72 protein-coding genes and 1 tRNA gene (1 of these 73 cut by a window edge) are annotated in these 54,649 nt (G+C 32.9%); 61 read left to right on the forward strand and 12 right to left on the reverse strand.

Annotated features, from left to right (window positions below; genetic code table 11):
• Positions 1–126: 126 nt before the first annotated feature.
• Entirely contained in the window at positions 127–1,116 is a 990-nt protein-coding gene (gene purM / locus CKA54_RS05855; RefSeq protein ID WP_120760682.1) for a phosphoribosylformylglycinamidine cyclo-ligase, read from the reverse strand.
• A gap of 58 nt (positions 1,117–1,174) precedes the next feature.
• Here purM and coaE point away from each other — a divergent pair, with 58 nt between their 5' ends.
• The 3 genes from coaE to CKA54_RS05870 are packed head-to-tail and all read left to right on the forward strand — an operon-like array spanning position 1,175 to position 3,195.
• A complete protein-coding gene (coaE, locus tag CKA54_RS05860) occupies positions 1,175–1,777 on the forward strand; it encodes a dephospho-CoA kinase (RefSeq protein WP_120760683.1) in 603 nt (200 codons plus the stop codon).
• On the forward strand, positions 1,764–2,513 hold the full coding sequence (gene dapF, locus CKA54_RS05865) for a diaminopimelate epimerase (protein ID WP_120760684.1): 750 nt from the start codon (positions 1,764–1,766) through the stop codon (positions 2,511–2,513). Before coaE ends, dapF begins: the two co-directional genes overlap by 14 nt.
• On the forward strand, positions 2,488–3,195 hold the full coding sequence (locus CKA54_RS05870; protein ID WP_120760685.1) for a glucosaminidase domain-containing protein: 708 nt from the start codon (positions 2,488–2,490) through the stop codon (positions 3,193–3,195). The genes dapF and CKA54_RS05870 overlap by 26 nt, the downstream gene beginning before the upstream one ends.
• On the opposite strand, the gene CKA54_RS05875 is transcribed toward CKA54_RS05870, so the two are convergent.
• Positions 3,192–4,253, reverse strand: a complete 1,062-nt coding sequence (locus CKA54_RS05875) for an ATP-binding protein (protein ID WP_120760686.1) — start codon at positions 4,251–4,253, stop codon at positions 3,192–3,194. The two genes, CKA54_RS05870 and CKA54_RS05875, sit on opposite strands and share 4 nt — an antisense overlap.
• An 18-nt stretch (positions 4,254–4,271) precedes the next feature.
• Positions 4,272–4,347: transfer RNA gene (locus tag CKA54_RS05880), tRNA-Ala, on the reverse strand.
• A 225-nt stretch (positions 4,348–4,572) separates the two neighbouring features.
• Between CKA54_RS05880 and rpsJ the strand changes: the two genes are divergently transcribed.
• The 26 genes from rpsJ to CKA54_RS06010 all read left to right on the forward strand — a co-directional run bounded on the left by rpsJ (position 4,573) and on the right by CKA54_RS06010 (position 18,020).
• Complete coding sequence (rpsJ, locus tag CKA54_RS05885; RefSeq protein WP_012660810.1) at positions 4,573–4,884, forward strand: 30S ribosomal protein S10; 312 nt, start codon at positions 4,573–4,575, stop codon at positions 4,882–4,884.
• Between the two features lie 9 nt (positions 4,885–4,893).
• Positions 4,894–5,469 (forward strand): 50S ribosomal protein L3, encoded by a 576-nt coding sequence (rplC, locus tag CKA54_RS05890; RefSeq protein WP_039662361.1) that lies wholly within the window; start codon positions 4,894–4,896, stop codon positions 5,467–5,469.
• The gene (gene rplD / locus CKA54_RS05895; RefSeq protein WP_039617137.1) at positions 5,466–6,080 is read left to right on the forward strand and encodes a 50S ribosomal protein L4; all 615 of its coding nucleotides are present in this window, start codon (positions 5,466–5,468) and stop codon (positions 6,078–6,080) included. Before rplC ends, rplD begins: the two co-directional genes overlap by 4 nt.
• A gap of 1 nt (position 6,081) precedes the next feature.
• Positions 6,082–6,363, forward strand: a complete 282-nt coding sequence (locus tag CKA54_RS05900) for a 50S ribosomal protein L23 (protein ID WP_039617139.1) — start codon at positions 6,082–6,084, stop codon at positions 6,361–6,363.
• A gap of 1 nt (position 6,364) precedes the next feature.
• Positions 6,365–7,195 carry a 50S ribosomal protein L2 gene (rplB, locus tag CKA54_RS05905; protein WP_039662363.1) on the forward strand — a complete coding sequence of 277 codons (831 nt, stop codon included), beginning with the start codon at positions 6,365–6,367 and terminating at the stop codon, positions 7,193–7,195.
• 1 nt (position 7,196) lies between these two features.
• Positions 7,197–7,478, forward strand: a complete 282-nt coding sequence (gene rpsS / locus CKA54_RS05910) for a 30S ribosomal protein S19 (protein WP_039617142.1) — start codon at positions 7,197–7,199, stop codon at positions 7,476–7,478.
• A gap of 9 nt (positions 7,479–7,487) precedes the next feature.
• Positions 7,488–7,862, forward strand: coding sequence for a 50S ribosomal protein L22 (gene rplV / locus CKA54_RS05915; RefSeq protein WP_039617143.1), 375 nt, complete (start codon positions 7,488–7,490; stop codon positions 7,860–7,862).
• A 1-nt stretch (position 7,863) separates the two neighbouring features.
• Positions 7,864–8,565, forward strand: a complete 702-nt coding sequence (gene rpsC / locus CKA54_RS05920; RefSeq protein ID WP_039617145.1) for a 30S ribosomal protein S3 — start codon at positions 7,864–7,866, stop codon at positions 8,563–8,565.
• A gap of 2 nt (positions 8,566–8,567) precedes the next feature.
• Positions 8,568–8,993, forward strand: coding sequence for a 50S ribosomal protein L16 (rplP, locus tag CKA54_RS05925; RefSeq protein ID WP_039648881.1), 426 nt, complete (start codon positions 8,568–8,570; stop codon positions 8,991–8,993).
• Positions 8,980–9,165: a 50S ribosomal protein L29 gene (rpmC, locus tag CKA54_RS05930; RefSeq protein WP_012660819.1), complete on the forward strand. Its 186-nt coding sequence runs from the start codon at positions 8,980–8,982 to the stop codon at positions 9,163–9,165. Before rplP ends, rpmC begins: the two co-directional genes overlap by 14 nt.
• A gap of 9 nt (positions 9,166–9,174) precedes the next feature.
• Positions 9,175–9,426, forward strand: coding sequence for a 30S ribosomal protein S17 (gene rpsQ / locus CKA54_RS05935; RefSeq protein WP_039617148.1), 252 nt, complete (start codon positions 9,175–9,177; stop codon positions 9,424–9,426).
• Positions 9,426–9,794, forward strand: coding sequence for a 50S ribosomal protein L14 (gene rplN, locus CKA54_RS05940; RefSeq protein ID WP_012660821.1), 369 nt, complete (start codon positions 9,426–9,428; stop codon positions 9,792–9,794). The genes rpsQ and rplN overlap by 1 nt, the downstream gene beginning before the upstream one ends.
• Positions 9,794–10,021: a 50S ribosomal protein L24 gene (gene rplX, locus CKA54_RS05945; RefSeq protein ID WP_012660822.1), complete on the forward strand. Its 228-nt coding sequence runs from the start codon at positions 9,794–9,796 to the stop codon at positions 10,019–10,021. Before rplN ends, rplX begins: the two co-directional genes overlap by 1 nt.
• Before the next feature lies 1 nt (position 10,022).
• Positions 10,023–10,568, forward strand: coding sequence for a 50S ribosomal protein L5 (gene rplE, locus CKA54_RS05950; protein ID WP_120760687.1), 546 nt, complete (start codon positions 10,023–10,025; stop codon positions 10,566–10,568).
• A 1-nt stretch (position 10,569) separates the two neighbouring features.
• Positions 10,570–10,755 carry a type Z 30S ribosomal protein S14 gene (locus CKA54_RS05955; protein ID WP_012660824.1) on the forward strand — a complete coding sequence of 62 codons (186 nt, stop codon included), beginning with the start codon at positions 10,570–10,572 and terminating at the stop codon, positions 10,753–10,755.
• A 12-nt stretch (positions 10,756–10,767) separates the two neighbouring features.
• Complete coding sequence (gene rpsH, locus CKA54_RS05960; protein ID WP_120760688.1) at positions 10,768–11,163, forward strand: 30S ribosomal protein S8; 396 nt, start codon at positions 10,768–10,770, stop codon at positions 11,161–11,163.
• Positions 11,164–11,241: 78 nt separating this feature from the next.
• Positions 11,242–11,778 carry a 50S ribosomal protein L6 gene (gene rplF / locus CKA54_RS05965; RefSeq protein WP_039640501.1) on the forward strand — a complete coding sequence of 179 codons (537 nt, stop codon included), beginning with the start codon at positions 11,242–11,244 and terminating at the stop codon, positions 11,776–11,778.
• A gap of 9 nt (positions 11,779–11,787) precedes the next feature.
• Positions 11,788–12,144 carry a 50S ribosomal protein L18 gene (gene rplR, locus CKA54_RS05970; RefSeq protein WP_039640503.1) on the forward strand — a complete coding sequence of 119 codons (357 nt, stop codon included), beginning with the start codon at positions 11,788–11,790 and terminating at the stop codon, positions 12,142–12,144.
• Between the two features lie 16 nt (positions 12,145–12,160).
• Complete coding sequence (gene rpsE, locus CKA54_RS05975) at positions 12,161–12,604, forward strand: 30S ribosomal protein S5 (RefSeq protein ID WP_039617161.1); 444 nt, start codon at positions 12,161–12,163, stop codon at positions 12,602–12,604.
• A 3-nt stretch (positions 12,605–12,607) separates the two neighbouring features.
• A complete protein-coding gene (rplO, locus tag CKA54_RS05980) occupies positions 12,608–13,000 on the forward strand; it encodes a 50S ribosomal protein L15 (RefSeq protein WP_039617163.1) in 393 nt (130 codons plus the stop codon).
• Positions 13,000–14,262, forward strand: a complete 1,263-nt coding sequence (gene secY / locus CKA54_RS05985) for a preprotein translocase subunit SecY (RefSeq protein ID WP_039662375.1) — start codon at positions 13,000–13,002, stop codon at positions 14,260–14,262. Before rplO ends, secY begins: the two co-directional genes overlap by 1 nt.
• A 45-nt stretch (positions 14,263–14,307) precedes the next feature.
• Positions 14,308–15,048 carry a glutamate racemase gene (murI, locus tag CKA54_RS05990; RefSeq protein ID WP_120760689.1) on the forward strand — a complete coding sequence of 247 codons (741 nt, stop codon included), beginning with the start codon at positions 14,308–14,310 and terminating at the stop codon, positions 15,046–15,048.
• Positions 15,049–15,179: 131 nt separating this feature from the next.
• Positions 15,180–16,211 carry a type II asparaginase gene (locus CKA54_RS05995; protein ID WP_301182153.1) on the forward strand — a complete coding sequence of 344 codons (1,032 nt, stop codon included), beginning with the start codon at positions 15,180–15,182 and terminating at the stop codon, positions 16,209–16,211.
• A 79-nt stretch (positions 16,212–16,290) separates the two neighbouring features.
• Positions 16,291–16,938 carry a ferritin family protein gene (locus tag CKA54_RS06000; RefSeq protein ID WP_120760690.1) on the forward strand — a complete coding sequence of 216 codons (648 nt, stop codon included), beginning with the start codon at positions 16,291–16,293 and terminating at the stop codon, positions 16,936–16,938.
• 57 nt (positions 16,939–16,995) lie between these two features.
• Positions 16,996–17,469 carry a DNA-deoxyinosine glycosylase gene (locus tag CKA54_RS06005; RefSeq protein ID WP_120760691.1) on the forward strand — a complete coding sequence of 158 codons (474 nt, stop codon included), beginning with the start codon at positions 16,996–16,998 and terminating at the stop codon, positions 17,467–17,469.
• Complete coding sequence (locus CKA54_RS06010) at positions 17,469–18,020, forward strand: ribonuclease HII (RefSeq protein WP_120760692.1); 552 nt, start codon at positions 17,469–17,471, stop codon at positions 18,018–18,020. The genes CKA54_RS06005 and CKA54_RS06010 overlap by 1 nt, the downstream gene beginning before the upstream one ends.
• Here the strand turns inward: CKA54_RS06010 and CKA54_RS06015 are convergent.
• Positions 18,017–19,198: an MFS transporter gene (locus CKA54_RS06015; protein ID WP_120760693.1), complete on the reverse strand. Its 1,182-nt coding sequence runs from the start codon at positions 19,196–19,198 to the stop codon at positions 18,017–18,019. The genes CKA54_RS06010 and CKA54_RS06015 overlap by 4 nt on opposite strands.
• Positions 19,199–19,510: 312 nt before the next feature.
• Here CKA54_RS06015 and CKA54_RS06020 point away from each other — a divergent pair, with 312 nt between their 5' ends.
• From CKA54_RS06020 to map, 3 genes are all read left to right on the forward strand, one after another.
• Positions 19,511–20,833, forward strand: coding sequence for an aromatic amino acid transport family protein (locus CKA54_RS06020; protein ID WP_172586675.1), 1,323 nt, complete (start codon positions 19,511–19,513; stop codon positions 20,831–20,833).
• Positions 20,834–20,844: 11 nt separating this feature from the next.
• A complete protein-coding gene (locus tag CKA54_RS06025; protein WP_120760694.1) occupies positions 20,845–22,212 on the forward strand; it encodes an L-serine ammonia-lyase in 1,368 nt (455 codons plus the stop codon).
• A gap of 91 nt (positions 22,213–22,303) precedes the next feature.
• Entirely contained in the window at positions 22,304–23,059 is a 756-nt protein-coding gene (gene map / locus CKA54_RS06030) for a type I methionyl aminopeptidase (protein WP_120760695.1), read from the forward strand.
• A gap of 15 nt (positions 23,060–23,074) precedes the next feature.
• Here the strand turns inward: map and CKA54_RS06035 are convergent, their stop codons facing one another.
• The 3 genes from CKA54_RS06035 to CKA54_RS06045 are packed head-to-tail and all read right to left on the reverse strand — an operon-like array spanning position 23,075 to position 27,121.
• A complete protein-coding gene (locus tag CKA54_RS06035) occupies positions 23,075–24,877 on the reverse strand; it encodes a methyl-accepting chemotaxis protein (RefSeq protein WP_120760696.1) in 1,803 nt (600 codons plus the stop codon).
• On the reverse strand, positions 24,861–25,781 hold the full coding sequence (locus CKA54_RS06040; protein ID WP_120760697.1) for a cytochrome-c peroxidase: 921 nt from the start codon (positions 25,779–25,781) through the stop codon (positions 24,861–24,863). The genes CKA54_RS06035 and CKA54_RS06040 overlap by 17 nt, the downstream gene beginning before the upstream one ends.
• Before the next feature lie 53 nt (positions 25,782–25,834).
• The gene (locus CKA54_RS06045; protein WP_120760698.1) at positions 25,835–27,121 is read right to left on the reverse strand and encodes an MFS transporter; all 1,287 of its coding nucleotides are present in this window, start codon (positions 27,119–27,121) and stop codon (positions 25,835–25,837) included.
• Between the two features lie 133 nt (positions 27,122–27,254).
• On the opposite strand from CKA54_RS06045, the gene infA reads away from it, so the two are divergent.
• The 15 genes from infA (at position 27,255) to flgE (ending at position 39,345) form a co-directional block, all read left to right on the forward strand.
• Entirely contained in the window at positions 27,255–27,473 is a 219-nt protein-coding gene (gene infA / locus CKA54_RS06050; protein ID WP_012660842.1) for a translation initiation factor IF-1, read from the forward strand.
• A 173-nt stretch (positions 27,474–27,646) separates the two neighbouring features.
• Entirely contained in the window at positions 27,647–27,760 is a 114-nt protein-coding gene (rpmJ, locus tag CKA54_RS06055) for a 50S ribosomal protein L36 (RefSeq protein ID WP_002781429.1), read from the forward strand.
• Between the two features lie 3 nt (positions 27,761–27,763).
• Entirely contained in the window at positions 27,764–28,129 is a 366-nt protein-coding gene (gene rpsM, locus CKA54_RS06060; RefSeq protein ID WP_012660843.1) for a 30S ribosomal protein S13, read from the forward strand.
• A 9-nt stretch (positions 28,130–28,138) separates the two neighbouring features.
• Positions 28,139–28,531 (forward strand): 30S ribosomal protein S11, encoded by a 393-nt coding sequence (gene rpsK, locus CKA54_RS06065; protein ID WP_039662396.1) that lies wholly within the window; start codon positions 28,139–28,141, stop codon positions 28,529–28,531.
• Between the two features lie 30 nt (positions 28,532–28,561).
• Positions 28,562–29,188 carry a 30S ribosomal protein S4 gene (gene rpsD / locus CKA54_RS06070; protein WP_039617184.1) on the forward strand — a complete coding sequence of 209 codons (627 nt, stop codon included), beginning with the start codon at positions 28,562–28,564 and terminating at the stop codon, positions 29,186–29,188.
• A gap of 14 nt (positions 29,189–29,202) precedes the next feature.
• Positions 29,203–30,216, forward strand: coding sequence for a DNA-directed RNA polymerase subunit alpha (locus CKA54_RS06075; protein ID WP_120760699.1), 1,014 nt, complete (start codon positions 29,203–29,205; stop codon positions 30,214–30,216).
• A gap of 3 nt (positions 30,217–30,219) precedes the next feature.
• The gene (gene rplQ / locus CKA54_RS06080) at positions 30,220–30,573 is read left to right on the forward strand and encodes a 50S ribosomal protein L17 (RefSeq protein ID WP_012660847.1); all 354 of its coding nucleotides are present in this window, start codon (positions 30,220–30,222) and stop codon (positions 30,571–30,573) included.
• A gap of 115 nt (positions 30,574–30,688) precedes the next feature.
• Positions 30,689–31,588 (forward strand): ATP phosphoribosyltransferase, encoded by a 900-nt coding sequence (gene hisG / locus CKA54_RS06085; protein ID WP_120760700.1) that lies wholly within the window; start codon positions 30,689–30,691, stop codon positions 31,586–31,588.
• A 9-nt stretch (positions 31,589–31,597) separates the two neighbouring features.
• Positions 31,598–32,878 (forward strand): histidinol dehydrogenase, encoded by a 1,281-nt coding sequence (hisD, locus tag CKA54_RS06090; RefSeq protein WP_120760701.1) that lies wholly within the window; start codon positions 31,598–31,600, stop codon positions 32,876–32,878.
• Positions 32,875–33,942: a bifunctional histidinol-phosphatase/imidazoleglycerol-phosphate dehydratase HisB gene (gene hisB / locus CKA54_RS06095; protein ID WP_120760702.1), complete on the forward strand. Its 1,068-nt coding sequence runs from the start codon at positions 32,875–32,877 to the stop codon at positions 33,940–33,942. The genes hisD and hisB overlap by 4 nt, the downstream gene beginning before the upstream one ends.
• Positions 33,939–34,520: an imidazole glycerol phosphate synthase subunit HisH gene (gene hisH, locus CKA54_RS06100; RefSeq protein ID WP_120760703.1), complete on the forward strand. Its 582-nt coding sequence runs from the start codon at positions 33,939–33,941 to the stop codon at positions 34,518–34,520. The genes hisB and hisH overlap by 4 nt, the downstream gene beginning before the upstream one ends.
• A 6-nt stretch (positions 34,521–34,526) precedes the next feature.
• Complete coding sequence (locus CKA54_RS06105) at positions 34,527–35,261, forward strand: 1-(5-phosphoribosyl)-5-[(5-phosphoribosylamino)methylideneamino] imidazole-4-carboxamide isomerase (protein ID WP_120760704.1); 735 nt, start codon at positions 34,527–34,529, stop codon at positions 35,259–35,261.
• Entirely contained in the window at positions 35,243–36,010 is a 768-nt protein-coding gene (hisF, locus tag CKA54_RS06110) for an imidazole glycerol phosphate synthase subunit HisF (RefSeq protein ID WP_120760705.1), read from the forward strand. Before CKA54_RS06105 ends, hisF begins: the two co-directional genes overlap by 19 nt.
• Positions 36,011–36,023: 13 nt before the next feature.
• Complete coding sequence (gene hisIE, locus CKA54_RS06115) at positions 36,024–36,650, forward strand: bifunctional phosphoribosyl-AMP cyclohydrolase/phosphoribosyl-ATP diphosphatase HisIE (RefSeq protein WP_039667852.1); 627 nt, start codon at positions 36,024–36,026, stop codon at positions 36,648–36,650.
• Positions 36,651–36,873: 223 nt separating this feature from the next.
• Entirely contained in the window at positions 36,874–39,345 is a 2,472-nt protein-coding gene (flgE, locus tag CKA54_RS06120; protein WP_120760706.1) for a flagellar hook protein FlgE, read from the forward strand.
• Between the two features lie 166 nt (positions 39,346–39,511).
• Here flgE and CKA54_RS06125 read toward each other — a convergent pair whose 3' ends face one another.
• Positions 39,512–39,694 (reverse strand): hypothetical protein, encoded by a 183-nt coding sequence (locus tag CKA54_RS06125; RefSeq protein ID WP_120760707.1) that lies wholly within the window; start codon positions 39,692–39,694, stop codon positions 39,512–39,514.
• A 13-nt stretch (positions 39,695–39,707) separates the two neighbouring features.
• Positions 39,708–40,949: a multidrug effflux MFS transporter gene (locus tag CKA54_RS06130; RefSeq protein ID WP_120760739.1), complete on the reverse strand. Its 1,242-nt coding sequence runs from the start codon at positions 40,947–40,949 to the stop codon at positions 39,708–39,710.
• Between the two features lie 122 nt (positions 40,950–41,071).
• On the opposite strand from CKA54_RS06130, the gene CKA54_RS06135 reads away from it, so the two are divergent.
• From CKA54_RS06135 to CKA54_RS06190, 12 genes are read left to right on the forward strand one after another with little or no spacing between them, the layout of a single operon-like run.
• On the forward strand, positions 41,072–41,341 hold the full coding sequence (locus CKA54_RS06135; protein WP_039619526.1) for an iron-sulfur cluster biogenesis protein NfuA: 270 nt from the start codon (positions 41,072–41,074) through the stop codon (positions 41,339–41,341).
• On the forward strand, positions 41,328–41,867 hold the full coding sequence (locus tag CKA54_RS06140; protein WP_120760708.1) for a histidine kinase: 540 nt from the start codon (positions 41,328–41,330) through the stop codon (positions 41,865–41,867). The genes CKA54_RS06135 and CKA54_RS06140 overlap by 14 nt, the downstream gene beginning before the upstream one ends.
• Entirely contained in the window at positions 41,851–43,134 is a 1,284-nt protein-coding gene (locus CKA54_RS06145; protein ID WP_120760709.1) for a UDP-N-acetylmuramoyl-L-alanyl-D-glutamate--2,6-diaminopimelate ligase, read from the forward strand. The genes CKA54_RS06140 and CKA54_RS06145 overlap by 17 nt, the downstream gene beginning before the upstream one ends.
• A complete protein-coding gene (locus CKA54_RS06150) occupies positions 43,135–43,440 on the forward strand; it encodes a YbaB/EbfC family nucleoid-associated protein (RefSeq protein WP_120760710.1) in 306 nt (101 codons plus the stop codon).
• A complete protein-coding gene (locus CKA54_RS06155) occupies positions 43,437–44,516 on the forward strand; it encodes a PDZ domain-containing protein (RefSeq protein ID WP_120760711.1) in 1,080 nt (359 codons plus the stop codon). Before CKA54_RS06150 ends, CKA54_RS06155 begins: the two co-directional genes overlap by 4 nt.
• Positions 44,516–45,361: a polyprenyl synthetase family protein gene (locus CKA54_RS06160; RefSeq protein ID WP_172586677.1), complete on the forward strand. Its 846-nt coding sequence runs from the start codon at positions 44,516–44,518 to the stop codon at positions 45,359–45,361. The genes CKA54_RS06155 and CKA54_RS06160 overlap by 1 nt, the downstream gene beginning before the upstream one ends.
• Positions 45,362–45,363: 2 nt before the next feature.
• Positions 45,364–47,259: a transketolase gene (gene tkt, locus CKA54_RS06165; protein WP_120760713.1), complete on the forward strand. Its 1,896-nt coding sequence runs from the start codon at positions 45,364–45,366 to the stop codon at positions 47,257–47,259.
• A complete protein-coding gene (locus tag CKA54_RS06170) occupies positions 47,253–48,371 on the forward strand; it encodes an MlaE family lipid ABC transporter permease subunit (protein ID WP_120760714.1) in 1,119 nt (372 codons plus the stop codon). The genes tkt and CKA54_RS06170 overlap by 7 nt, the downstream gene beginning before the upstream one ends.
• Positions 48,368–49,090, forward strand: a complete 723-nt coding sequence (locus CKA54_RS06175; RefSeq protein WP_120760715.1) for an ABC transporter ATP-binding protein — start codon at positions 48,368–48,370, stop codon at positions 49,088–49,090. Before CKA54_RS06170 ends, CKA54_RS06175 begins: the two co-directional genes overlap by 4 nt.
• Positions 49,090–49,917, forward strand: a complete 828-nt coding sequence (locus CKA54_RS06180; RefSeq protein WP_120760716.1) for an MlaD family protein — start codon at positions 49,090–49,092, stop codon at positions 49,915–49,917. The genes CKA54_RS06175 and CKA54_RS06180 overlap by 1 nt, the downstream gene beginning before the upstream one ends.
• 4 nt (positions 49,918–49,921) lie before the next feature.
• Positions 49,922–50,515, forward strand: coding sequence for an ABC-type transport auxiliary lipoprotein family protein (locus CKA54_RS06185; protein ID WP_172586676.1), 594 nt, complete (start codon positions 49,922–49,924; stop codon positions 50,513–50,515).
• 43 nt (positions 50,516–50,558) lie between these two features.
• Positions 50,559–51,080: a flagellar FLiS export co-chaperone gene (locus CKA54_RS06190; protein ID WP_052242955.1), complete on the forward strand. Its 522-nt coding sequence runs from the start codon at positions 50,559–50,561 to the stop codon at positions 51,078–51,080.
• 27 nt (positions 51,081–51,107) lie between these two features.
• Here the strand turns inward: CKA54_RS06190 and CKA54_RS06195 are convergent, their stop codons facing one another.
• Entirely contained in the window at positions 51,108–51,647 is a 540-nt protein-coding gene (locus CKA54_RS06195) for a superoxide dismutase family protein (RefSeq protein WP_120760719.1), read from the reverse strand.
• 116 nt (positions 51,648–51,763) lie between these two features.
• On the opposite strand from CKA54_RS06195, the gene CKA54_RS06200 reads away from it, so the two are divergent.
• On the forward strand, positions 51,764–52,642 hold the full coding sequence (locus CKA54_RS06200) for an AraC family transcriptional regulator (protein ID WP_120760720.1): 879 nt from the start codon (positions 51,764–51,766) through the stop codon (positions 52,640–52,642).
• A gap of 65 nt (positions 52,643–52,707) precedes the next feature.
• Positions 52,708–53,544, forward strand: coding sequence for an ATP-binding protein (locus tag CKA54_RS06205; protein ID WP_120760721.1), 837 nt, complete (start codon positions 52,708–52,710; stop codon positions 53,542–53,544).
• 75 nt (positions 53,545–53,619) lie between these two features.
• Here CKA54_RS06205 and ung read toward each other — a convergent pair whose 3' ends face one another.
• A complete protein-coding gene (gene ung / locus CKA54_RS06210; RefSeq protein WP_120760722.1) occupies positions 53,620–54,309 on the reverse strand; it encodes a uracil-DNA glycosylase in 690 nt (229 codons plus the stop codon).
• 2 nt (positions 54,310–54,311) lie between these two features.
• Positions 54,312–54,649: the 3' end of a HAMP domain-containing sensor histidine kinase gene (locus CKA54_RS06215; protein WP_120760723.1), read on the reverse strand. 976 nt of this gene lie beyond the right edge of the window; only the last 338 of its 1,314 coding nucleotides appear in the window; the start codon falls outside the window, past its right edge; the stop codon is at positions 54,312–54,314.

The raw sequence follows: 54,649 nt of genomic DNA on the forward strand, positions 1-54,649 counted from the left end.
AAAGCACGTTAATCAAGAATACAAGTGTGTAATGGTATATAAATACCAAACTCCTTATTAGGCAAACTCTCTAATAACATTAAGCTAAAAAGCTTAATGCTTATTAGCAAACTCTGGGGAGTTGGGTTATTCTAAAATCACTCCCTCGTTTAATACAACTTCGCCTATAACATAAGCATCTGAATTTTCTAAAACTTTACTCACATTTGCAGGATCTACTACCATGACTAAGCCCACGCCCATATTAAAGCTTCTATACATTTCAGCTTCTTCTACGCTTTGTCCTATTTGGTAGAAAATTTCAGGGGTTTTTAAATGATGTTTTCTAATGATCGCGCCTATTCCTTTTGGAAAAACTCTTGGTAAATTTTCCACTAATCCACCACCTGTAATATGAGCTAGTGCATTGATAAATGGTTTTAATTTTAAAAAGTCTTTTACATAAATTCTTGTAGGTTCAAGTAAAACATCGATTAAATTTTTACCATCTATTTTATCGTCAAATTTTAGCTTTTGGGCTTCAAATAGTACTTTTCTAGCCAAAGAATATCCATTAGAATGAAGTCCGCTACTAGGTAGGGCTAATAAAATATCTCCGTTTTTGACAAAACTTCTTCTATCGATCTCATCTTTTTCGGCCATACCTACTGAAAAACCTGCTAGGTCAAAATCATTGCTATGGTACATTCCTGGCATTTCAGCAGTTTCTCCGCCTATTAGAGCGCAATTTGCCTTTTTACAACCATTAGCAATCCCTGCTACAACTTTTTTAGCTACTTCTACATCAAGTTTTGCAGTTGCATAGTAATCTAAAAAGAACAAAGGTGTAGCAAAATTACAAATCAAGTCATTTACACACATTGCCACTAAGTCTTCACCTATGGTGTCAAATTTTTGACTATCAATAGCAAGACGCAACTTTGTGCCTACTCCATCAGTTGCTGCCAACATAACAGGGTTTTTAAACCCACTTGGCATAGCAAAAGCACCCGAAAAAGAGCCTATGCCACCCAAAACATTTTCATTAAAAGTTTCTTTTACTAAAGGCTTGATCGCTTCTACAAAAGCATTGCCATTATCTATACTTACACCCGCATCTTCATAGCTTATATTCATTTATCTTCCTTTAAGAATTTAAAAGGTATTTTAACTAAAAATATTTTAAGGTTAAATTATGCAAAATGCTTATTTTGTAACTTCAAGCATAGCAGGTGGAAAGTCAAGTTTTATCAAAATAGTCCAAAATTTAGGCTTTGAAACCTTAAGTGCTGATACAATAGCACATGAACTTTTAAACACACATGCTAACTCTATCGCTAAAATGTTTCACAATGATGATTTAATCACAACAGGAAAGATAGATAGAAAAAAGCTAGGTTCTATCGTTTTTAATGACTTAAATGCTAAAAAAAAGCTAGAAGATTTTTTGCACCCTAAAATCAAAGAAGTGGTTTTGCAACAAGCTCAAATTTTAGATCAAAAAAATAAAGCTTTTTTTATAGAACTGCCTTTGTTTTTCGAAAACAACCACTATCATGGTTTAGGAAAGAGTATATTAATTTACACTCCAAAGGAACTTTTGCTTCAAAGACTTATGCAAAGAGACAATTTAGACAAAAACCAAGCCTTAAAAAGAATTCAATTGCAACTTGATATAGAAGAAAAGTTAAAAAAAGCAGATTTTGTGATAAAAAATAACTCAAGTTATATGATTTTTGAAGAAAATGTGCTAAATTTTTTAAAACACACTTTAAAGGTAATGGATGAAATTTTATAAGTATTGTGCAAGTGGAAATGATTTTGTAGTTTTTGCAGATAGTGAAAAAAAAGACCGTAGTGAGTTAGCTAGAATTCTTTGTAATCGCTATGAGGGTATAGGTGCTGATGGGCTTATTGTGATAGTGCCACACGATAGATATGACTTTGAATGGGAATTTTACAACTGCGATGGTAGCCAAGCAAGTATGTGTGGTAATGGTTCTCGTGCGGCGGCGCATTTTGCACATCGCTATCTTAAAAAATCACAGTATTTAAATTTCTTAACTGGTGCAGGGCTTATAAAATCTTTTATCGATGATGATATGGTAGAGATCAAATTAAGCGGAATTAAAGATGTTAAAGAAGCTTTTGAGTATAAAGGTAGAATTTGGCAAGGCTGTAATACCGGAGTTCCGCATATAGTAACTTTTGTCGATGATTTGAATGAATTTGATGTTAATTTATGTAAAGAAGTACGTAAAAAATACAATGCAAATGTGAATTTTGCTAAGATAGAAAATGAAGAATTTATAAGAGTTAGAACATATGAAAGAGGCGTTGAGAACGAAACCTTAGCTTGTGGCACAGGCATGGGGGCTTGTTTTTATTTGGCATATTTAAACCAAAAAGTAGGAGATGATGTTTTGGTAAAGCCAAAAAGCAATGAGAATTTATATTTTAGATTAGAAGAGGATCAAATATTTTTTAGAGGAAAGGTGAAGTGCTGTTTTGAAGCTGATTATAATTTTACTTAGTAGCATTTTGTTTTTAAATGCTGAATTTGTAGCAGGGTTTGATGCGCATTATTATGCTTTAAGTCCAAAAGAAAAACGTGAAGTCTTTATCAAAAAGATCAATGCTTTATTAGATGTTTCATTTGAAGATGTGAAAAAAGAAAAAGAATTTGTAGAATCATTTTTCAAAGAAGCATTAAAAAATAATTTTAGATCTTTAAGTCCTAATGCTATAAAAAAATTATGGTTATTAAAAGAAAAATACCGTGTGAAAAATTTATATGATTTGCATGAATATCGCGTGCGTATTCAAGTAGTACCAAGATCTTTAGCCATAGCTCAAGCTATCATCGAAAGTGCAACTGGTACTAGTCGATTTGCCAAAGAAGCAAATAATTTATTTGGCGAGTGGACTTGGGGTGAAAAAGGTTTGATCCCAAAAGAAAGAAGCGAAGGAAAAACCCATAAAATTCGCATTTTTGATACTTTGCAAGAAAGTGTAGATTCGTATTTGTTAAATTTAAATCGCCACGATGCTTATAAAGAGCTAAGAGCATGGAGATGGAATGCCATCAGCCAAAATAAAAAACTAGATGGTAAAGAAGCAGCAAGTCATTTAGAAAAATATTCAGAAATTAAAAGCAACTATACTAAGCTTATTTTGTCTATCATTGAACAACATAAACTTGATGAGTTAGATTAATTTCCCAAAGCCCACTCATCAAAAGGTAAAATCATCACACGCACGCCTTCTATAAAAAACTCATCTCTTTGTGAAAGTGTGATGATGTAAATGGTTGAAAGTGCAAGTTGATTTTTGCTAAGTATTTTTTTTACTTTTAAAGTAAGCAAATCTTTATCTTTAAAAGGTGAGCATAAAAAGGCATTTTTTAAACTTGGTATATAAAAATCAAAATATCTAGTATAAAAAATTTCTTGTTTAAATTTAAATAATTCACTTAAAACTAAATTTTCAAATAAAGCACTAAAATCTTTTTGCACACTAAGGGAGTTTTTGAGTGAAAAATCCCAAAAATATACTTTTTTTAAATTTTTTTCGAGGTTTTTAACAAAGTATAAAGTGAAATTTGACTCTAATTTTTCTATGCTTTTATATAAAGTATCTTTGGAAATTTTGATAGTTGTTTTTAAAGTTTTTAGCAATTCATTAACACTAAGTTCACTTCCTAGTTCTAGAGCGATTTGTTTGAGTATAGTCAGTTCTAGTGGAGTGTAGAAACTTTTGAGATAAGATGAGTTTGTGTAAGCATTGTGACTTAAGATCACATTGCGGCCTGTGTGTAAAAAGTAACTTACCATGGTTTTGGTATCGGCGTATTTTTTGTTTAGGCTTAAAAACTCTTCAAAATCTAAGTAATCTAAATAAAGTTCTTCAAAATGATCTAAGTGAAAATGTAAATCACACACGCTAAGTATGATTTGCAAATTAAGATGTTTTAAACTAGTAAAATCAAAATCATGAGCAAAATTACATAAAGCTAAAAATTTAATTTGCGGGTTGTAGGTTAAAAAAGAATTGAGATTTGCTAAAGCACTTACTTGAAATTTTAAGTCTTCACAGTCAATAAAAAGTATATTCTCGCTTTTATATAAGGACAAAAAATTTAAAATCAAATTTTTCTTACCGCTAGCAAAACCACCTTTTATGATGATGTTTTTATGGGTTTGAATTTGAATTTTTCTTTCATCAAATTTTGAAATTTTTGGGTAGTTATCGTAAAAAAATTGTAGTGATTTCATAGATTTCTTTATACTAAATGGTGGAGTATAGCGGGTTCGAACCGCTGACCCCAACGCTGCCAGCGTTGTGCTCTCCCAGCTGAGCTAATACCCCTTTAGATTTTGAAATCATACTATATTTTTTCTTAGATTTTCTTAATGAGTAAAAAATATTATAAAATTTATAAAATTTAATTTTTATCCTTTTAAAAAGGAAAAAAATAAAAAAAAATATACAAATTTCTTGACATAGCAAAGTATGTTTTTATATAATCTCAACATCATTTTATATGGTGGTTAGATTCTATGGATCTAACGAGTTCTTTACAAAGGAAAAAATATGGAAAGAATCAGGCTTAAGCTAAAAGCTTATGACCACAGAGTTCTAGATCGCACAGTTGCAGCAATTGTAGAAGCTGTTAAAAGAACAGGTGCTGACATCAGAGGTCCAGTGCCAATGCCTACAAAAATCAAAAGATACACAGTTTTGAAATCTCCACACATCAATAAAGATTCGCGTGAACAATTTGAGATGAGAATTCATGCTCGTATGCTTGATATTGTAGCAGCTACTCCAGATACAGTAGATTCACTCACTAAGCTTGACTTGGCTCCTGAAGTCAATGTTGAAGTAAGAGCTATGGGTAAATAAGGATAGAATATGGAATACATTGTAGAAAAAATTGGTATGAGTAGAACAATCAGCACACCAAGCATTCCTGTAACCTTACTTAAACTTGTTCAAACTAAAGTATGTGAAGTAGAAAATGGAAAAGCTTTGGTTGCTTATGTAAAAGGCAAAGCAAACAATAAATGCATTGCAGGTCAGCAAAAAAAATACAATCTTTCAGCTGAATATAATAGATTTGCTTCTTTAGAAGTAGCAAATACAGAAGCAGGCGATATCGATCTTAACCCTTTAAAAGAAGCTACAGTTTTAAAGGTAAGCTTTAATTCTAAAGGTAGAGGTTATAGTGGGGTTGTTAAAAGACACGGATTTGCCGGAGGTCCTGCAAGTCACGGTTCAAGATTCCACAGACGCCACGGTTCAATCGGTAACCGCGAGTGGCCAGGTCGTGTTCAACCAGGTATGAAAATGGCAGGTCATTATGGTAATGCAAAAGTTACTGTAAAAAATGAAGTGGTTTCGTTTGACGAAGAAAATGGCATCTTAGTAGTAAAAGGTGCGGTACCAGGATTTAATGGTGCTATGGGTAAAATAAGGATTGCAAAATGAGTAAAGTAACTGTTTTAAATGATAAATTTGAAAAAGCTAGTGAACTCGATCTTCCAGCAAAATATGCAGAAGTTAATCCTCACAACCTTTATTTATATGTAAAATCTTATCTTGCTAGCCTTAGAGCAAATACAGCTCACACTAAAGGTAGAAGCGATGTAAGCGGTGGTGGTAAAAAACCATGGAGACAAAAAGGTCGTGGTGGTGCAAGAGCAGGTTCAACAAGAACGAATGTTTGGGTTGGCGGTGCTGTGGCATTTGGTCCTACAAACAATCGTAATTATTTCCAAAAAGTTAATAAAAAACAAAAACGCTTAGCGCTTGAAAGAGCATTGGCTGATAAAGCACAAAACAATGCATTATTCTCAGTAGATAGTTTAAGCATTGAAAGCGGTAAAACAAAAGATGCAAATGCAGTTATTAAAAAGCTTGGTTTAAAAGATGCTTTAATTGTAAAAGATTTACTAGATGAAAAAACACTTCTTGCTTTTAGAAACTTAGCAAATTGCTATGTAGTAGATATTAGCGAAGTAAATGCTTATTTAGTATCTGTATTTAATGCTGTTATCATTGAAAAAGCAGCGCTTGAATCTATCGTAAAAGAGGGTTAAAATGGCAGATATTACTGATATAAAAACAATACTTTACACTGAAAAAAGCTTAAACCTTCAAGAGCAAGGTGTTGTAGTTATTCAAACTTCTCCAAAAATGACTAAAAATGGTCTAAAAGAGGTTTTAAGAGAATATTTTGGTGTAACTCCAGTAAGAATTAATTCTTTAAAAATGGATGGAAAAGTAAAGCGTTTTAGAGGTCGTGAAGGTCAAAGAAATAGCTTTAAAAAATTCTATGTTAAGCTACCAGAAGGTGTGAGCTTAGAAAGTTCGGAGGCGTAAGATGGCAATTAAAACTTATAAACCATATACTCCAAGTAGAAGATACATCACAGGTATAAGTTCTGATGATATCACAGCAAAAGCTAGTGTGCGTTCATTACTTGTAAAACTTCCAGCTCATGCAGGACGTAACAATAATGGTAGAATCACAAGTCGTCATAAAGAAGCAGGTGCTAAAAAACTTTACAGAATTATAGATTTTAAAAGAAGAAAATTTGGTATTGAAGGTAAAGTTGAAGCAATCGAGTATGATCCATACAGAAATTGTCGTATTGCATTGATCTCTTATAGAGATGGTGAAAAAAGATACATCTTACAACCAAAAGGTTTAAGTGTAGGTGATGTGGTATGTGCTGCTGAAAGCGGACTTGACATCAAACCAGGTAATGCAATGAAATTAAGAAACATCCCAGTGGGTACTATCGTACACAATATCGAGTTAAAGCCAGGTAAAGGCGGTCAAATGATCCGTTCAGCAGGTGCTTATGCTCAATTAATGGGTAAAGAAGAAAAATACGTTATCTTAAGACTTGCTAGTGGTGAAATGAGACAAGTTTTAGCTGAATGTATGGCAAGTATCGGTGAAGTTGGTAACGAAGAATGGTCAAACGTGACTATCGGTAAAGCTGGTAGAAATCGCCATAGAGGTATTCGTCCTCAAACAAGAGGTTCTGCGATGAACCCAGTTGATCACCCGCACGGTGGGGGTGAAGGTAAGAAAAATTCAGGCCGTCATCCAGTTACTCCATGGGGTAAACCAACTAAAGGTGCTAAAACTCGCCGTAAAAAAGCTAGCGATAAGCTAATAATTTCAAGAAGAAAAGGAAAGTAAGATGGCTAGGTCACTAAAAAAAGGTCCTTTTGTTGATGACCATGTAATGAAAAAAGTCATCGCTGCTAAAAAAGCTAACGATGGTAAGCCAATTAAAACTTGGTCAAGACGCAGCACTATTATACCTGATATGATAGGTTTAACTTTTAATGTTCACAATGGAAAAAGCTTTATCCCAGTGTATGTTACTGAAAATCATATCGGTTACAAACTAGGTGAATTTGCACCTACTAGAACATTTAAGGGTCACAAAGGCTCTGTTCAAAAGAAAATAGGTAAGTAAGGGAGATTTATGAGTAGAGCATTAATTAAATTCATAAGATTATCTCCAACTAAAGCGAGATTGATTGCTAGAGAAGTTCAAGGTATGAATGCAGAGCTTGCATTAGCTAGTTTGAAATTTATGCCAAATAAAGGTGCTAAATTTATAGCAAATGCTATTTCAAGTGCTGTAGCAAATGGCGGATTTGAAGCAAATGAAGTTGTTGTTTCAAGTTGTCGTGTTGATGCTGGTGCGGTTTTAAAAAGATTTAGACCAAGAGCTAGAGGAAGTGCTAGTCGTATTAGAAAGCCAACTTCACACATTTTGGTAGAAGTTAGTAAAGTAGAAGCAAGTGCTGAAAAAACTACAAAAGCTAAAAAAGCATCAGTGAAAAAGGAAAGCTAATATGGGACAAAAAGTAAATCCGATTGGTTTAAGACTAGGAATTAACAGAAACTGGGAATCAAGATGGTTTCCTACAAAAGCTAATTTAGCAGAAAATATTGGTGAAGATTATAAAATCAGAACTTTCTTAAAAAGAAAACTTTATTATGCAGGAATTAGCCAAATTCTTGTAGAAAGAACAGCGAAAAAATTAAGAGTAACTGTTGTAGCTGCAAGACCAGGGATTATTATTGGTAAAAAAGGTAGCGATGTTGATATCTTAAGAAAAGAACTTCAAGATCTAATTAAAAAAGAAGTTAATATCAATATCAAAGAAGAAAGAAAAGCAGGTGCTTCAGCTCAACTTGCAGCTGAAAGTGTTGCTACTCAACTTGAAAAAAGAATTGCTTTTAGAAGAGCAATGAAAAAAGTAATTCAAGGAGCGCAAAAAGCAGGTGCCAAAGGGATTAAAGTTTCAGTTTCAGGCCGTTTAGGTGGTGCTGAAATGGCAAGAACTGAATGGTACCTAGAAGGTCGTGTTCCACTTCACACTTTAAGAGCAAAAATCGATTACGGTTTTGCAGAAGCACACACTACTTATGGAAACATAGGTATTAAAGTATGGATCTTCAAAGGTGAAGTTTTACAAAAGGGTGTTCAACCTGAAAAAACCGAAGAAAACGCTCCAGCTAAAAAAACTAGAAGAGCAAGAAGAGGTAAATAATCATGTTAATGCCAAAAAGAACAAAATATCGTAAAATGATGAAAGGGCGTAACAGAGGTTATGCCAATAGAGGGACTGAATTTACTTTTGGTGATTATGCCCTAAAAGCAACTGAAGCTGGCCGTATCAATTCACGTCAAATCGAAGCAGCTCGTATTGCTTTAACTCGTTTTGTAAAAAGACAAGGTAAAACTTGGATTAGAGTTTTCCCAGATAAACCTCTAACTAAAAAACCTTTAGAAACTCGTATGGGTAAAGGTAAAGGTGCAGTTGAGGAATGGGTAATGAACATTAAACCAGGTCGTATCATTTATGAAATGGCAGGGGTTAATGAAGAAATGGCAAGACAAGCTTTAACTTTAGCGATGCATAAGTTGCCATTTAAAACTAAGTTTGTTACAAGAGAGAGCCAAAATGAAATATACTGAGATTAAAGATAAAACAGCAGGTGAGCTTGCAACAATGCTAAAAGAAAAAAAGGTGCTTTTATTTACTTTAAGACAAAAGCTAAAAACAATGCAGCTAACTAATCCTAAAGAGATTAGCGAAGTTAAAAAAGACATCGCTAGAATCAATACTGCAATTAGCGCTTTAAAATAAGGATAGAAAATGGCATTTAAAAGAGAAATTCAAGGCGTTGTTGTTCAAATTGCTGGAGATAAAACAGCAACAATTTTGGTTGAAAGAAAAGTGGTTCACCCAAAATACAGAAAAATCGTAAAACGCTTTAAAAAATATTTAATTCATGATGAAAGAAATGAACTTAAAGTGGGAAATACTGTAGTTGCTATTGAATGTAGACCACTTTCTAAGAGAAAATCATTTCGCTTAAAAACTATAGTATCAGCAGGAGTTGAGTAATGATTCAAAGTTTTACTAGGCTTGCAGTTGCTGATAATAGCGGTGCAAAAGAATTAATGTGTATTAAGGTTTTAGGTGGTAGTAAAAGAAGATACGCTACTGTTGGTGATGTGATCGTTGCATCTGTAAAAAAAGCTCTACCAAATGGTAAAGTAAAAAAAGGTCAAGTGGTAAAAGCGGTTATCGTTAGAACTAAAAAAGAAATTCATAGAGATAATGGTTCTTTAATTCGTTTTGATGAAAACGCAGCGGTTATTCTTGATGCTAAAAGAGAGCCTATCGGAACGCGTATTTTTGGACCAGTAGGTCGTGAAGTAAGATATGGTGGCTTTATGAAAATTGTTTCACTAGCACCGGAGGTGTTGTAATGAAATTAAAAATTAAAAAGAATGATATGGTTAAAGTTATCGCAGGTGATGACAAAGGCAAAACAGGTAAAGTTTTAGCAGTATTTCCTAAAACAAATAAAGTTATTGTTGAGGGTTGTAAAATTGCTAAAAAAGCTGTTAAGCCAAGTGATAAAAATCCAAATGGCGGTTTTATCAATAAAGAAATGCCAATGGATATTTCAAATGTAGCAAAGGCAGGAGAATAAGATGATGAGATTGAAAGAAAAATACGATCAAAGCATCAAAGCTGCTTTAGTAAAAGAATTTGATATCAAAAACCCTATGCTTATTCCTTTTATTGAAAAAGTTGTAATCAGCGTAGGTGCTGGGGAATTGGCAAAAGATCAAAAAGTATTACAAAATGTTGCAGATACTATTTCATTGATCGCTGGACAAAAAGCAGTTATCACAAAAGCTAAAAAATCAGTTGCTGGTTTTAAAGTAAGAGAAGGCTTTCCAGTAGGTGTAATGGTAACATTAAGAAAAGACAATATGTATGCTTTCTTAGACAAGCTTATTACTATTGCTCTTCCTCGTGTTAAAGACTTTAGAGGTCTTCCAAGAGATGGTTTTGATGGAAGAGGAAACTATAACTTTGGTTTAGATGAGCAGTTAATGTTCCCAGAAGTTGAATATGATAAAATCTTAAGAACTCATGGTATGAACATTTCTATCGTTACAACAGCAAAATCAGATAAAGAGGCACAAAAATTATTAGAATTATTTGGCGTGCCATTTGCAAAAGGAAAGTAATATGGCTAAAAAATCAATGATTGCAAAAGCTGCCCGCAAACCTAAATTTAGCGTTAGAGGGTATACTAGATGCCAAATTTGTGGAAGACCACATTCAGTTTATAGAGATTTTGGAATTTGTAGAGTTTGCTTAAGAAAAATGGCAAATGAAGGTTTAATTCCTGGTCTTAAAAAAGCAAGTTGGTAAGAGGAAAGAACCATGATAAATGATTTAATTTCAGATTCACTAACAAGAATTAGAAATGCAGGGATGAGAAGACTAGAAACTACTCAACTTTTGCATTCTAAAGTTATCGAAGCTTTACTTGGAATTTTCCAAGCTAAAGGCTATATCGAAAGCTTTAATGTTGTTGAAGAAGATAAAAAGAAATTCATCAACGTAGTTTTAAAATACGATGAAAAAGGTAGAAGCGTAATTAACGAAGTTAAACGTGTTTCTAAACCAGGTCGTCGTGTTTATAAAGGCAAAGATGAGATCAAAAGATTTAAAAACGGTTATGGTACTATCGTAGTAAGCACTTCAAAGGGTGTTTTGGCTAACGATGAAGCTTATAAAGCAGGCGTTGGCGGCGAAGTTTTATGTACCATTTGGTAAGAGTTTCTACTTTTTATGGTATTCGGTATCCATTCTTATAAAGTAGTCATATCGTAGACAAGTAAAAAGGAAAAATGAATGTCTCGTATAGGTAAACAACCAGTTGCTATTCCAAGTGGAGTAGAAGTAAAATTAGAAGGTAACTTGCTAAAATTCAAAAAAGGAAATTTAGCAAAAGAGCTTGATATAAAAGCAAATGTTAATGTTGAGATTAAAGAAGGACAAATTCTTTTCTCTCCTAAAGGTGAAGATAGACAAAGTAGAGCTTATTGGGGAACTTATAGAGCTTTAGCACAAAACATCATCATCGGTTTAACTGATGGTTTTAGCAAAACTTTAGAAATCAACGGTGTTGGTTATAAAGCTGCGTTAAAAGGTAAAGTTCTTGAACTTGCTTTAGGTTTTTCTCATCCTATCAACTATGCTATTCCAGAAGGTATAGAAATTACCGTTGATAAAAACAATGTGATTATCAAAGGTAGTGATAAACAAGTGGTAGGTCAAGTTGCTGCTCAAATTCGTGAATTTAGACCACCTGAGCCTTACAAAGGAAAAGGTGTTAAATATTCAGATGAGCGTATTATCCGCAAAGCTGGTAAGACATCTAAGAAGTAAGGATAGAATATGAGAGCAAATGTATTAAAAAGAAAAATATCTTTAAGAATTAAAAGAAAAAAAAGAATTAGAGCAAAAATTTCAGGAACACAAGCTCTTCCAAGAGTTTCTGTTTTTAAATCAAACAGAACTTTATATATCCAAGCTATCGATGATGTTAAAGCAGTAACTTTAGCAGCAGTTGATGGAAGAAAACTTGGCGTTAAAGCAAACAAAGAAGGCGCTAAAAAAATAGCAGCTGAATTTGCAAAAGTTTTAAAAGCTAAAAACATAGAAGAAGCAGTGTTTGATAGAAATGGTTATTTATACCATGGTGTGATTGCAGCATTAGCTGAAGCACTAAGAGAAAACGGAATCAAACTATAACCCAAAAGGAAGATCGATGGAAAAATATAATAGAGAAGAATTTGAAGAAGTAATCGTCGATATCGGCAGGGTTACTAAGGTTGTTAAAGGTGGTAGAAGATTTAGATTTACTGCTTTAGTTATCGTTGGAAATAGAAAAGGTTTAGTTGGTGTAGGCTATGGAAAAGCTAAAGAAGTTCCAGATGCTATCAGAAAAGCAGTTGATGATGCTTTTAAAAATATTGTTGAAGTAAAAACAAAAGGCTCAACTATCCCTCATGATGTAGAAGTAAAATACAACGCAAGTAGAATTTTACTTAAACCAGCAAGCGAAGGTACAGGAGTTATTGCAGGTGGTTCAACACGTCCTATCGTGGAACTTGCAGGTATTAAAGACATTCTAACAAAGTCTTTAGGTTCAAACAATTCAGCAAATGTTGTGCGTGCTACTATCAAAGCACTTACAATGCTTAAAGGATAATCAATGAATTTAACAAAAGCACCAGGTTCAACACATAAAACCAAAAGAATAGGCCGTGGTCAAGGTAGTGGTATGGGTAAAACTTCTACTAAAGGTGGAAAAGGCCAAACTGCTAGAAAAGGTTATAACGAAAAAAGAGGTTTTGAAGGGGGTCAACAGCCACTTCAAAGACGTTTACCAAAAGTAGGTTTTACTTCTAAATTCGAAAAACCTTATGTGATTAATGTTGAAAAAATCACAGCGATCAAAGAGCTTAGCGAAATTACATTTGAAACAATCAATAGCATTCATAAGCTTTCAAAAAATGTAAACAAAGTTAAGCTTATTGGGGCAAGCGCTAAAGATCTTGCTAGCAAAATCAAAGATGAGAAGATCACTTTTAGCGGACAAAAATAATGAATAAAACATTGACAAATAAAATTCTCATAACATTAGCTTTTTTATTCGCTTATAGAATACTAGCTTATGTTCCAGTTCCGGGGGTTAATGTCAGTGTTATCAAGGAATTTTTTGATTCTAATGCATCTAATGCATTAGGCTTGTTTAATATGTTTAGTGGGGGTGCTGCTGAAAGACTTAGCATCATCTCTCTAGGCATTATGCCTTATATTACTGCTTCGATTATTATGGAGCTTTTAGCGGCAACTTTTCCTAATATAGGAAAAATGAAAAAAGAACGCGATGGTATGCAAAAATACATGCAAATCATTCGTTATGCTACTATAGCTATCACTTTAGTGCAAAGTATAGGTGTTTCTATCGGCTTGCAAAGTCTTCACGGAAAAGCAGGTCAATCAGCCATTATGATTGATATGAACACTTTCATTGCGCTTTCTGCTATTTCTATGCTTGCAGGTACTATGCTCTTAATGTGGATAGGTGAGCAAATCACTCAACGTGGTATAGGAAATGGTATTTCTTTAATTATCTTTGGTGGTATTGTTTCTACAATTCCAGGTGCAATTAGTGGAACAGTAAATTTGGTAAATACAGGCGAGATGAATTTCTTGACTATCATTGCCATTTTAGTTGTAATTTTACTTACTATTTGGGCTATTATAGTAGTAGAGCTTGGAGAGAGAAGAATTCCTATTTCTTACTCAAGAAAAGTAATCATGCAAAATCAAAACAAGCGTATTATGAATTATATACCTATTAAGATCAACTTAAGTGGTGTTATTCCTCCTATTTTTGCGAGCGCGATTTTGATGTTTCCAAGTACTATTTTACAAACAAGTACAAACGAATATGTGTTAAAAATTTATGACTTTTTAAATCCAAATGGATTTTTCTTTCACTTTTTAACGTTTTTGCTTGTTATTTTCTTTGCGTATTTTTATGCATCTATTGTATTTAATGCAAAAGATATAGCTGAAAATCTTAAAAGACAAGGTGGTTTTATACCAGGTATTAGACCAGGTGAAGGAACCGCAAATTATCTTAATGAGGTAGCATCAAGATTAACACTTTCAGGTTCTATTTACTTAGGACTTGTAGCTACATTGCCGTGGCTGATTGTAAAGCTATTTGGTGTGCCTTTTTATTTTGGTGGAACTTCTGTTTTGATCGTAGTGCAAGTTGCGCTAGATACAATGAGAAAAATTGAAGCTCAAATTTATATGAATAAATACCAAACTTTAAGTGCAGTAGGCTTATAAGAAAGTAGATTTTTCTACTTTCTTCTCTTTTTAAAGGTTTTAAAAATGAGATTAGGCGTTTTTGATAGCGGTGTAGGTGGTCTTAGCGTTTTAAAATCTTTACTTCATGCAAAACTTTTTAAAGAATACATCTACTATGGCGATACAGCAAGAGTACCTTATGGGGTAAAAGATAAAGATACTATCATCAAATTTTCTCTAGAAGCTTTAGAGTTTTTCAAAGAAAAAAAAGTTGATATGCTTATTATCGCTTGTAACACAGTCAGCGCGTATGCTTTAGAAATTTTAAGAGCTAATGCTCCTTTCCCAGTTCTTGGTGTGATAGATGCAGGAGTTTTAGCGGTAAAAAATTCTTTAAAAGATAAAAACTCTAATATATTAGTCATTGCAACACAAGCTACGGTAAATTCTCATGCATATAAACAAGCTTTATTGCAAGAAGGTTTTTTGAAGGTAGAAGAAAAAGCAACGGGACTTTTTGTGCCAATGGTTGAAGAAGGAATTTTTCATGGTAACTTTTTAAACGCAGCCTTTGAACACTATTTTAAAGGGCTTGAGTTTAAACCTAGTGCTTTAATTTTAGCATGTACTCATTTTCCTTTGATTGCACAAGCATTGGGAGAATACTTTGGAGCTAATGTAAAGTTAATCCACTCAGGTGAAGCTATAGCCTTGCAATTGCAACAAGAATTTGATCTAAAGACTATTCAAAAGGAAGCAACTGTTAAATTTTATGCTTCTAGTGATGTAAAAAAATTAGAAAGAATTGCAAAGTTATGGCTTTAAGTTGTTTTGTAGTTAATAAAAGCTAATTTTTATTAAGAATTTATTTTTTATTTATAATTTATTTTTATTTAAACATAGTTGCATTATAATCTTTCCATTTTTAAGAAAGGACTAACATGAAAAAAATGTTAATGTGTGCAGCTATGGCACTAAGTTTAGGAGCGGGAATTTTGGAAGCAAAACCAAAAGTTGCGATCTTAGCTACAGGCGGGACTATCGCAGGATCGATTGATAGTTCAGTAGCTACTACAGGTTATACAGCGGGGGTTTTGGGTGTAGATGCTTTGATTAAAGCAGTGCCTCAAATTCAGGATTTAGCTGTAATTAGCGGAGAACAAGTTGCGAATATTGATAGTAAAGATATGACAAATGAAATTTGGCTTAAACTTGCTAAAGAGGTTAATCGCCTTTTAAATTCTGATGTAGATGGAGTGGTGATCACACATGGAACTGACACCATGGAAGAAACCGCATACTTTTTAAATTTAACCGTTAAAAGCAATAAGCCAGTTGTATTAGTTGGAGCAATGCGCCCATCGACCGCAATTAGTGCAGATGGTCCTAAAAATCTTTACAATGCTGTGGCTTTAGCAGCCAATCCTGAAGCAAAAAACAAAGGTGTAATGGTAGCTATGAATGATAGAATTCAAAGCGCTAGAGGTGTGATGAAAACTCATAGCTTAAATGTAGATGCTTTTAGTTCGCCTGATATGGGAGATATGGGTTATATCGTAGATGGTAAAGTATTTTTTTACAACACAAATACAAAATTACACACTAAAAAATCTCCATTTGATGTTAGCAAGTTAAAAGAATTACCAAAAGTTGATATTCTTTATAGTTATGCAAATGATGGTAGTGGTGTTGCTGCAAAGGCATTGTTTGAAAATGGAACTAAAGGTATTGTGGTAGCAGGAACAGGCGCAGGTAGTATACATGATTATCAAAAAAATGTATTAAAAGAATTGCTTAAAAAAGGACTTAATGTAGCAGTTAGTTCACGTGTAGCATCTGGTAGAGTGGCAGTAAGTTCAGCGGATGCAAAACTTGGCTTTATTGATACAGGCGATATGAGTCCTCAAAAAGCAAGAGTATTGTTAATGCTTGCATTAACTAAAACAACCAATCCTAAAAAAATCCAAGAATATTTCTTAAAATACTAATATCTTAACACCCAAATGTTAAAATACCATTTGGGTGAATTTCTTTTAATCCACTTATTTAACTGATCAAGGATATACAATGAGACAATATGAAAGTTACAAATGTCAAAAATGTGGCAATGAGGTAGAAGTACAAAATGTAGGTGGTGGAACACTAAGTTGCTGTGGACAAGAAATGGAGTGCATTACTCAGGATTTGACCGCGGTTAATTTAATGAAAGCTTTTGCGGGTGAATCTATGGCTAGAAATAAGTATGATTTGTTTGCTGATATTGCTCAAGAAGAAGGTTGGCATGCTATTGCTAGACACTTTAAAGAAGCAGCGGAAAATGAAAAATGGCACGCAAGAGCTGAATTTAAAGCGTACCATGAATTAGTAGATGGTAAAGCTTTAGAGGAAACTGCAAAAAATTTAATCTGCGCAGCAGATGGAGAAAATTACGAACATACCACAATGTATCCTAATTTTGCAAAAATCGCAGAAGATGAGGGTAAAAGAAATATCGCAAGATTATTCACTGCTATAGGCAAGGTAGAGATAGAACACGAAAGAGAGTATTTAGCGCTTAAAAAAATGCTTGAAGAGGAAGACTTCTTTAATTCAGATGTAGAAGAATTATGGGTATGTGAAGTTTGTGGGCATATTCATCGTGGTAAAAAAGCACCAAATGCCTGTCCTTTGTGTAGAGCTCCAAAAGAGTATTTTAAACGTGAATTTTTAGGATAATTTTTAAAAACCTTGATAAAAATGATAAAATAATTTTATTTTTATCAAGGCTAAAACATGCAGATTTTAACTCATCCTTTTGAACCTTTTTTTGATGAAAACGCACAAATTTTAATCTTAGGTTCTTTTCCTTCTATAAAATCAAGACAAGAAAATTTTTACTATCAGCATAATAAAAACCGATTTTGGAGAATTTTTGAAATTTTATATGATTGTAAGTTGAAAACTATAGCTGATCAAAAAGCATTTTTAAAAACTCATCATATTGCTTTATGGGATGTAATAGCAAGTTGTAAGATTAAAAATTCAGACGATAAAACCATTTCTTATGCAAAGGCAAATGATATTAATATCATTTTGAAAAAAGCAAAGATAGAAAAAATCTGTGTATTGGGAAAAATCGCAAGTAAGTATTTTGCTAAGTTTTATCCAGATAAAGACTTTTTAGAACTCCCTTCAAGTTCTCCAGCAAATATGAGTTATACTTTAGAAAAATTAGTAGAACAATATCGCATTATAAAGGAAAGATAATGGCTTTAGTTGGAGTAGATGAAGCTGGGCGTGGTGCATTAGCTGGAGATATGCATTTGAGTGCTTGTAAGCTTTTTGGAGATATTGATGGCTTGACTGATTCTAAGAAGTTGAGTGCAAAAAAAAGAGAGGAATTATATGGACAAATCCTTGCACATTCAAATTTTTTAATTCTTGCTTTTTCACCTTTGCAAATTGACACCTTAGGACTTAGTCAATGCTTGCAACTAGGTTTAAAAATCATCAAAAAGCATTTTAGTGAAGATGATATTTTATATGATGGCAATTTAAACTATGGCGTAGTAGGTGTAAAAACTATGATCAAAGCTGATATGAAAGTGCAAGAAGTATCAGCTGCAAGCATACTAGCCAAAGTAAGCCGTGATCAAAAAATGTGTTATTTTTCTAAAATATATAAAAACTATGATTTTGAAAAACATAAAGGTTATGGTACAAAAGCTCATATAGAAAAAATCCAAGCATTTGGAAATTCGCCTTTGCACCGAAAAAGCTTTATGCTAAAGTGTATTGAAAAAAGTTTATTTGATTAAATCTTCCTTTGGATACGATGTATTTTGTCTTTAGCAAATATAAAAACAATAAGTAAAGCAGGCAAGACAAATATCGCCGAAAATAACGCATTAAACTCTATACCAAAATAGGTCAAAACCAAACCCCCGATAAAAGATGCAAGTGCAATGCCCACATTAAACGAGGCTTCGTTGACACTTACTGTACTTTCTTGGGCTTTGTGAGTGTATCGCTTGGCTTTTGCTATGCTTAAAACTTTAAAAGCTGAAATAGTAGAAAAAGAAAAAAACCCTATGAGTGATAAAGATACTATCACTAAGATCTGAGAATGCATTGTTAGTAAAAAGCTAAGATAAATCAACACTTGAATGCTTAGTATGATTCTCAAAGAATAAACCGCGCCGTATCTATCAACCATTTTTCCACCCCAAAGATTGCCAAATATGGCGCATATTCCATAAAATAGTAAAATATAACCAATCATCGCAACATCAAAACCACTTTTTTCAACTAATAGTTTTTGTAAATATGTATAAAGTATAAAATGCGCCCCACATCCACATATAGAAATGGTATAAGTCATCAAAAGATTGGTGTTAGAAAATGCAGGAATGAAATCTTTAAAACGGATAGGATTAGAATGAATATTTTTTGGCATCATGAATACAATTCCCAAAAGTGCAATTACACTTAAAATAAAAATAAGTAAGAATATATATTTAAAACCAAAATAATGCCCGATGAAAGTTCCTATTGGAACCCCGCTAATTAATGCCACTGTAAGTCCTGTTATCATGATCGCAATGGCTTGGCTTTTTTTATTTTCTGGAGCAATGGATACAATAGCCAAGGTAGCAATGATGTAAAACACTCCATGTTGCGTACCTGCGATAAATCTTGCAAATGCACTCAGGTAAAAACTATCGCTAAAATAAATCGCTAAATTAGCAAGTGCAAAAATCGAGATATTAACAATCAATTGAACATGTCTTTGATAAGGACTTAGAAAAATAGTAAAAGATAAAGCCCCAACAACTACTCCTATTGCATATAAAGTAGTAAGCCAACCTGCAGTCTTTGCGTCAATGTTGAAGTAATTTTGTATATCAATTAACACTCCAGCCATTACAAATTCAGTTACACCCATACAAAATGAGCTTAATGCCAAAGCAATGACAGCTTTTTTATAATGATGCAATTTTACTCCTTTTAAAAATTTGAAATTATATTACAAAATGATAAAAATCAGTATTGAGTTATATATTAAATAAATGCAAAAAAATACTTATTATTGCTATTTTTAACAAAATATTATCATATAGAGAAATATTTTTTTTATTGTTACACGGTTTTAAGAAAAATTAATTTTTTTTTATTATAGTAACGCCATGTGTTTTAAAAAGTGTTGTTTTTTTATTATTAAAATGCTTTGAAACGCAAAAAACATAACAAGAAAATAATAAAAAAGTTTTTTATTAAAGACTTTTTATTGTTTTTACAAGGAGAAAATGTGGATAATCTTAAGTGGAATTCTTTTGATACGCGTTGGATGCTTTCTCTTTTTGGGACAGCAGTTGGTGCGGGAATTTTATTTTTGCCTATTAAAGCAGGTGTTGGTGGCTTTTGGCCGGTTGTTGTAATGACTTTGATCATTTTTCCAATGGTATATTTAAGTCATAGAGCTTTAAGTCGTTTTGTGTGTCAAGCAAATGGTAATGATAAAGACATTACTCATGCGGCTGAGGAGTATTTTGGTAGAAAAGTAAGTATTTTTATTTCTATACTTTATTTCTTTGCAATCTTCCCAATTTGTTTAGCATATTGCGTAGGTATAACAAATACTTTTGAGAGTTTTATTTATCATCAGTTTTTACCACTTTTAGATCCAAATGGTTCTCTTGCAAGTACAATTAGTGCAATGTATGAAACAAGTGTAAATGAACAAGGAAAAACAATAGCTAATTTACTTCCATTTTTTAGAGCAGTTTTTGCGTTTGTTTTGGTAAGTATTTTTATGCTTATTATGCTTTTTAGTGAAGAGCTTATCACCAAGGTATGTGAATGGTTGGTTTATCCTTTATGTGCTATTTTATTCTTGTTTTCGTTGTATCTTATTCCACAATGGTCATTTGAAAGTTTTAGTGCTATTCCTGGTACAAAAGAATTTATCACTATAGTATGGTTAACCTTACCGGTTTTAGTATTTTCTTTTAACCACTCACCAGCAATTTCTACTTTTTCTTTAAGTATGAAAAGACAATACACTGATAATTCAGTGCAAAAAGCAAATCAAGTATTATTTAGAACTTCTGTAATGTTGCTTGCTTTTGTTATGTTTTTTGTTGTATCTTGTGTGCTTTCTTTAACTCCTGCAGAGCTTAATGAAGCTAGAGCACAAAATATCCCTGTTCTTTCTTATTTTGCAAATAAACTTGATAATCCTTTTATTTCTTATGGTGGTCCATTGATTGCATTTTTAGCAATTTCTAGTTCTTTCTTTGGGCACTATTTTGGTGCAAGAGAAGGTGCTTATGGTATAGTGAGAAAATGTTGCAAATTAGCAGGTAATGAAAATCCTGATTTGAAAAAAATCGCAGTTTATTCAACTTTGGTAATGTATATTGTAATGTTAGTCACTGCTTATATTAATCCAAGTATTTTAGGTTTCATTGAAAGTTTAGGTGGGCCAATTATCGCAGCGATTTTATTCTTAATGCCAATGATTGCAATTTATACTGTTTCTAAAATGAAAAAATTCCAAAACAAAGCATTAGATGCTTTTGTGTTTATTACAGGAATTTTGACAATCATAACTGTAATCTATACTTTTTAAGGTGCAAATGAATGAGTAGTAATTTAAGTATATTTAAAGTTGGTGTTGGTCCTTCATCTTCTCATACTTTAGGACCAATGTTAGCGGGTAATATGTTTTGTGAAAAGATTAAAGATAAAATCACGCAAATTACAAAAATTCAAATCAGACTTTATGGTTCTTTGTCATTAACTGGCAAAGGCCATTTAAGTGATAAAGCTATTATATGGGGTTTAAGTGGTTTAAAAGCAAAAGAGTTAAATGCTGCTTTGCAAGATCGTGTTTTTAATAAAATTTTGCAAGATAAAATTTTGGTTTTAAATGCCCAAAAAGAATTAAGTTTTGATTATGATCAAGACTTGATTTTTGAAAAAGATTTTTTACCTTTACATGAAAATGGCTTAAAGGTAAGTGCTTATGGTCAAGATAATGAAATCATCGCAGAAGAAATTTATTATTCGGTGGGCGGTGGTTTTGTGATGAGTGAAGCTGAGCTTCAAAAACATAAAGATGGTTCTAGTGAGCAAAAACATGCTAAATTAGAACTTGATATTAATCATGCTAGCGATGCTTTAAGAATTTGTGAAGAAAAGTCATGGGACTTAGCAAAACTTTCTTATGAGTATGAGCTTCAATTTCATACCAAGGAAGAAATTAGAGCTTATTGTTTAGAAATTTGGGAGGTTATGCAAGAAGTTTATTATAATGGAATTCATCCAAGTTCAGATTATCTTCCAGGAAATTTACGCTTAAAACGCCGTGCTAAAGGGTTAAATGAGCGTTTAGCGATGACAAGCGATCCTTTGGGGATTATTGACTTTATTTCTTTGTATGCTATTGCAGTAGCAGAAGAGAATGCAAGCGGAGCAAGAGTGGTAACTGCACCAACTAATGGTGCGTGTGCGGTTGTACCAGCTGTTATGCTTTATCTTAAAAATCACACGGTTGGGTTTAATGATGAAAAAGCTATTAACTTTTTGCTTGCTGCGATGTTAATAGGTTCTTTTTATAAGAAAAATGCAAGTATCAGTGGTGCTGAAGCTGGTTGCCAAGCAGAAATTGGAAGTGCAAGTTCTATGGCAGCAGGTGCTATGGCTACTGTAATGGGTTTTGATGCAAAAATAGCATGTAATGCAGCAGAAATTGCAATGGAGCACCATTTAGGATTAACTTGTGATCCAGTGAGTGGTCTAGTGCAAATTCCTTGTATAGAAAGAAATGCTTTTGGGGCGATTAAGGCCATTTCGGCTGCTAGAATGGCAATGAGTAGAAAATCTACACCAAAAGTAAGTCTTGATGAGGTTATAAAAACTATGTATGAAACCGGCAAGGATATGAACTCAAAATACAAAGAAACCTCCTTAGGCGGTTTAGCTACTAATCTTACAAGTGTATGTTAAAACCTTAAGTTGTAAAACTTAAGGTTTTAACCTTAAAGCTTTTAAAAGCCCATAAATGCTAAATTTTTAAAAACTTTAAGGAAAATACTAAATGATAGAAATCAAAAAACCAGCAGAAATAGAAAAATTACGCAAGGCAAATGAGCTTGTAGCTAGAACGCTTGATTATCTAGAAAGCATTATTGTGCCAGGCATGAGTTTAAAAGAAATTGACATCAAAGCAGAAGAATTTATACTAAAACATGGGGCAAAGCCATCATTTAAAGGGTTGTATGGTTTTCCAGGTAGTATTTGTATTTCGCTTAATCAAGCTTGCATCCATGGTATAGGCGATGAGCGTATTTTAAAGGAAGGTGATATTTTAGGACTTGACGTGGGTACATGCATAGATGGATATTATGGAGATGCGGCAAGAACTATTCCTATAGGCAAAATTTCAGCCACCGATGAGGCGTTGATTGCTTGTGCTAAAGATGCTTTGTATTATGCTATAGATATTATAAAAGAAGGCATGCGTTTTAAAGAGCTTTCTTATGAACTTGGAGAGTTTATTACTCAAAGAGGTTTTGTGCCTTTAAAGGGCTATTGTGGACACGGTATAGGCAAAAAACCACACGGAGAGCCTGAAATTCCAAACTATCTAGAGCCAGGTGCTAGTGCAAAAAGTGGTCCAAAGATCAAAAATGGTATGGTATTTTGTATAGAGCCTATGGTGTGTCAAAAAGATGGCACGCCAGTGCATTTAAAAGGCAACTGGGAGGCAGGAAGTAAAGATGGTTTAAATGCAGCCCATTATGAGCATTGTGTTGCGATTATCAATGGAAAAGCAGATATTTTATCTAAGTAAGAAAGTTTTACTTTCTTACTCAAATGTTTTTAGCTTTTCTGAAAGCTTTGAAGCATCTTCTAAAACACCTTGTGAAATTTGGGTTAATTCAAGAGAGTAGTTTTTCACACAGTTTGCAAGTTCAGTTACTTTTTCTATATTTTGTTCTAATTCATTCATTTTAGCTTTTGACTCATCGCTTTTTTCTTCCATAATTTGTGTAGAATGAATACTTGTTTTTAGTTTCTCTATGGAAGTGCCCACTTCGCCTTGTAAAATATTTGCTTTGCTTGAGGTGTCACTCATAGATTGGTGAATACCATCCATTAAGCTTTTATTGTCACTGATTTGTTGCACGATGGTTTTTACGGTAGTTTCTATAGCAACTAGTGATTTTGTAGTTTTTTCAGCTAAATTTCTAACTTCATCTGCAACAACAGCAAATCCTCTACCATGTTCACCAGCACGTGCAGCTTCAATAGCAGCATTTAATGCAAGCAAATTGGTTTGATCGGCGATATCTTTAATGGTTGTTGTAACCTCTACGATACTATCAGCACTTTGTACTAGCATATCCATAGCACTTAATACACTTTGTTCTTTTTCTCCACTTAGTAAAATCAACTCTACTAGTTCTTTGAGTGTGCTTTCTACTTTTGTCATTACTTCTTGCATATCATACATATCTTTGATGGTATCTTTTGCAAGATTTTGGGTTAAGTCAATATGGCTTTCTAAAACTGATCCAATTTTATAAACATTAGAAATTTGCTCGTGTTGTAAAAGAGAACTTTGTTGTAATACTTCAGCGTTTTTAGAAAGCTTTTGAGAGCTAGCATGGCTTGAGTTAGCAGTTTGTATCGCTTCTAATACAGAATTTTGCACAGTTTGTATAAAAGAATTAATATAACCCGCACTCGTAGCTAATTCACTTTTTTTATCAATATCTAATCTTGCATTTAAATTAGCATGTTCGCCCGCTAAATTAGAGCTAAGTTTTTCTAACAATGAAATAGGTATGATTACTTTTTTTAAGGTAAGTGATATAAAAAACACCAATACAATCAAGGTAAATATAAAAATTCCTATTGCAATGTATAAATTGTACTTATTGTTGAGGTTGATTGTTTCAGCAACGGTATTTTTATAAGCAATGATTTCTTTTTGGAGTTCTTGATCAAAATGACTTTGAGAATTTTCTTTTAAGACTTTAACTTGACTGAGTATCATTTTACAATGTGTACTAAAAAGTTCAAATAATTCTTGTGGGAGTTGAGAATTTTCTACATTTAGGCTTGATATTAAGCCTTGTAGTCTATTTTGAACCAATGGTTCTAAAATATCCATAGTTCCTATGATACTTAAAATACTTCCTACCGCATTAATTTGCTTAGCTTCTTGTGTGCTTAGTGCTATTTTGTTGGTTGCTTTAATGATTTCTTGTTGGATTTCATAAAGATATAGTTTTGAATTAATGACAATAGAATTAGCTGATTTAAAGTGTTGTAGTTGAGTGTTTTTCTTTTGAAAAATAGCTTCAAGTTTTTTTGTATCTATCTCGTTAGATTTTAAAACCGCTAAGGTATTTTCAAATTCTTGGATCAAAGCCACGCTAATGTCATAGTTTTGTAAATCCAACCTATTTTTAAAAATTTCATCTATTTTAGTGTCTAAAATTTCTAATTTTTGAAAAGAACTCATGATGAGAGAATTTCTTTTAGTAGTGTTATAAGTGTTGAAAATAAATAAAGTCAAAGTTAAAAGTAGTATTAAAACCACCACGGATAAAGCAATAAACTGCTTTAAAAAAGAAAAAGATTTTTTATTTGAGTGGATCATGGTATTCTCCTGTTAAAGAATTCAAAAAAGCAACTATATCATCAACCACATCTTGTTCTAAAAATTTACCTAGTTGATAATACGCCATAAATTGCACACAAGCATCAAGTGTCGGCATGGAGCCATCATGAAAATAAGGTGCGGTTTTGGCTATATTTCTAAGACTTGGAACTTTGACTACAAATTTATCATGTGGATCTTTAGTGATCTCGTAGCGTCCTTGCCAATTGGTTCCATTGTCATAAGGCACAAAAACCCCCATTTTTTGGTACATATTTCCACCTATATTCTGTCCTTGATGACAAGCGATACAACCATTTGATAAAAAGGCATTATATCCTCTTTTAGCTTGCTCACTAATGGCATTTTTATCACCCTTTAAAAAGCGATCAAAAGGTGAGTTAGGGGTTAGTAGAGTTTTTTGGAATTCAGCCAAGGCATCAGCAATATTATCAAAGCTTACTTCTCCATAAAGTCTTTTAAATTCTTTTTCATAGTAAGTGTTGCTTTTTACGATTTTTTCAACTTCTATATCATCTTTTAGACCCATTTCTTTGGGATTAAGCAAAGGGTGTTTTGCTTGTTCTTGTAAATCTTTAGCATTACCTCTCCAAAATTGGGCTAAATTAAAAATGGCATTGAAATTTGTAGGCGTATGAAAAGGTTCATCTACTATTCCATTGGTACCTGTAGAGAAAGTTTTGTTATCTACCCCAAAATTTGCAACATTATGACAGCTATTGCAAGATACTTTTTTGTCTTTTGATAGACTTGTATCCATATAAAGTTTTTTTCCTAAAATAGCTTTTTCTTTATCATAAGGTATACTTTCTGGTATGGGCGTGATCATTTCAACTGCATAAAGCGGCAATAAAGTCAATATCAATAAACTAAAAATTTTCATATATCCATTCCTTTATATAAATTTTTAATTAATAATTTTTATTAATTATAACACTACAATCTTAATTTCTTATAAATAAATATCGCGATCAAAAGGCTTATAAGAGATAAGATCAAAGTGTAAGTAAAAATCCCGTATATAAAAGGTTCATCAGGTTTTACTGCTAAAGAATGTAATATGAAAACAAATTGTGGTGTAAAAAAACCTGCTATTGCATAAGCAATATTATATGAAAATGTAATTTTAGTGAGATCTTTATCGGGATTAAAAATTTTACAAATCAAGATAGGCGCTAAAGCATTGATCCCGCCAAAAAAACATGCAATAAAATAACAATATATACTTAAATGTAAAATTTGTGCATAAAAAAAGTAAAAATATAAAAAACATGAAAAGCTAAAACCTATAGCAAAAATAAAAGTCGTAATCAAAAAGCCAAACTTATCAACCCAAATTCCAGCTAGTAAAGTTCCACAAGACAATATCACAGGCGCGATAATTTGAATCAAAAGAGCATCTATTTTTTCTAAAATCAAAACTTCAGGTATAAAATTAGGCATAAGCAGAGTGAGTATAATAACGTAAGCTGTAAGCATCCACGATAAAAGCATGGTAGCTAGAATTTTTGAAAAGTCTTTTTTGCTTTCAAAAAGATCTTTAAAAGTAAAATTTTCTTGGTGATTGTGTTGTATTTTTTGAGTTATGAAGTTTTGTTTTAAAGTTTTTCCAAAATATAGAAGCAACATGCTTAAAAAACCACCAACAATAAAAGGAAAACGCCAAGCATATGCATAAATTTCCTCTAAAACAAAGTATCGATGGATAGCCAAAGTAGCTAAACATGCAAAAATAACACCCGCCGTCATAGAAACATTGACACTGCTTAGACAAAAACCATCTTTACCATCAGGTGAGTGTCTTTTTACAAAAGACCAAGCATGAGTAAATTCTTTGCCAATTGCAAGACCTTGCAGTATTCTAATAAAGAGTAAAATCACAAGAGAAAAATATCCAATGCTTTCAAAAGTAGGTATAAATGCCAGAGAGAAAGTAGAAAGCATGATTAATATAATATTTAAATTTTGTGCTTTGATGCAATAAAATTGTGTTTTAAAATAATTTTTAATGGTTTTAGCAAAAGGCTTAGTTAGATACCCCGTTGCAAAGATAGTGTAAGTACCTAAAAGCTTCCAAAAATCATCTAATTCGCTAGGAAAAAAGCTTGTAGAAATATAATTAGCAAAAAAGATAAATATAATAAAATTATAAAATTCTAAAGCCCCTCCTAAAGAATATAAAGAAAGGGATTTTAAATCACTTTTTGTTAAAGTTTTTGGCATTTAAATACTTTCTTCTTGTGGTAATTCTGTAATTATAGTAAAAAATATCGGTGTTTGTAGAAAAATATTAAAAATTTAAAAGAAAAATTGTGATAAAATGTTAGCTTTGTATTTTATAGAAAGGAGAAAAGCATTGGCAAAAGATGATATTATCGAAATCGATGGTAATGTAATCGAAGCTTTACCTAATGCAACTTTTAAAGTTGAATTAGACAATAAACACGTAATACTTTGTCACATTGCGGGTAAAATGCGTATGCATTATATCCGGATTATGCCTGGTGATAGAGTTAAAGTAGAGCTAACACCTTATAGTCTTGATAAGGGACGTATTACATTTAGATACAAATAAGTCTAAGTTGTTTGAAAGCAAAAGTAAGATATAATTAGCACTTTTGCAGAAATTGCAATAAAACTGTATGAAGAAGTATTTTCAAAATCACCACTTATTTTGAAAATAGTTGGTTGCTCTAAAAACCTGGTGCAGTTGTAAAAAAGTGGAATTTATAATAACAGGAGAAAAGCATGAAAGTTAGACCATCTGTTAAAAAGATGTGTGACAAGTGCAAAGTAGTTCGTCGTAAAGGCGTAGTTCGCATTATTTGCGAAAATCCAAAACACAAACAAAGACAAGGATAATTTATGGCTCGTATTGCAGGTGTGGATTTACCAAAGAAAAAAAGAATTGAATATGGTTTGACTTATATTTATGGTATAGGCTTACATACTTCAAGAAAAATCTTAGATAAAACCGGAATTTCTTATGATAAAAGAGTTCACGAGTTAAGTGAAGATGAAGCAGCAGCTATCCGTAAAGAAATTCAAGAAAACTATATGGTTGAGGGTGATCTTAGAAAACAAGTTGCTATGGATATCAAAGCATTGATGGATCTAGGAAGCTTTAGAGGCTTAAGACATAGAAAAGGCTTACCGGTTCGTGGTCAAAAAACAAAAACAAATGCCAGAACTAGAAAAGGTAAGAGAAAAACCGTTGGTGCAAAATCATAAGGATAGAAAATGGCAAAAAGAAAAGTAGTAAAGAAAAAAGTAGTTAAAAAAAATATAGCTAAAGGTATAGTTTATATCAGTGCAACATTTAATAATACTATGGTTACTGTAACTGATGAAATGGGAAATGCTATCGCTTGGAGTAGTGCAGGTGGTTTAGGATTTAAAGGTTCTAAAAAATCAACTCCTTATGCAGCACAACAAGCAGTTGAAGATGCTTTAAGTAAAGCAAAAGAACATGGTATCAAAGAAGTTGGTATCAAAGTACAAGGACCAGGAAGTGGTCGTGAGACAGCGGTTAAGAGTGTAGGTGCTATGGAAGGTATTAAAGTAACTTTCTTAAAAGATATTACTCCATTAGCTCACAATGGTTGTAGACCACCAAAACGTCGTCGTGTCTAAGAATAAGATATAAGATTTAGGAGAATTATAATGGCAAGATATAGAGGACCAGTAGAGAAATTAGAAAGACGACTTGGCGTAAGCTTGGCAATGAAAGGCGAAAGAAGATTAGCAGGTAAAAGTGCTTTAGATAAACGCCCTTACGCACCAGGTCAACATGGACAAAGAAAAGCAAAAATCAGCGAATACGGACTCCAACTAAGAGAAAAACAAAAAGCTAAATTTATGTATGGAGTAAGCGAAAAACAATTTAGAAGATTATTTAGCGAAGCTGCTAGAAAAGACGGTAATACCGGTGCGCTTTTAATTCAGCTTTTAGAACAAAGACTAGATAATGTTGTTTATAGAATGGGCTTTGCTACAACTCGCCGTTTTGCAAGACAACTTGTAACTCATGGACACATTTTAGTAAATGGTAAAAGAGTTGATATTCCTAGTTATAGAGTAGAAGCAGGTCAAAAAATTGAAGTGATTGAAAAAAGCAAAAATAATCCTCAAATTTCAAGAGCGATCGAACTTACTGCTCAAACTGGTATAGTTGCTTGGGTTGATGTAGAAAAAGATAAAAGATTTGGAATTTTTACAAGAAAACCTGAAAGAGAAGAGGTTATCATTCCAGTTGAGGAAAGATATATCGTTGAGTTGTACTCTAAATAATAAAGGTTTTTGATATGAGACATATTACAACTTCTGCTTATACACCAACAGAGTTTAGTATTGAAAATATCAGTGATACAGTAGCAAAAGTAAGTGCATGGCCTTTTGAAATCGGCTATGCTATTACTTTGGCGCATCCTTTGCGCCGTTTGCTTTATTCAAGCACAGTAGGTTTTGCTCCAACAGGAGTTAAAATCAAAGGCGTAGCGCATGAATTTGATAGCATGCGTGGTATGCTTGAAGATGTAGCATTGTTTATTATCAATCTAAAAAAATTGAGATTTAAACTAAAAACAGAATCTGAAAAAGAAATCATAACTTTTAGTTTTAAAGGACCAAAAGAAATTTGCGGAAAAGACTTAAACAATGAAGTTGTTGAAGTTGTGAATGCAGATAGCTACCTTGCTACTATCAATGAAGATGCGGATTTAGAATTCACTTTAATCATTGAAAAAGGTATAGGTTATGTGCCTTCTGAAGAAATTCAGAATTTCTTAGATCCTGAATTTATAGCACTTGATGCGTTCTTTACTCCGGTAAAACATGCAGTTTATGATATAGAAAAAGTGCTTTTTGAAGACAACCCAGATTATGAAAAAGTTGTTTTTACAATCACAACTGATGGTCAAATTTCGCCAAGTGATGCTTTTAAAAATGCTTTAGAGGCAATGTATAAACAATTATCAGTGTTTGGTAAAATTACTAATGCGCAAAGTGTTGTAAGAAGTCAAGCACCAAGTAATGAAGTAGAGCATGTGAAATTACTTCAAAATATAACTGAGTTAAACTTAAGCGCAAGAAGCTTTAACTGCCTAGAAAAAGCAAATGTAGTTTACATCGGCGAACTTGCTTTGATGAGTGTAAGTGAACTTGCAGATTTGAAAAATCTAGGTAAAAAATCTCTAGATGAGATCAAAAGCGTAATGGAATCTATAGGCTTCCCTATAGGAAATTCAAAACTCAGTGATAGTGCAAAAGAAACGCTAAAGAAAAAAATTACAGAATTAAAAGCACAAAATGAAGGATAATCAATGAGACACAGACATGGATATAGAAAGTTAGGTCGCACTTCTACTCACCGTGCAGCCTTATTAAAAAACCTTACCATTGCTATTATTAAAGCAGGTAAAATAGAAACAACATTACCTAAAGCAAAAGAATTAAGAGGTTATGTTGAAAGATTAATCACTCGTGCAAGAAAAGGTGACTTTAATGCCCATAGAGCAGTGTTTGCTAGCTTACAAGATAAAGAAGCTACCAATAAACTTGTAACAGAAATCGCACCTAAATTTGCAGATAGAAACGGTGGTTACACAAGAATTATCAAAACAAGAATTCGCCGTGGCGATGCTGCAGAGATGGCTTTCATCGAATTTGTAGCTTAATTTTTTAGCCTTTTTTTAAAGGCTAAAAACTTCTTTTTCTACTCAAATCATATTTTTTGTATTTTTATCCATTTTTTGCTACTATTAATCTTTTAACTACAAAAAAAGGAAAGAAATGCAAGAAAATTCGAGATTACGCATTGCCATACAAAAATCAGGTCGCTTAAGTAAAGATTCCATTGCTTTGCTTGAATCTATAGGCGTAAAACTTCGTATACATGATCAAAGTTTAATAGCTTTTTCCACTAATTTACTCATTGACTTGCTTCGAGTAAGAGATGATGATATACCAGGATTAATTTTTGATGGTGTGGTAGATCTTGGGATAGTTGGAGAAAATGTTTTAGAAGAAAATGAACTAGAAAGAAAATCAAAAAACGAAAACGCAGAATTTATCATGCTTAAAAAACTTGATTTTGGAGGGTGTCGTTTGTCTTTGGCACTTCCCGAAAAGAGTGAGTATAAAGGTATAGAAAGTTTTAGAAATTTACGCATAGCCACTTCTTATCCACAGCTTTTAAAACGCTTTATGGAAGAAAACAATATCGCATATAAAACATGTATGCTAACAGGCTCGGTAGAAGTAGCACCTAGTGCGAATTTGGCCGATGGAATTTGTGATTTGGTTTCAAGTGGAGCTACTTTAAAAGCTAATGGACTTAAAGAAGTGATGGTGATTTATAAATCCAAAGCATGCATTATCCAAAGAAAAGAAAGTCTAGCTTCACACAAACAAGAACTAATCGATAAATTACTCATTAGAATTAGCGGTGTTATGCAAGCAAGGGAGTCAAAATACATTATGCTACATGCGCCTATTGAAAAGCTTGAAAAAATCACAGCTTTATTACCAGGTGTTGAAAAGCCTACGATTTTACCTTTGGAAAATGATAAAGCCAAAGTTGCACTACATATGGTTAGTCAGGAAAATTTATTTTGGGAAACTATGGAAGCTTTGAAAAAAGAAGGTGCAAGTGCTATTTTGGTTTTACCTATTGAAAAAATGCTCTCTTAAAGGATAAAAATGCAAATACTTGATTTTGAAAAACTTAGTAAAAGTGAACAAGAAATAGCGTTAAGTCGCCCTGCTATCAATGCAAACTCACAAGTAAAAGTCATAGTAGAAGAAATCATCGAAGATGTTAAAGCAAACAAAGATGAGGCTTTAAAGCAAATGGCGATAAAATTTGACAAAGTTGAGTTAAACTCTATCAAGCTAAGCGATGAAGAGCTTAGTGATTTAGCAGAACAAATTGATGATGAGTTAAAGCATGCTATTAAAATAGCTTATGAAAATATCTACAAATTTCACAAAGCACAAGAGAGTCAAACTATAACAGTGCAAACCTTTGAAGGTGTAACATGCAAGGTGCTAACAAGAGCTATTGAAAAAGTGGGGCTTTATATACCAGGAGGTTTGGCACCACTTTTTTCAACTGCACTTATGCTAGCTATCCCTGCTAAGATCGCACAATGCAAATTTATCGCTTTAGCTTCTCCTGCACCTTTGCACCCCGCTATTGCTTTTGTAGCAAGACTTTGTGAGGTAGATGCGGTATATCAAATTGGTGGTGCAGGAGCCATAGCAGCATTTGCCTACGGAACGCAAAGTGTGAAAAAAGTCGATAAAATTTTTGGACCAGGAAATGCCTTTGTCACTGAAGCTAAAAAACAAGTAAACAACCATGGAGTTGCCATTGATATGCAAGCAGGGCCTTCAGAAGTGTTAGTTTTAGCAGATGAGTTTGCTAATGCTCAATTTATAGCATCAGATTTGCTTTCACAGGCTGAACACGGAGCAGATTCTCAAGCGATTTTAGTTTGTACTAGTGAAAAATTAGCTAAAGAAGTGGACAAAGAAGTTGCTTTGCAGCTAGAAAAACTCTCGCGCAAAGAAATCGCTTTAAAGTCTTTAGCACATTCTAAAATCATTCTTGCTAAAGATATAAAACACGCTATAAGTATTTCAAATGATTATGCACCAGAGCATTTGATCATTCATACGCAAAATCCATCTAGTTTGATCGAAAAGATCACGCACGCAGGTTCGGTATTTTTAGGTGAGTATTCTCCAGAGTCTATGGGAGATTATGCAAGTGGGACAAATCATGTTTTACCAACTTATGGTTTTGCAAGATCGTATTCTTCTTTAGGGCTTGCGGATTTTATGAAAAGAATGACCGTGCAAGAACTAAGTAAAGAAGGCTTTAAAAAGCTTGGACCTGTAGTGGAGGTTTTGGCAGCAGCTGAAGGACTTGATGGGCACAAAAATGCTGTAAGTATAAGATTAGAAAGCTTAAAATGAGTGCGAAAATATTATTTATCGATAGAGATGGCACGCTTATAGATGAGCCAAAGGAAGATTTTCAGGTTGATTCTTTAGAAAAGCTTGAATTTAAAAAAGGTGCGATCAATGCATTATTAAAATTAAAAAATTTTGGCTTCAAATTTGTCATGGTGAGTAATCAAGATGGCCTAGGTACAAATTCTTTTCCTAGAGATAATTTTGACAAACCTCATGAAAAAATGCTAAGTGTTTTTCGAAGTTGCGGGATAGAATTTGAAGATATTTTTATTTGCCCGCATTTTGAACACGAAAATTGCACTTGTAGAAAACCAAAAACAGCTATGCTTGAAAACTATATAAAAAACAATCTCTATGATCAAAACAAAAGCTTTGTCATAGGCGATAGAGATAGCGATATGATCCTAGCGCAAAACCTTAAAATTCAAGGTTTAAAATACAACGACGACACATTTAGTTGGGAGCAAATTGCAGATTTTATTTTGCAAAATTATCGTAATGCTTTTGTCAAACGCAATACCAAAGAAACTCAAATTCAAGTCAAAATAGCTTTTAATGAAAAAGCAAAAGCTGATATTCAAACTAATATCGCTTTTTTTGATCACATGTTAGAGCAAATCGCCACTCATGCAAATATATCTTTAGAGATCAAATGTCAAGGAGATTTAGAAGTCGATGAACATCATAGTGTTGAAGATGTAGCACTTGCTTTGGGCGAAGCCATTAAAATAGCACTAGATCAAAAAATAGGTATTGCAAGATATGGTTTTGTTTTGCCTATGGATGAGTGTTTTGCAAGTTGTGCGATTGACTTTTGTAATAGACCGCATTTAGTTTATAAGGCTAAATTTAAAAAAGAAAAGCTTGGAGAACTAAGCACAGAAATGATAGAGCATTTTTTCTACTCGCTAAGCTATGCTATGGGTGCAAGTTTGCATTTAAAGGTTAAAGGTAAAAACGACCACCATAAAGCCGAAGGGCTTTTTAAAGCTTTTGCTAGAGCTTTAAAAATGGCCATTAAAATAGAAAATGACAATCTAGCAAGCTCAAAAGGAGTGATATGAAACTAGCTATTATAGATACAGGTTGTGCGAATTTGGCTTCGCTTGCTTTTGCACTTGAACGTGTAGGGCAAAAATGCATTATCAGTAATGATGTAAAAGAACTCTCATGTGTAGATAAACTTTTGCTTCCCGGAGTTGGGACAGCAGCTAAAGCTATTAGTAATCTTAAAGCGCTTAATTTAGAAAATTTTATCCAAACCACTACTAAACCGCTTTTGGGAATTTGTCTTGGTATGCAAATTTTAGGTGAGTTTTCAGAAGAGTTACACCAAAAAACACTTGGCATTATGCCTTTTAAAACACAAAAATTTCAAGAAAAAGCTGATTTTACTTTCCCGCACATGGGATGGAACCAAGTTTTTAGCTCACATGAACTTTTCCAAGGTTTAGATGGGGCTTATTTTTATTTCGTGCATAGTTATTGTGTGGGTTTAAACGAATACACCATCGCAGAGTGCGAATACTCTACTAAATTTAGTGCAAGTTTAAACAAAGACAATTTTTATGGTGTGCAGTTTCACCCTGAAAGAAGTGGCGAAGCGGGCGAGGTATTGTTAAAAAATTTCATAAATATGTAGGTAAAAATGCAAACTCAAATCATCCCAGCATTGGACTTAATAGATGGCAAAGTAGTAAGGCTTTATAAAGGAGATTATGCTAAAAAACAAGAATACAGCTTTGATCCTTTAGCTAAATTTCAAGAATATGAAGCGCAAGATATATCGTGGCTTCATTTAGTAGATTTAAGTGGTGCAAAAGATCCTAGTAAAAGACAGCTTAAACTCATAGAAAATCTAGCTTCTAAAATCAAAGTAAATCTACAAGTAGGCGGAGGAATTCGCACTAAAGATGAGATTAAGGCTTTATTTGATAGCGGTGTTAAGCGTGTAGTTATAGGTTCTTTAGCGGTTAAAAATAAAACTTTCACACAAGAGCTTTTGCGTGAATTTGGTGTAGAAAATATAGTCTTAGCGCTTGATAGTATTTGTATTAAAGATGAGTTCTTTGTAGCTATTGATGCATGGAGTAAAACAAGCGATGAAAAATTATTTGAGCTTTTAAATTTTTACAAAAATGTAAAGCATATTTTATGCACAGATATTTCTAAAGATGGCACAATGAGTGGGGCAAACATCGCTTTATATAAAGCTTTGTATGAAAAATTTCCACATTTACAAACACAAGCAAGTGGTGGCGTAGCAAGCTTGGAGGATTTTAAAAAGCTAAATGGCATAGTAAGTGGTATTATTGTAGGTAAGGCCTTGCTTGATAGAGAATTTAGCATAAAGGAGGCTAGAGAATGCTTACAAAACGCATAATCGCATGTTTAGATGTAAAAGATGGTAGAGTAGTTAAAGGTGTGCAGTTTAAAAATCATGAAGACATGGGAGATGTGATAGAGCTTGCTAAATTTTACTCACAAAATGGTATTGATGAGCTAGTATTTTATGATATAACTGCTTCAGCTAAAAATGAGCGTATTAATAGAACTTGGGTAAGCAAAGTAGCACAAAATATTTCCATACCATTTTGCGTTGCAGGAGGTATAAAAAGTGAAGATGATGCGAAAGAACTTTTAGCAAGTGGTGCTGATAAGATTTCTATTAATTCCCCTGCTTTAAATGATCCTGATTTAATTTCACGACTCGCAAAAAGCTTTGGTGTGCAATGCGTAGTTGTAGGTATAGACACCTTTAAAGATGAAAATGGTGATCTTTTGGTATATAAATACACTGGAGATGAGAGTAAATCTCGCCACAGTGGTAAAAAAACACTAGAATGGGTAAAGCAAGTATGTGAGCTTGGAGCTGGTGAAATCGTGCTAAATATGATGAATCAAGATGGTATGAGAAAGGGTTATGATTTAGATCAACTTGCTAAAGTTAGACAAATTTGTCCTGTGCCTTTAGTGGCAAGTGGTGGCGCAGGGGCTAAAGAGCATTTTTTAGATGCTTTTAAGCTTGGGGTTGATGGAGCTTTAGCAGCTTCAATTTTTCATAAAAAACTTATAGATATTAAAGAATTAAAACTATTTTTAAAAGATCAAGGTATACAAATTCGCATTTAAAAAAGGAAAAACTATGAAGATAAATGAAGAAGAATTTATAAAAAGCATAAATTGGCAAAAAATAAATAATCTCATTCCCGTGATCATTCAAGATTATCGTTCTTGTGAGGTTTTAATGCAAGGTTTTATGAATGAACAAGCTCTAAGAGAAAGTTTTAAACACAAAAAGGTTGTTTTTTACTCAAGAACTAAAGAGCGTTTGTGGATGAAGGGCGAGCAGAGTGGGAATTTTTTACATATTATAGATATGGGACTTGATTGTGATAGAGATTGTATTTTAATCCTTGTAAGAGCACAAGGTGCTACTTGTCATACAGGTGATATTTCTTGTTTTGAAACGCTTTCTAAAAAGGCTGATTTTGTATTTTTATCGCGTCTTGAAAAGCTTATTAACTCACGTAAAAGCTCTTGTGTAAATTCTTCTTATACAGCTGAACTCTTTTCTAAAGGCACTAAACGCATAGCGCAAAAAGTAGGTGAAGAAGGTGTTGAAACGGCTTTAGCTGCTACTGTTAAAGATAAAGAAGAACTCATAAATGAAGCGGCTGATTTACTTTATCATTTAGATGTTTTATTGGCTGATGCAAATTTGAGTTTAAATGATGTGATTGCTAAATTAAAAGAAAGAAATAAAAGTTAAGCGTGATTTCTCACGCTTAATTAAGCAATATTTTTGAAAAGATTCGTTAGCTATATCGAGCAATTTAAAAAAAACTTTACATTTTTAAAACTAATATTTGGTTTATTTTCTACTTTTTTAATTTCATTTTATCTAAATTTTGGAACACTTATTGCTTTATCTTTGCTAAGCAATAGAAGATTGTGAGATATTCACAAAGCAATATTTTTTAAAGGATTTAATTATGATGAGATCTCTTTGGGCTGGGGTTTCAGGACTCCAAGCACACCAATACGCAATGGATGTAGAAGGTAATAACATAGCCAATGTTAATACATTTGGTTTTAAATATTCTCGTGCGGATTTCTCAACGCTTATGAGTCAAACTTCTAAGATAGCTACAGCTCCAGATGGCAACCTAGGTGGTAAAAACCCTATGCAAGTTGGACTTGGTGCAGGTGTAAATTCTACTACTAGAATTCACTCTCAAGGTAATATCCAAACTACAGATAAAAACACCGATATGGCTATCAATGGTGATGGATTTTTCATCGTTTCAAATGATGGTGGCACTACGCAGTTTTTTACCCGTGCAGGGGACTTTAAAACAGACGCAGTAGGAAATTTCGTAGACAATAACGGCTATACCGTTCAAGGTTGGAATTATAATCAAGAAACGGGTCAAATTGACTCTTCAACTTCAGTGCAAGATATAGTTATCCCACCTGGTATGAGTATGCCTGCTAGGCCAAGTACTTCAGTAAGCCTTACAGCAAATTTAGATAGTGGTAATACTTTAGGTATGAATGCTTCTGCTAAGCGTCCTATATATGCTTTAGATTCCAAGCATGGAGAAAGATCTGATATAGGTAAGCCTATAGATGAAAATGATACTGGCCATACTGAGTTTTACACTACTTCAAAAAGTGGAGCCCAAGTAACGGAAAAAGGTGTAGATATGGGCGTAGTGTTTAACGCTCAAGGTGAGGGTTTAAACCTAAGAGATGGCCAAGGTATGTGGGTAAGTTATGCTGATGCTAAACATACTTCGAATGTTACACTATCTCCTGATTTGCCAACAGAGCAAGCTAAAATGGAAAAAAATAAAGAATATACTTTTTGGGGTTTTACAGCAGCTAATGGAACTCAATATCCTGCAACCTTAGATATAACTATAAATGGAACTAGAATTCAAGCTACAGGAGTGGGTAGAGATACTTTTATTAATGCTATCAATGCTAAGACAGCCGAAACTGGAGTGGTAGCTTCTATAGTAGATGGTAAAATCACTTTTACTAATGATAATAGCACAGGAACTACAGCTAAGTCAAAAAATTTAGATATACAAGTAAATGCAACTACTACAGCTGGAGCTCAAGTTAGAACTAGAGATGCCGATGACGTTGCAACTGGAGATATTGACGGGCTTTTGGTTGCTAATGGAACAGCAGATAGAGCATGGTTAGGAACAGATGATCCTAATGGAGTAAATGGTAATGCTAAAATGAGTGTAAATGTTGTAACTGCACATGAATATATTTATAGCAAAAATAATGTAGATGTAGGTGGAGAGCCTAATCCTCAAACTGGAGCTAATATGCCTACTCCAAATGGTCAAAGAACCTTCCATACTACTGAGGATTTAAGAGAGCTTTTACAAAGAGATGCAAGATGGGGTGTGGATTATGACGGAGATGGTTCTTTAGAAAACTGGGGTAATGGTGCTCCTGGTAATGGACCTGGTCAAGGTGATGCTAATGCTGCAGTGGAGGTAGTAGTAGAAAGTGATGGTAGATTTAAAATAACAAATCCTAAAGTTGAAGGCCAATCAAAAGATATGACTTTTAAAGTTACAGGTTATTCAGATGAAACTAATAAAATCGCTACTAATGATAAATTCACAGCGATGTTTAGCGCCTTAGATGGAAATTTCAACGCAGGTAATAATGAAAAATATTCTCAAGATATGTACTTATCAGCTCATACTGCTAGTATAGAAATCTTTGACTCATTAGGAACTAGACATGAGCTAACTGTGCAATTTACCAAACAAACTAAAACAGCAGATGGTGGGGCTGAATGGTCTATCATCATCTCTGTGCCTGAGCCTGCAGAGATAAATTTTAGTGGCGATGGAGCTCCAGGAAACATCGTAGTAGGAAATTTAAGATTTGGCAATGATGGTTCACTTCAAAGCTATACGCCAAATGTATTAAACTTCACCGGAAATAACGGCTCAAAACCTGACCAAGTTATAAAACTTGACTTTGGAACAACAGGTGGTTTTGATGGTTTAACAAGCTATGATAAAGACTCATCTACTACTAAACAAGAAACCGATGGTTACACAGGGGGTAATCTAAAGCCAGATGCATTAAGAACTGATGAGAATGGTTATATCTATGGAGAATTTACAAATGGTAAAACTCTAGCTTTAGCTAAAGTAGCTCTAGCGACCTTCCCAAATAACATGGGTCTTGAAGAAATGGGTAATAACCTTTTCAAAGCAACAGCTAACTCAGGAACACCTACTATAGGTCATGCTGGCGAAGGCGGTAGAGGGGGCTTAAAAGGCTCAGCTATAGAAATGTCAAATGTGGATTTAAGTCGTGCGCTAACCGAGCTTATCGTAATCCAAAGAGGATATCAAGCAAACTCAAAAACGATTACCACAAGTGATCAGCTTTTAAATACTTTGCTTCAATTAAAACAATAATCCTAACCCAAGGTTTTAAAACCTTGGGATCAAGCTTTACAAGGTTATCGAGGTAGCCTTGTAATACTTGATAGCCTTGAAGCCTTCAATCTATTGCTAACTCACTTCTTTTTTGCCTTAAGGAGTGAGTAGCATGATTTGCATATCGACAAGATAAAATAAAAATTTACAAACACAATATTCTACTAATGATTTTATCATCATAAATTTTAATCTTTAATGCATTAAGGTTTTCAAAAAGCCAAAGCAAGATTAAAAGTTTGGTTATGTGATGAATGTTTAAGATTATAATATTACTAGATATAAAGTTTTTTGAAAAAGGTTCGATATAGTCAGTGAATCTTTTCAAAAATATTGCTTAATTAAGTGCGAGACATCGCACTTAACTTCTTTTTGATTTTATTTAACTTTCTTTTATTGGTTAATCTTAAATACGAAACTAAAGATAAAAATGTGCAAGTTCCTAAAATAACTGATAAAAATATAGGTGTATTTGCATTTAAAAGACTGACAAAAAATGCCATCACTCCTGCCATGGCAAATTGTGTTGCGCCTAAGAGTGCAGAGGCACTTCCTGCGTATTGTTTAGATCTTGCCATGGCTAGGGTAGTGGTGTTGGGTAAAATAAAACCCAAGCTTGCTATGATTAAACATAAAGGAATTTCAAAAGCCCAAAAACCTAGATCAAAAGTCGCTCCTAAAATCAGCACAAAGGTAAAAAACGTGATCATCGTAAAAGCTTTAGGTAAAACATAATAAGGAGAAAATCGACGCACAATTCTTGCGTTGATATTAGCACAGATGACAAAGCTTAGCGCATGAGCACCAAATAAAGCAGCATATTGTTGTTCGCTAAGTCCAAAAACACGAGTAAAAACAAAAGATGACCCTGTCAAATACGCAAAAAATCCCGCAAAGATTAAATTACCGCAAAGCAAATACGCCACAAAACGGCGATCTTTTAAGACTTTTTTGTAGCTTTTTATCACTGCTTTATGGTTGAATGTTTTACCTTGGGTGTTGTGGTTGCTTTCTTTTAAAACAAAAATAACAAGCAAAAATAAAATAAAACCTAAGACAAATAGTGTCAAAAATATACTACGCCAAGAAAAAAACTCTAGCAAAATTCCACCAAAGGTAGGAGAAAGCATAGGAGCTAGTGAGGTAAAAACCATCATCAAAGCATAAACCCCAGCGGCTTCTTTAAGATCAAAAACATCATTTACGATAGCTCTTGCTACAACTACACCCACACAACCTCCTAAAGCTTCAAAAAAACGCAAAGCTATAAAAGCGTGGATTGAGTCCACTAAAACACAGGCGATACTAGAAGAAATAAAAATAAAAAGTCCTATATATAAAGGTTTTTTTCTTCCATACACATCACTTAAAGGCCCATAAAAAAGTTGCCCTAAAGAAAAGGCGATAAAAAAACTTGCAAGAGAAAGTTGGGTAAAAAAAGAATTAGTATGAAAACTTTGCTCTACTTGGTTTAAAGCGGGTAGATACATATCGGTAGAAAGTGGTGCTATGGCAGATAAAAATCCTAAGATAAAAATGAGTTTAAGTTTTTCAAAACCTTTGATTTGTGTGTGTTTTTGCATAAGAAGTCCTAAAATATTTTTACCATTGTATAGCAAAAAGTCTAAAATAAACAATAATTTACATTTTTTAAAGGCAAATAAGATAAAATTAAAATAAAAATAATCAAGGAAAAGTTATGAATATGCCTTTTAGTGATGAGGAGTTGATCGAGCCTGTCAAAGCAAGTTTAGCTAAAACTATGCATATTTTAGAAAATGATGGTGGCGGGCTTGATTTTTTAGGGGTTAAAAATGGTGTAGTATATGTTAAATTAACCGGTGCATGTCATGGCTGTCCAGCTAGCGGAACGACTTTAAAATACGGTTTGGAAAAACAGCTTAAAATCGACATACACCCAGATATTACCATAGTAAATTTAGCAGGTGGAGAAAGCGAATTTGCAAAATTATAAAAAAATAGCCATAGAATGTTTTTATAATAAAGACTTTAAAAATGCCAAGATGTATTTTTCTCTTGCGTATGAAAAACGCAAAAACAAAAGACTTTTAACCTTTATCAATATTTGCGATTTGGCCTTAAAAAGCCCTGAAGAGGCGTTTGTGTTTTTTGAATTTTTTATGCAAAATTACAAAAACACTAAGGTTGATAAGGATATTGAAAAACTTATTAATCTTAGTCAAAGCGTACAATTTGAAGAAGATAGCGAGGATTTTGAAGGTTTGAGTTATCAAGACTTTTTGCTGAGTGAAGCAAAAGTTGGGTTTAAACAGGCATTAGAAAATGTTATAATATCTAATAAGCTTATTATCAACGACAAAGAAGATTTTGTGGATTTTTTAGAAAAGCTTTTAGAACATGGCTATAAAGATATGCTTGTTGCCTATATGGAAGATGTTTCGGCGCATTTTTATTCAAATTATAGGTTTATTAAACTGAGTGAGAAAATCAAGGAATTAAACTATGGTAGTAAAGATTGATAACACTTTCATTTGTGATAATTCTAACGAATGTGAAAAAGGGTGTTATTTTTTAAAAACTGCACAAAATGAAAAATTTCTTCAGCAAGCCTTAGAAAAAGAAGCAAAGGTCATTAGTGTTGATGAGGCTAAAAAGCTTTTAAATATCGATGAAAATATCCAAATCATAGGCATTACAGGAACTAATGGTAAAACAACCACTGCGGGTGCGATTTATTCTATTTTGCTTGATTTGGGTTGTAAATGTGCTTTGATGGGAACTAGGGGAAGTTACATCAATGATAAAAAAGTAAGCCCCAAAGGCTTAACCACCGCTCCTATTTTGCAAACTTTGGAGCTTTTGTCTTTAGCTAGTAAAGAAAAGTGTGATTTTTTAGTCATGGAAGTAAGTTCGCATGCTTTGGTGCAAAAGCGTATCGAGGGACTTGAGTTTAAGGCTAAAATTTTTACCAATATCACGCAAGATCATTTGGATTTTCATCAAAATTTTGAAAATTACCAGGCTGCAAAGGAAAGCTTTTTCACTGATGAAAGCATGAAATTTATCAACAAAGATGCAAAAGCTATTCGTTTTAATGTTAAAGGTGCTTTTACTTATGGGGTGGAAAATCCAAGTTATTATCACATCAAAGCTTATGCTTTAAAAAATGGCATAGAAGCTGTGGTAAATTTTGGCAAAGACACTTTTATGATCGATTCTTCTTTAGTGGGACTTTTTAATCTTTACAATCTTTTAGCTGCGAGTGCTTGTGTAAATGAACTTGTAAAGCCAAATTTAAAAGAACTAGAAAAAGCCATTAGTAATTTTGGTGGCATTGAAGGCAGAATGCAAGTGGTTGCCAAAGATGTGATCGTGGATTTTGCGCATACACCAGATGGTATAGAAAAGGTTTTAGATGCTTTAAAATACCGTGATTTGATTGTAGTGTTTGGAGCGGGTGGAAATAGAGATAAAACCAAGCGTCCTTTAATGGCAAAAATCGCAAAACATTATGCTAAAAAACTTATCATCACAAGTGATAATCCTCGCTTTGAAGAACCTATGGATATCATTAGTGATATCTTAAGTGGTGTAGAACAAGATGAAAGCATTTTAGTAGAATGTGATAGAAAAGAAGCGATTAAAAAAGCTTTAGAGTTTAAAACTAAAGATGAATTTGTCGTGATTTTGGGTAAGGGAGATGAAACCTACCAAGAGATCAAAGGCGTGCAATACCCTTTTAATGATAAAGAAGTGGTATTAGAGATATTAAACGAAGGAAAATAAATGTTTGAAAATATGGATTTTTCTAAAATGGGCGAGCTTTTAACTAAGGCTCAAGAAAAGGCAAATGAATTAGAGCAAGAAGCTTTAAAAAAAGAATTTAGCGCAAAAAGTGGCGGTGGCTTAGTCAAAGTTAGCGCAAATGGAAAAGGGGAAATTATCGATGTGAACATTGATGATTCTTTGCTTGAAGATAAAGAGTCAATGCAAATTTTATTGATCGCTGCGATGAATGATGTGCTAAAAATGGTAGAACAAAATAAAAAATCAATGGCTAGTAATTTATTTAGTGGGATGGGAATGCTATGAGAATTTTACTTTGTATTTTAGGTATGGCTTGTGTGCTTTTTGCTGTGCCAAGACCGACTTTTAATGATTTTTTAGGGTGTTATGAGAAAAACAAAGCAAGTATGTTAAACTATGAGGGTTTGCCTGCTTTTGCTTTAAACGAAAACACTCTAGCAGTGGTAAAAACACAAAATGCAAAATTAAATAGCTATACAAAATACGATCCGTTTTTAAATTTGTATTTAGTTAAAACTGATTTTAGTTTAATCCCTGCTCCTATGGGAAATGAAGAAGAATTAACACGCAATAGCTGGGTGGGAATTTTAGATCATAATAAAAGCTATATAGGGCATTTGAAGTATTTTGGGCAAAATTTAACAGAACGTGATCAGCTTGATTTTACTTCAAAGATCGGAGAATTAAATTCGCCTTGTTGTAAAATGCTAGGTATCACTTTAGATAATGGCAAGCTTATAGGAAATCGCTACTTAAAGCATTTTGCAAAATATCCTGATGTATACTGGGGCGATATCGGTGTAGATTTTGATATGCGTGATGGTAAAATTTATGTTAAAAATGTACGCAAAAACGGACAATTTTTACTCAATGATGAGCTAGTGAGTGTAGATGGTCAAGTTTATGATGATCTAAGAAAGTTGAATGAGAAAATTTTATTTGCTGATCGCGGCGCAACTTTGTACTTTAATATGTTAAGAGATAACAAAGATGTAAACATTTCTACCGTAGTTTTTGACAAAGACTTAGGAGTGTTTGCTAAACCAAAAAAAGTTGCACCGGTTAAACCAACATCATTTTATAGTAATCTAGGCTTGCGTGTTGACACAAAAATGAATGTGATAGAAGTCATTCCAAATTCTAAAGCACAAATGGCAGGATTTATGAAAGGCGATAAGATCTTAAGAGTAAACAACCAAAAAATAAACAATTTTAATGATTTTCAAGCAATCTTAGCTCAAGCTAATGCTTTTGATGTTTTGGTTTCAAGACAAGCGACAAATATCCCTTCAGCGATAAATAATGATTTTGAACATTTTAATAAAGGATATTTTGACTTTTTTATAAGGCTAAATAAGTGATTTTACAAAAATTCAAACAGCACTTAGAGCAAAATTTTCCCAAAAGTCAAAGTTTTCATCCATTTTTTAATGAAGCATTAAAATGGATGCTAGAAGCCGGCGGAAAGCATTTTAGAGCCCAATTACTTTTAGGGATAGTCAATGCTAAAAATCCTGCTTTGTTTGAAAAGGCTTTAAATGCAGCTTTGGCTTTAGAGTTTATCCATACTTATTCTTTAATACACGATGATTTACCTGCTATGGATAATGCTTCTTTGCGTAGAGGAAAACAAACTTTACACAAAAAATATGATGAAACCACTGCTATTTTGGTGGGCGATGCTTTGAATACTGAAGCTTTTTTACTGCTTTCAAGGCTTGATTTAAAAGAAAGTGTAAAGTTAAAACTCATAGAAACTTTAGCTTTTAATGCAGGGCTTGGTGGTATGATCATCGGTCAGGCGATTGATTGTTATTTTGAAGATCAGCCACTAAATTTAGAGCAAGTAGAGTTCTTGCATATCCATAAAACTGCAAGATTAATCGCAGCAAGTTTAAAAATGGGCTGTGAAATTTGTGAGTTAGATGAAAAAGAATGCGAACAAATTTATGAAATAGGGCTTTTAATAGGCTTAGTTTTTCAAATCAAAGATGATATCATTGATGCGACTTTAGACACACAAGAAGCGGGTAAGCCAACTCACAATGATTTACATAAAAATTCTTTTGTGAAACTTTTGGGTTTAGAAGGTGCGAAAAAGGCAAAAAATGATAAAATCGCTTTATGTGAAGAAAAAATGAAAAATTTAGATTCTAAGCTTGCTGATGAGCTTCAAATTTTGATTGATAAATATTTAAAGGGTTAAAAATGTTACAAAAACAAGCTAATACGATAAGATTTTTATGTGCAGATATGGTGCAAAAAGCAAATTCAGGTCACCCAGGTGCACCTATGGGATTGGCGGATATCATAAGTGTTTTAAGCACCCATTTGATACATAATCCAAAAGATCCAACTTGGTTAAACCGTGATAGATTAGTTTTTTCAGGTGGTCATGCAAGTGCGTTGCTTTATAGTTTTTTACATTTGAGTGGTTATGATATAAGTTTAGAGGATTTAAAAAATTTCCGCCAATTACACTCTAAAACTCCAGGCCATCCGGAAATTTTTACCCCAGGAGTTGAGATTGCTACAGGGCCTTTAGGACAAGGTATTGCAAATGCGGTGGGTTTTGCTATGGCTGCTAAAAAAGCAAGCTTGCTTTTGGGCGAAGATATTATCAATCACAAGGTGTATTGTTTATGTGGTGATGGAGACTTGCAAGAAGGAATTTCTTATGAAGCTTGTTCTTTAGCAGGTGTGCATAATCTTGATAATTTAATCATTATTTATGATAGCAATAATATTTCAATCGAAGGTGATGTGGCAATTGCCTTTAATGAAAATGTAAAAGAGCGTTTTAGGGCGCAAAATTTTGAAGTACTTGAGATAGATGGGCATGATTTTGAGCAAATTGACTTAGCGTTAAAAACTGCTAAAGAAAGTAAAAAGCCTTGCTTGATCATCGCACATACTACCATAGCAAAAGGCGCTTTGGATCTTGAAGGAAGTCATCATTCACACGGAGCACCTTTAGGTGAAGAGCTTATTAAAAAAGCAAAAGAAGCTTTAGGATTTGACCCACAAAAAACTTTTGAAATTCCAGAAGATGTAAAAGTGCGTTTTGGTGCAGCAGTAGAGCTTGGAGATTTGGCGCAAGCTAAGTGGCAAGATAAGGTTAATAAGCTTGATCCTTCAAAACAAGCTTTGTTAAAAGAGCTTTTAGAGCCTGATTTTTCAAAAATCGAATTTCCAGACTTTAAAGGAAAAGATCTAGCTACTAGAGATAGCAATGGTGCGATTTTAAACGCTATAGCTAAAGCTTTACCGGGATTTTTAGGTGGTAGTGCGGATTTGGGTCCATCAAATAAAACCGAACTCAAAGATATGGGTGATTTCCCAAATGGAAAAAATATCCACTATGGTATTAGAGAGCATGCGATGGCTGCGATATCAAATGCGTTTGCAAGATATGGTTTGTTTATGCCTTATTGTGCTACTTTTTTTATCTTTAGTGAGTATTTAAAACCTGCTGCAAGAATAGCAGCTTTGATGAAAATCAAACACTTTTTTATCTTTACTCACGATAGTATAGGTGTGGGCGAAGATGGTCCAACACACCAACCTATAGAACAACTTAGCACTTTTAGAGCTATGCCAAATTCACTAACATTTAGGGTAGCTGATGGGGTTGAAAATGTAAAAGCATGGCAAATAGCACTTAAAACTAATATGCCAAGTGTTTTTGTGCTATCACGTCAAAAATTAAGCGCTTTAAGCGAACCTGTTTTTGGTGATGTAGCAAATGGGGCTTATTTGCTAGAAGAAAATACCAATGCGCAATTTACACTTTTAGCTAGTGGTAGTGAGGTGTCATTGTGTCTAAAAGCAGCTAAGCTTTTAAAAGAAAAAGGCGTGATTGTGAATGTGGTTTCTATGCCATGTTATGAATTATTTATCGCTCAAGAAAAATCATATAAAGAAAGAATTCTACAAGGCAAAGTTATCGGTGTTGAAGCTGCAAATTCAAATGAACTTTATAGAATTTGTGATGAGGTGTATGGCATAGAAAGCTTTGGTGAAAGTGGAAAAGATAAAGATGTATTTGAGTATTTTGGATTTAGCGAGGAGAAGTTAAGCTCTTATATTTTAAGCTTATGTTAACGAAAAATAAAATCATCAAAAACACTAAAAATGAAGAATGTATTTTTAGTGTTTTTGGCACTTGGGATCAAACTAACGCCGGAGAAAAACACACATTAGATCTTCCTGAATGTAAAAATATCGTTTTTGATTTTACTCATTTAGATTTTATAGATACTGCGGGAATTCGCTACTTTTTAGCCTTGGAGAATGAGTTTAAGCAAAAAGGCCATATGGTCACTAGAATTCATCTTAAAAATGAACATGCTAAACTTTTTGAACTTTGTCAAAAACACTATAAAAGTTTAGATCACACACAAGAAGATAAAACAAGCATTAGAGATTTTTTTGAAATTTTAGGCAAAAGAGTAGTGAGTTCTTTTGAAATTTTGATACAGTTTTTAAATTTTATAGGTTTGATCTTTTATACTTGTTTTAAAACTTTACTAAATCCCAAAAAACTTCGCTTTAAAGCATTTTTATATCATGTGGAAAATTCTGCCATTAATGCTTTGCCTATCATTATGTTAACTTCACTGCTTGTGGGTGTGGTGCTTGCATATCAAGCTGCTTATCAGCTTTCACAATTTGGTGCGAATATTTATATCGTTGATTTGATGGGAATTTCTGCCACTAGGGAGTTGGCTCCGTTGATTAGTGCTATTGTTATTGCTGGTAGGAGTGCTAGTTCTTATACAGCACAAATTGGGGTAATGAAGCTTACTGATGAAATCGATGCTATGAAAACCATGGGTTTTAAAGAAAGTGAATTTATCGTGCTTCCTAGGGTTTTGGCTTTGAGTTTGGCTATGCCTTTGGTGGTAATCGTGGCTGATATTTTAAGTATTTTGGGTGGGATTATCGTGGCGTGGCTAAGTTTAGAAATTAGCATGAATGAATTTATGAGTCGCTTTAAAGAAGCGGTGGAGTTAAAGCATATCATCATAGGTTTGATAAAAGCTCCTATGTTTGGTTTTTTGATCGCTTCTATTGCATGTTTTAGGGGATTTTTTGTGCAAAAAACAACCGAGAGTATTGGTATTTATACTACAAAAAGTGTAGTAAATGCCATCTTTTGGGTGATAGCATTTGATGCGATTTTTTCTATCTTTTTAACAAAGGCTGGAATTTGATCATACAAGCTAAAAATATCAGTACTTATTTTGGAGATAAATGCATTCATGAAGATATCAGCTTTAAAATACAAGAAAATGAAATTTTTGGTATTTTAGGTGGTAGTGGTAGTGGTAAATCTGTACTTTTAAAACAAATGCTAATGCTTGAGCATTTTGATGGTGGTGAGTATGAAATTTTAGGAAAAAAGTTAAAAAATATTAGCGATGATGATGCTTTATTTTTGCAAAAACAATGGGGAGTTGTTTTTCAATATGGAGCTTTGTTTAGTTTTTTTAATATCCTTGAAAATATCAGCATACCTTTAATAGAATACACAAAATTAAGCAAAAATGATATCAAAGAAATAGCCATGATGAAGCTAAAAATGGTGGGGCTTGATGAGAGCGTGGCAAGGCTTTATCCAAGTGAAATAAGTGGAGGTATGAAAAAAAGAGTTGCTATAGCTAGAGCTTTAGCGCTTGATAGCAAATTGCTTTTTTTAGATGAGCCAACCTCAGGGCTTGATCCGCATAGTTCGAGGGAATTTGATGAGTTGCTTTTGAGTTTAAAACAAAGCTTTAAATTATGCGTGATTTTGATCACACATGATAAAGATAGTATGAAAAATGTATTAGATCGTTTTTTGATTATAGAAGATAAAAAAGTGGGTTTTTTGGGTGATATGCAAACATTGCAAAAAGACAATCTAAGACTTTATGAAAGGTTTATGCAATAATGGAAAATAAAGCAAATTATATTCTAATAGGAATTTTTGTTAGTGTATTATTTTTTATCAGCTTGTTGTTTATTGTTTGGTATGGAAATTTAAAAGATGAAAAAACTTTCAAATATTATGAAATTTTCATGGAAGAATCAGTCGCAGGACTTAGTGTAAAAGCACCTGTGAAATTTTTAGGAGTTGATGTTGGTAGTGTTGAAAGTATAAGTATTGATAATTCAAGTAAAGAATTAAGAGTAAAAATTCTAGTCAAGCTTGATTCTAATTTAGTGATAAAAACAGACACTTATGCAAGTTTGCAAATTCAAGGTATAACAGGTTTTAAATTTATACAACTAGCAGGTGGAAGCGAAAAAGCTGCACCGTTACAAGCAGATGAGGATACTTACCCTATCATTGCTTCAAAAGAAAGTTTTTTTGCAAGTATCGACAAGCAAACTAACAATATCTTAGAGTTAATGCACACTTCTAAAGTAAAACTAGAAAGTCTTTTGAGTGATAAAAATTTAAAAAACATAGAACAAATTTTACAAAATACATCAGAATTATCAGCGCAATTAAACACACAAATTCCGGTTTTCTTAGCAAATTTAAACCAAACAAGCACTAAGGTTGCTAAAAGTTCAGATGAATTTTCTAAATTTTTAAATCAAGCTAATTTGCAATTGGTTGAGCTAAATAAAAGTAGAATGCTTTTGAATGATAATTTAGATATTTTAAGAGTGATGTTTTTAGATTTTTCTCATTTATTGAAGAATTTAAAACAAAATCCTTCAAACATCATCTATAAAGACAAAAACATTCAATATGCACCAGGAGAATAACACAATGAAAATTTTATATGCCATAGTTGTAGCGATTTTTTTTAATGCCTGCTCGTTGATTGGGCCAAGTCAAACCTTGCCTGCAAATAAGTATTTTAGTATTAATTTAGAAAAAATACCACAAGAGCAAAATTATAAAAAAGAAAAAACGATCATTGTTGCTTTACCTAAGGGTTTGGATTATTCTAGTGCAATTTTTTATAAAAAAGATCATATGGTTAATGCCTATGCGTATCATTTTTGGAAACAAAACCCCGCGTTGATGATAAAAGATTTTTTAGAGTTTCACTTGCAAGATTTAAATGCATTTAAAGCAGTATTAAATCAAGATAGCCTAGCAAGTGCTGATTATGTACTAGAAAGTAAGGTAGATGTGCTAGAGCAAGAATTTAGCGATGAGATGCATTCTAAAATAAAATTTGGCATTAGTTTGAATTGGGTGCATATTAATACTAAAAAACTCTTAGCTAGTAAATATTTTTATTATGAAAAAAAATTAACCGACAATGCGCCTGAAGTTTTGATCCAAAATTACAATGAGCTTTTTATGCTATTTGCTAAAGATTTTAGGCTTTGGATTAGTCAAAATTTGGAATAAAAAATGCTTTTCTTGTTATAGCAATAACAAGGAAGGTGTAATCATGAGAGATGAATTAGAAATCTTACAAAAACATTTAGGACAAGTAGGTTCTAGTATAGAAGGTGCAAATTTAAAACACCAAACACAAAAATTTAGCGAAGATATCACCGATGCAAATGATTTTGTAGGTGCGTTGCAAATTTTAGATTCTTCTTTGAAAAAAATTTCAAAAATTTTAGAAGATAAAAATTATGAAGATGTACAAGATAAAGTATTGATCGCAAGTGAAAGCTTAAAGATAGTAGATAATTGTTCTTTTTTGGGTAATGCTTTATTTGATAATAATTATAATGTCAATGTTGGCTCAAAGGCATTTGCGTTTGAAATTTATAATCCTTTGAAAATTTTAGAAACAAGCGACTATGAAGGTATGAAAGCTTATATCGAAGATAAAAGAGAAGAAATTGCTTCTATGCTTTCAGAACTTGCAGTGGCTATTGCTAGTTATAGTCCAAGCCAAAGTTTTGGTGGAACAAGTTTTGATTCTATGGGTGATTTTGATTTTACTAAACTTTTTAAATAATACTAAAGGCAAAAGCCTTTAGTATGGTTAGTGAATAACTCCACAAGCCATTCTAGCGCCACCACCGCCAAGCGCAGCTGGATGATCGCTGTGATTATCCCCGCCAAAATGTATCATTAAAGCATGGTTTTTTAACTCATCAAGGGTTTTGATCTTTGGTGCTAATACAGGATTAGTAGCCTTTCCATCTTTTTCAACATAAAGTGGTGGTAAATCACCTTTGTGGCCTTTATCGTCCCATGGACTTGAATGCGCATCAGTCTTTTCAGGATCCCAGTGTCCTCCTGCTTTCATTCCTAAACCTTTATCGGTTGCTCCACAATCTGCATTTGCATGTACATGAAAGCCATGAATTCCACTTTCTAAACCTTGAAGATTTGGATAAAATGCTACCCCATAAGGAGTTTGCACCGCTACGATTTCTCCTGCGTCTTTATTTGCTTTTTTGTCAAGAACTTGCATTTTGATAACTAAATGTTCTTTTTGTGCTTTAGGATTAAAATTCTCTAAATTTGCTCCAAATAAAAAGCTTGATGCCAGTAGTGAACCTAGTATGATTTTTTTCATTATTTCTCCTTTTTGTAAAAAATTGTTTTATTGTAGCATATATTAGAAAGGAAAAATTATTTTTTATTGTCTTTTATAAATTACAATAATCAAAAAACTTATAAAAAAGGTAGAAATTGATTTTTCCAAAAGACTTAGAAAAAATGAGCAAAAATACAGTAAAAAATTCTTTATTTTCCTTGTGTTGGTATGTTAAAAATGCTTCTGCTTGTGTAAGTCAAGAAGTGTTGTTTGAAGATTATGCTTTGGTTTATATTTTAAATGGAAGCAAAAGTATCCATAGTATGGATAATCACTTTAGTGTGAAACAAGATGAGCTTGTGTTTTTTACTAAGAACTCTTTTTCGATTCGAGATTATCTTGATACTGAAGGCAAGTACGAGTCTATTATTTTATGTTTTAAAGAAAGTATTTTGGTGGAATTTGTTTTTAAATACAAAGAATTAATCTTAAAACTAGATACATCAAAATACAATAAAAGCTTATTTAGTTTAAAAGCTGATCTTATAACAAAAAGCATATTTGAATCTTTTTTGCCTTGTATAAATAGTGCTTGTGTTTATAATGAGCATTTGTTTAAGCTAAAATTTGAAGAATTATTTTTATCTTTATTGTATAGTGAGAATAATGCAGAATTTCTAGCTTTTTTAAAGATGGTTTTAAGTGGTTTTAAACTGGAACTGTATCAGATGTTTGCATATTGTCAAAATGATTTTGAAAATGTAGCTTCTATGGCAAAATTTAGCAAGATGGATATTGCAACTTTTAGTCGTAATTTCAAGCAAAGTTTTGGCATTAGCGCAAAAGAATGGCTTGATAATAAGCGTTTTGAAAAGGCTAAATTTCTACTTGAATTTTCTACGAAAAATATTACTCAAATTTGTCATGAGCTTGGCTTTAATTCACCTGCATGGTTTATAGCAAGATATAAAAAACGATACGGCATTACTCCAAAACAAGAACAAAAATCAAAAAACTTATATTTTTTATCTTAAAAGTGATAGATTTTTCTTTGTGTTTTTATTAAAATTTCTTAATAAAAATTAAGAAAGGTAACATCATGAGAAAAAATATTTTAGCTTTGGCTTTGTTTGCATTTTGCGGTGCAAATGCTTTGGAAATTCAAGAATTTAAAGGATTTTCGCATCCTGAGAGTGTTTATGTGGATCAAAACACAGTTTATGTATCAAATGTAGGAAAAAAGCTAGCCCCGCTAGATAAAGATAACGATGGATTTATATCTAAACTAGATTCAAATGGAAAGATTTTAGAATTAGAATTTATCAAAAATCTTCATGCACCAAAAGGTATGTCTAAAATAGGCAACACTTTATATGTGGTGGATATTGATGTAGTTTATGGTTTTGATGTGGTAAATAAAAAAGAGGTTTTTAAACTTCCTATAAACAATGCGGTTTTTTTAAATGATATAGCGGTTTTAAATGATGATGTTTTGTTGGTTAGTGATACGGGCACAGGATATATTCACAAAGTGTATTTAAAAACAAAAAAATATGAAAATTTCATTCATTTAGATCCAAAATACGGTGGTCCTAATGGTTTATTGGTAGATCAAAACTCCTTGCTTGTAGCTGGTTATGATCCAAGTGATAAATCAGGTGGAAAGGTGATTTGTATAGATTTACAATCTAAAAAAATTCAAGAATTAAGTTCAAAAATAGAACAATTTGATGGCATAGTATATGATAAAAATAAAAATCTTTTAGTGTCAAGTTGGGGTAAAAATTTACAAGGTTATATCTACAAGATAAAAGATAATAAGGAAGAAAAATTAAAGTTAGATTATATTCAAGGGCCTGCGGATATATTTTTTGATGGAGAATATTTATGGGTGCCAAAAATGGCAGAAAATGCGATTGTGAAAATTAAATTATAAGAACTTTTAAGCTTAAAGGCTTAAAAGTTGATGTTTTGCGGTTTATTTTTATATGTTTTTAAAATATGAAGCAAATCAAGAATTTAAATCCCAATCAATTGGCGTTTTAGAAAGTTTTGACAAAATGATATTGCTTTGGGAAAAGTGTTTGCAACCTGAAAAAGCATTTCTTGCTAATGGAGAAGGGTGTGCTGCTTCTAAGATATAATGTTTTTGCATGTTGATTAAAGATTTTTTATTTTTAGCATAATTTCCCCAAAGCAAAAATATCAAACCCTCTTTTTCATCGCTAAGTTTAGATATAACCGCATCAGTAAATTTTTGCCAGCCAAAATGAGCGTGCGAGGCAGGTTTGTTAGCTTCTACACTTAAGATAGAGTTTAAAAGCAAAACCCCTTGCTTAGCCCATTTGCTAAGATCTCCATGTTTTGCTATGGGTATATTAAGATCTTGATATAATTCTTTGTAGACATTTAGCAAAGAAGGTGGAATTTTCACTCCATTTGGCACGCTAAAGCTTAATCCCATAGCTTGATTTGGATTATGGTAAGGGTCTTGCCCTAAAAGTATGATTTTTAGATCTTTTAAAGGGGTAAGATTAAAAGCATTAAAGGTTAAATGCGCAGGTGGGTAGATGGTTTTTTTTGCATGAAGTGCTTGAATATAATGCGATTTGATTTCTAAAAAATATGGTTTTAAGAATTCATCTTTTAGAAATTCTTTCCATGATGGTTCGATTTTGATCTGATCTAAACAAATTTCCATTTTTATCCTTGCCAAGAAAGTATAAATTCACTTCCTTTGTTTTCCTTGCTTATTACTTTTATGTTGATGTTGTTTTTATCTGCAATTTGCTTAACTAAATTTAAACCTATACCAAAACCTCCTTGGTCTTGATTAAAGCGTTTATAGCGTGTAAAAATTTGAGTAATTTCTTTAGCGCTCATACCTTGACCCTCATCTTTAATACTAAGCATATTTTGTTGTAAAGAAATATAAATTTTTTTATGAGTATGGGTGTATTTTATAGCATTGCTTAAGAGATTGTCAAATAAAATTTGAATTTCTTCTTTATTGGCGTGGAAATTTTGCTCTAGTAATTTCT

Origin of the sequence: Campylobacter sp. P255 (assembly GCF_003627915.1) — a bacterium.
Classification (GTDB): Bacteria; Campylobacterota; Campylobacteria; order Campylobacterales; family Campylobacteraceae; genus Campylobacter_D.

Coding starts and splice junctions, on each gene's coding strand:
- purM (WP_120760682.1), bottom strand. CDS start 1,116: ATGAATATAAGCTATGAAGATGCGGGTGTAAGTATAGATAATGGCAAT.
- coaE (WP_120760683.1), top strand. CDS start 1,175: ATGCAAAATGCTTATTTTGTAACTTCAAGCATAGCAGGTGGAAAGTCA.
- dapF (WP_120760684.1), top strand. CDS start 1,764: ATGAAATTTTATAAGTATTGTGCAAGTGGAAATGATTTTGTAGTTTTT.
- CKA54_RS05875 (WP_120760686.1), bottom strand. CDS start 4,253: ATGAAATCACTACAATTTTTTTACGATAACTACCCAAAAATTTCAAAA.
- rpsJ (WP_012660810.1), top strand. CDS start 4,573: ATGGAAAGAATCAGGCTTAAGCTAAAAGCTTATGACCACAGAGTTCTA.
- rplC (WP_039662361.1), top strand. CDS start 4,894: ATGGAATACATTGTAGAAAAAATTGGTATGAGTAGAACAATCAGCACA.
- rplD (WP_039617137.1), top strand. CDS start 5,466: ATGAGTAAAGTAACTGTTTTAAATGATAAATTTGAAAAAGCTAGTGAA.
- CKA54_RS05900 (WP_039617139.1), top strand. CDS start 6,082: ATGGCAGATATTACTGATATAAAAACAATACTTTACACTGAAAAAAGC.
- rplB (WP_039662363.1), top strand. CDS start 6,365: ATGGCAATTAAAACTTATAAACCATATACTCCAAGTAGAAGATACATC.
- rpsS (WP_039617142.1), top strand. CDS start 7,197: ATGGCTAGGTCACTAAAAAAAGGTCCTTTTGTTGATGACCATGTAATG.
- rplV (WP_039617143.1), top strand. CDS start 7,488: ATGAGTAGAGCATTAATTAAATTCATAAGATTATCTCCAACTAAAGCG.
- rpsC (WP_039617145.1), top strand. CDS start 7,864: ATGGGACAAAAAGTAAATCCGATTGGTTTAAGACTAGGAATTAACAGA.
- rplP (WP_039648881.1), top strand. CDS start 8,568: ATGTTAATGCCAAAAAGAACAAAATATCGTAAAATGATGAAAGGGCGT.
- rpmC (WP_012660819.1), top strand. CDS start 8,980: ATGAAATATACTGAGATTAAAGATAAAACAGCAGGTGAGCTTGCAACA.
- rpsQ (WP_039617148.1), top strand. CDS start 9,175: ATGGCATTTAAAAGAGAAATTCAAGGCGTTGTTGTTCAAATTGCTGGA.
- rplN (WP_012660821.1), top strand. CDS start 9,426: ATGATTCAAAGTTTTACTAGGCTTGCAGTTGCTGATAATAGCGGTGCA.
- rplX (WP_012660822.1), top strand. CDS start 9,794: ATGAAATTAAAAATTAAAAAGAATGATATGGTTAAAGTTATCGCAGGT.
- rplE (WP_120760687.1), top strand. CDS start 10,023: ATGATGAGATTGAAAGAAAAATACGATCAAAGCATCAAAGCTGCTTTA.
- CKA54_RS05955 (WP_012660824.1), top strand. CDS start 10,570: ATGGCTAAAAAATCAATGATTGCAAAAGCTGCCCGCAAACCTAAATTT.
- rpsH (WP_120760688.1), top strand. CDS start 10,768: ATGATAAATGATTTAATTTCAGATTCACTAACAAGAATTAGAAATGCA.
- rplF (WP_039640501.1), top strand. CDS start 11,242: ATGTCTCGTATAGGTAAACAACCAGTTGCTATTCCAAGTGGAGTAGAA.
- rplR (WP_039640503.1), top strand. CDS start 11,788: ATGAGAGCAAATGTATTAAAAAGAAAAATATCTTTAAGAATTAAAAGA.
- rpsE (WP_039617161.1), top strand. CDS start 12,161: ATGGAAAAATATAATAGAGAAGAATTTGAAGAAGTAATCGTCGATATC.
- rplO (WP_039617163.1), top strand. CDS start 12,608: ATGAATTTAACAAAAGCACCAGGTTCAACACATAAAACCAAAAGAATA.
- secY (WP_039662375.1), top strand. CDS start 13,000: ATGAATAAAACATTGACAAATAAAATTCTCATAACATTAGCTTTTTTA.
- murI (WP_120760689.1), top strand. CDS start 14,308: ATGAGATTAGGCGTTTTTGATAGCGGTGTAGGTGGTCTTAGCGTTTTA.
- CKA54_RS05995 (WP_301182153.1), top strand. CDS start 15,180: ATGTGTGCAGCTATGGCACTAAGTTTAGGAGCGGGAATTTTGGAAGCA.
- CKA54_RS06000 (WP_120760690.1), top strand. CDS start 16,291: ATGAGACAATATGAAAGTTACAAATGTCAAAAATGTGGCAATGAGGTA.
- CKA54_RS06005 (WP_120760691.1), top strand. CDS start 16,996: ATGCAGATTTTAACTCATCCTTTTGAACCTTTTTTTGATGAAAACGCA.
- CKA54_RS06010 (WP_120760692.1), top strand. CDS start 17,469: ATGGCTTTAGTTGGAGTAGATGAAGCTGGGCGTGGTGCATTAGCTGGA.
- CKA54_RS06025 (WP_120760694.1), top strand. CDS start 20,845: ATGAGTAGTAATTTAAGTATATTTAAAGTTGGTGTTGGTCCTTCATCT.
- map (WP_120760695.1), top strand. CDS start 22,304: ATGATAGAAATCAAAAAACCAGCAGAAATAGAAAAATTACGCAAGGCA.
- CKA54_RS06035 (WP_120760696.1), bottom strand. CDS start 24,877: ATGATCCACTCAAATAAAAAATCTTTTTCTTTTTTAAAGCAGTTTATT.
- CKA54_RS06040 (WP_120760697.1), bottom strand. CDS start 25,781: ATGAAAATTTTTAGTTTATTGATATTGACTTTATTGCCGCTTTATGCA.
- CKA54_RS06045 (WP_120760698.1), bottom strand. CDS start 27,121: ATGCCAAAAACTTTAACAAAAAGTGATTTAAAATCCCTTTCTTTATAT.
- rpmJ (WP_002781429.1), top strand. CDS start 27,647: ATGAAAGTTAGACCATCTGTTAAAAAGATGTGTGACAAGTGCAAAGTA.
- rpsM (WP_012660843.1), top strand. CDS start 27,764: ATGGCTCGTATTGCAGGTGTGGATTTACCAAAGAAAAAAAGAATTGAA.
- rpsK (WP_039662396.1), top strand. CDS start 28,139: ATGGCAAAAAGAAAAGTAGTAAAGAAAAAAGTAGTTAAAAAAAATATA.
- rpsD (WP_039617184.1), top strand. CDS start 28,562: ATGGCAAGATATAGAGGACCAGTAGAGAAATTAGAAAGACGACTTGGC.
- CKA54_RS06075 (WP_120760699.1), top strand. CDS start 29,203: ATGAGACATATTACAACTTCTGCTTATACACCAACAGAGTTTAGTATT.
- rplQ (WP_012660847.1), top strand. CDS start 30,220: ATGAGACACAGACATGGATATAGAAAGTTAGGTCGCACTTCTACTCAC.
- hisG (WP_120760700.1), top strand. CDS start 30,689: ATGCAAGAAAATTCGAGATTACGCATTGCCATACAAAAATCAGGTCGC.
- hisD (WP_120760701.1), top strand. CDS start 31,598: ATGCAAATACTTGATTTTGAAAAACTTAGTAAAAGTGAACAAGAAATA.
- hisB (WP_120760702.1), top strand. CDS start 32,875: ATGAGTGCGAAAATATTATTTATCGATAGAGATGGCACGCTTATAGAT.
- hisH (WP_120760703.1), top strand. CDS start 33,939: ATGAAACTAGCTATTATAGATACAGGTTGTGCGAATTTGGCTTCGCTT.
- CKA54_RS06105 (WP_120760704.1), top strand. CDS start 34,527: ATGCAAACTCAAATCATCCCAGCATTGGACTTAATAGATGGCAAAGTA.
- hisF (WP_120760705.1), top strand. CDS start 35,243: ATGCTTACAAAACGCATAATCGCATGTTTAGATGTAAAAGATGGTAGA.
- hisIE (WP_039667852.1), top strand. CDS start 36,024: ATGAAGATAAATGAAGAAGAATTTATAAAAAGCATAAATTGGCAAAAA.
- flgE (WP_120760706.1), top strand. CDS start 36,874: ATGATGAGATCTCTTTGGGCTGGGGTTTCAGGACTCCAAGCACACCAA.
- CKA54_RS06130 (WP_120760739.1), bottom strand. CDS start 40,949: ATGCAAAAACACACACAAATCAAAGGTTTTGAAAAACTTAAACTCATT.
- CKA54_RS06135 (WP_039619526.1), top strand. CDS start 41,072: ATGCCTTTTAGTGATGAGGAGTTGATCGAGCCTGTCAAAGCAAGTTTA.
- CKA54_RS06145 (WP_120760709.1), top strand. CDS start 41,851: ATGGTAGTAAAGATTGATAACACTTTCATTTGTGATAATTCTAACGAA.
- CKA54_RS06150 (WP_120760710.1), top strand. CDS start 43,135: ATGTTTGAAAATATGGATTTTTCTAAAATGGGCGAGCTTTTAACTAAG.
- CKA54_RS06155 (WP_120760711.1), top strand. CDS start 43,437: ATGAGAATTTTACTTTGTATTTTAGGTATGGCTTGTGTGCTTTTTGCT.
- tkt (WP_120760713.1), top strand. CDS start 45,364: ATGTTACAAAAACAAGCTAATACGATAAGATTTTTATGTGCAGATATG.
- CKA54_RS06170 (WP_120760714.1), top strand. CDS start 47,253: ATGTTAACGAAAAATAAAATCATCAAAAACACTAAAAATGAAGAATGT.
- CKA54_RS06180 (WP_120760716.1), top strand. CDS start 49,090: ATGGAAAATAAAGCAAATTATATTCTAATAGGAATTTTTGTTAGTGTA.
- CKA54_RS06185 (WP_172586676.1), top strand. CDS start 49,922: ATGAAAATTTTATATGCCATAGTTGTAGCGATTTTTTTTAATGCCTGC.
- CKA54_RS06190 (WP_052242955.1), top strand. CDS start 50,559: ATGAGAGATGAATTAGAAATCTTACAAAAACATTTAGGACAAGTAGGT.
- CKA54_RS06195 (WP_120760719.1), bottom strand. CDS start 51,647: ATGAAAAAAATCATACTAGGTTCACTACTGGCATCAAGCTTTTTATTT.
- CKA54_RS06205 (WP_120760721.1), top strand. CDS start 52,708: ATGAGAAAAAATATTTTAGCTTTGGCTTTGTTTGCATTTTGCGGTGCA.
- ung (WP_120760722.1), bottom strand. CDS start 54,309: ATGGAAATTTGTTTAGATCAGATCAAAATCGAACCATCATGGAAAGAA.